The organism is Stenotrophomonas sp. YAU14A_MKIMI4_1 (genome assembly GCF_003086855.1).
GTDB lineage: Bacteria > Pseudomonadota > Gammaproteobacteria > Xanthomonadales > Xanthomonadaceae > Stenotrophomonas.
In genome coordinates this window covers 1,818,004-1,874,293 of record NZ_CP025998.1, presented here as the reverse complement: position 1 = coordinate 1,874,293, position 56,290 = coordinate 1,818,004, and the positions used below count along the sequence as shown (strand labels likewise).

The following is a 56,290-nucleotide window of genomic DNA, read 5'->3' as shown; positions in this document are numbered from 1 at the left end:
CGCCTCCAGCCTGGCGGGGGCCCTATCCGCAGCGTAGCCTCGTCGCTGGACCACCAGCACCGCGCTGCACGTTTCGCGTGCACGTGCCGGCGGCCGAATCAGGACAGCAATGTGAGCGAACCAACTTCCACCTTCCGCGCCGATCCGTCCCCTGAGGCGGCCACTGGCAACGCAGCCACCGCCGTGGACGTGCGCATTCGAGAGCAGATCCAAGCAGGTCTGGATGCCGCGAATTCGGGGCATCTGATGCCCGCCGCCGATGTAGAGACCAGGTTCACTGCACGTCGTGCGGCGACCAAACGCCGCCTCGAGGCATTGAAGTAACGAGAGCGCTTGGCGCACGAAAGGCAGCTCTCACCCCTCCCCTCAATGCGACGAAACAAACACCGCCCCCTCCACCGGCGCTGGCAGCGCAAAGCTGCGCCGCATGCGCGCAACCTCAGCAGCCGGCGGTAACCCGAACAGCCGCTTGAACTCGCGGTTGAACTGCGAGGGGCTGGCATAGCCCACCGCCAGCGATGCCGCTTCGGCGGTCATCGCCTGCCGCAGCATCAGCAGCCGCGCCTGGTGCAGCCGGGTGGACTTCACGTACTGCATGGGCGACGTGCCGGTAATGCTGCGGAAATGCTCGTGGAAGGTTGCCACGCTCATTTCGGCCTCGGCGGCCAGCGCATCCACATCCAGCGCGGTGGCATAGGCGGCGTGGATATGCCGCAGCACCTTGCCGATGCGCCCGAAGCGTCCGCGCATTGCCAACGCTTCGCGCATGGCCGCACCCTGCGCGCCAGTCAGCACGCGGAAATACAACTCGCGCACCAGCGATGGCCCCAGCACTTCGGCTTCCAGCGGGTCGGCCAAGGCTTCCAGCAGACGCAGCACGGTGGCCTGCAGGGCGCCCTGCATCGGGCTGGCCATCATGCTCTGCGCAGGCGCTTCGCAGCTGCCCGCGCGCTCGCCCAGTTCAATCAGCAGGTCGGCGGCCAACTGCAGGTCCAGGTGCAGGTAGATCGCCAGCAGCGGCGCCTCGGCGGTGGCCTCGGTTTCCATGGTAAACGGCACCGGCACCGACACGGCCAGATAGTGCTGCGCGTCGTACTGGTAGACCTGCCCACCCAGGTAGCCGCGCTTCACGCCCTGGCAGACGATCACGATGCCCGGGTCGTACAGCACCGGCGTGCGCGCCAGTGGCCGGTCCGAACGCAGCAGCCGCACACCCGGCAGCGCGGTCAGCGTATAGCCCTCGTCCACGGCCAGCGCCTGCAGCAGTTCCACCATGCGCGCCTGTGCCTGCGGCTGGGTCTGCATTTCGCGGGACATTGAGGCCCTCGTAGAAATAGGCAAGAACGGGCGAAGCTTAGGCCTGGGCGGCGCCGGGCTCAAGCACTAACGTGCAAGCTCCCTCACACGAGCCCTCCCCCATGACAGCATCCCGCCTCTTCCTCATCACCGGTGTCAGCAGCGGCTTCGGCCGTGCCCTGGCCCAGCAGGCGCTGCTGGCCGGCCACCGCGTGGTCGGCACCGTGCGCAGCCCTGCTGCGTGCAGCGACTTCGAAACCCTCGCCCCCGGCCGTGCGTTCGGGCGCCTGCTGGACGTCACCGATGCACAGGCCATCGACGCGCTGGTCAGCGCTGTTGAAACCGAGATCGGCGCCATCGATGTGCTGGTCAACAACGCCGGCTACGGCCACGAAGGCATCCTGGAAGAATCCACGTTGGACGAACTGCGCCACCAGTTCGAAGTGAACGTGTTCGGCCCGGCCGCGCTGATCAAGGCCGTGTTGCCGCACATGCGCGCGCGCCGCCGCGGCCACATTCTCAACATCACCTCCATGGGCGGCTTCATCACCATGCCCGGCATTGCGTGGTACTGCGGCAGCAAGTTCGCGCTGGAAGGCATCAGCGAAGTGCTGGGCAAGGAAGTGGCAGCGTTCGGCATCCATGTCACGGCGGTGGCACCCGGTTCGTTCCGCACCGATTGGGCCGGGCGTTCCATGGTGCGTGCACCACGTGCAATCGAAGACTACGACGCACTGTTCGACCCTATCCGCAGCGCGCGCGAGGCCAAGAGCGGCCAGCAACTGGGCGATCCTGTGAAGGCCGCGCAGGCCATGCTGCAGGTAATCGACAGCCCCACCCCGCCCAGCCAGCTGCTGCTGGGCAGCGATGCCCTGCACCTGGTGCGCGGCAAGCTGCACACCATGGCCCAGCGTATCGATCAGTGGGAAGCGCTGAGCCGGTCCACCGACAGCCCGGTTTGAACTGAATACGGGGCGTCGTTGACATGCAGGCAATTACCTGCCTATTCTCAGCTCCATGGACGGCCCGCGCCGTGGGCCGCCCTCCTACCGGAGGACGCTGAGATGGTCGAAATCGCGCACCGCGTTGGTATCAAGGCACCCGTCGCACAGGTCTACCAGGCCCTGGCCACCCCGCAGGGCGTCGCCGCCTGGTGGACCGAGGAAACTGCCGGCGACCAGCACCCGGGCGGCACGCTGCACCTGCGCTTCACCGCCCATGGCGAAGAACGCGGCGTCATGCAGATGAAGCTGCAGGAACTGCAACCCGACACGCTGGTGCTGTGGGAAGTGCTGGCCGGACCGCCGGAATGGATCGGCACCCACATCCGTTTCGCCCTGCGCCAGGAAGGTGAGTACAGCATCGTGCTGTTCACCCACGAAGGCTGGAGCGAGCGCGTGGAATTCACCCACCACTGCAGCACCAAGTGGGCCCTCTTCCTGATGAGCCTGAAATCCCTGCTGGAAACCGGCATCGGCCAACCCAGCCCACGCGACATCAAGATTGACGAGTGGAACTGACCCACCGCATGGATGCAGACAAGGTTTTCAAAGCCCTGGCCGACCCCACGCGCCGCACCCTGTTGGACCGGCTGTGTGCGCAGAACGGCCAGACCCTGGGCCAATTGTGCGACCACCTGCAGATGACCCGGCAGTCGGCCACCCAACATCTGGGCCTGCTGGAAGACGCCAACCTGATCAGCACCGTGCGCCGTGGCCGCGAAAAACTGCACTTCATCAACCCGGTGCCGCTGCATGACGTCTACGAACGCTGGGTACGCAAGTTCGAGCAGCAGCGGCTGACGCTGCTGCATGACCTGAAACGCGAACTGGAAGGAGAATGACCATGCCCACCGAGGCCACCCGCTTCATCCACGTGATCTACATCGCGTCCACACCGCAGAAGGTGTTCGATGCCATCACCCGCCCGGAGGTCGCGCGCACTTATTGGGGTCACGAAAACGTTTCGGACTGGCAGCCCGGTTCGCGCTGGCAGCATGTGCGCGCCAACGATGCACGCACGGTCGAACTGGTCGGTGAGGTGGTGGAAAGCACCCCACCTTCGCGCCTGGTCATCACCTGGGCGGCGGCATCGCAGGCCGACAACCCAGCCAGCTACAGCCGGGTGACGTTCGATATTGTGCCCTATGAAGACATGGTGCGCCTGACCGTTACCCACGACGATCTGGAACCCGGCAGCGGCATGGATACCGGCATCCGCCAGGGCTGGCCGATCGTGCTGTCCAGCCTGAAATCGCTGCTGGAAACCGGCACCGGCCTGGATGTGTTTGCCAAACCGAAGGGATGACCCTACGCCGCTACGCCCCCACCACGGCCCCCGCCACGCGGCACACCAGCATCGTGGCGGCCAGCGCGCCGGCGAAGGCGAACAGCCAGCTCATCTCGGCGTTGAGCAGTCGCTTGTCTGCCTCATCCAACAGACCGGCATCGCGGCGGCGAACCTGGCGGTAAAGCAGCAGCATGCAGATCGCCATCAGCACCAGCAGCGGCAGCCACGCGAACAGCAGCACGTTCAGTTGGCCCGCAAACGCGGGGCTCACGCTGAAACGGCTGACCCAGCTACCGAAGGCGCGTTGGTTGTCCAGCGGCAGGAATACGAACAAGACAAGCGCCATGCCCAGCACGTACAGCGCGGCATGGCGCAGCCGTAGCGACCATAGCCAACGCACATCGGCGTGCGGCGATGCCACGTTGGCGCCCAGTTGAAATGAACCGGGCGTGCGCCCGGCCTCAACCTCGCGCGCGTGATGCCAGACGCCGCGCTGTATGCCCCGATGCAGCACCGGTAGCAGCACGAAGGCGCAGAACCCGACCAGCACCGTGTTCAGTGCCAGCGCGCCACCGTCCTGCCGGTCGCCGAACAGCATGGCCAGGCCAAACCAGGCGGCGAAGAACACGGTCATGCCGGCCACGAACAGCACGGCCGCGACCAACAGGCGGCGCCCTGGCTTCGCGGCCATCCAGGCATGCAGCCCAGTGCTGTACTGCTGGTCCTTCATGGCAACCTCCTGTGGCGCCCTGTTTGCTTCAACGTTGAATCACGTGGACGAACATGCCCACCAGCATCAGCAACGCCACCGCCAAGGCGATATAGGGCGCGGTTGAAAACAGCTTCAGCAGCAGGTCAACGCCCGTGGTGCGCTTGCGCCCGCCAACGTGCTGATCCAGCACGCTGTACAGGCCGGTGAAGCTGGCCTTGTCCTCCTCGTCGGGTGCGTTGAAGTCGCGCCAGGTCAGCAGGCCGCAGTAACGGCCCGTGGCAGAATCCAGCCGCAACACATGGCCGCCCCGGCGGTTGATGAACGGGTAAGCGTTGTAGCTGCGAATTGCCGAGAACGGTGAAGCGAACAGCGTGCGCTCACCCTGGCGGATCGCAATGGCGCCCGGGGACAGCTCTATATCAATCAGGTAGGTGCCATGGCGCACGATCAGGTAGTTCACCCCACCCACCACCGAAAGCGTGGCGATCAGGAAAGCGGTCTGCGCGGATGTGTGCTGGATGGCATCGGCGCACGGCACGATGCCCGACAACGGCACCACCACCGCGATCAGATTGATCAGCAGGGTTTTCCAGCCCACTTGTCTTACGGTCAGCGTTTCCATTCGCGGTCCTTCGCTGGTGGGGGAAACGGGGTCGGCGCGAACAACCAGCGGCCGGTGGGGGCATGCTAATCGGAAATGGGGTGACAGGTGCAGGGGCTGGTGGTGACGCCTTTGGCTTGGCCGAACTCGGGGACATCATGCGGCACGCCCCTACTCCAGCTCGGGCATGCCGGCCGGGCCCGGAAGCCGCATGAAGCTACCCGCCCTGTATGGATAGAATCCGATGAAGGCCAACAGCGCGCCCGGGTAGGAAACGATGCCGTTCGTCAACGAGTACATTTCACCGGAGGATGCGGCCACGTACCGCCTGGCCGAGGTTGACGCCAAGGTCATCGGCGGGAACAAGTCGCACGACTGGACCGTCGACCGCGACCAGAACATCTATCTGCGCAATCTTGCAAACGGGCGTGAACAGGAGTTCCTCCATCAGGGCCACTGGACGTTCTATTGGAAGGGAGCCGTGCTAACGATCCGGTTGGATCTGCTGGATGGCAAGGGGAAACCAGGAGATCCCGGATGGTCGCATTGGCGACTTGTCTCTCTGAACGGAAGCCATGGCTTGCCGCTAGCGCTCAAGCGGCAGAAGCAGGCAATTCTGGATGATCTGAAGAGGGCGCTGGTGGCGTACAAGGACGGCGGCGCTTTCTCAAAGAATACCGACTACACCATCACCTTGGAGCTTGGAGATGAGTGCGTGCTATGAGCGCACCGTTCAATGGCTCAAGGGTCCGATGACATCGCCAATGAGCACTCTCGAGGACGAAACCCGGCTTTCAGCGGCCTGCGAGATTCCATTCACACTATTGCGTGACCCGTTGGCCGCAGCAGGGTTCGCCATCTCAACGAACGCAGTGGGTTTCAAGCCGATGGTCTACTTCGATCGAACCGTCAGCGATGGGCTGCATCTGCATGTCATCCGGCGCACGGACAGTCATACCAACCCCCAGTGCATTACACGTGTCAGGGTCGAAATGAAGCCGAGCGATGACTAGAGCCCCTGCTCACTGGCGGACGGGGCTCAGGCGCCGAGGCCGCTGAACAAAACGACAGTGTCGCAATCAACCCGTTCCCGTTCGTCTCTCCTGCGACCTGGGCCCGCAAAGGGCTGTTCACATGTGCCCATCTGCCTGAAACCTCACGACCGTAGCCATTCCATGGTGGCACCCATGACCTGTCCCGATACAATCCGAACAAGCCTGAGGCACTCTCAAGGAGGACACGATGCCGTTCGTCAACGAGTACATCTCGCCGGAAGATGCGGCCAGATATCACTTGGCCGAGATTGACGCCAGCTTCAGAAGCGGCGGAATTTCCCGGCAGTGGACCATTGATCGCGAGCAGGACATCTATCTCAGGATCCTATCGCGGGGCCTTGAGGCGGAGACAAAGCATGAAAGCGTGTGGTCGTTCTACTGGAAAGGAACTCTACTGACGGTCCGCTTGGACCTGTTGGATGGGAAGGGAAAGCCAGGAGAACCGGGATGGTCGCATTGGCTACTGGTCAGACTGAACGGGACCAATGGCTTGCCACCCGCACTTCGCCCATACAAGCAATCGGTCATAGAGAGCCTTAAGCAAGCGCTAGTTGCTTACAAGGACGCGGGGGTGCTTTCAGGAAATACGGACTACACCATTACCCTGGATATTGGTGAGGAGTGTGCCCTTTGAGCGGCTCACTGACAGCTGAGCAAGCAATCGAACGGCTGATGCGCCAACCAGGCGCCTTTGGCACGCGCGACAAGCTTGCCGAGCTTGCAAAGCAGGTGGACGCGAACAGTCCGGGGCACCTTACTGTCCTCTACAGCGGCAACGTGGTCGATAAGCTTCCGACCGAGGATATAGCAGTAGGACTGGATGCATCCGTGCGTGACCTTCGGATCATCAACAATAGCCCAGCGGCAAAGTTTCTAACTTCCGACGAGTTCAAAACGTTTGCCGCGCGGTTGGACGGTGTACTGCTCCGTGACTTCGACAAAAAAGGCTACAGCAGCCCCACCACCGACTGGCTCTACCACCCCACCGATGGCCCGTGGGCCGACGTGTCAAAGCGCTTCGCTGATGGAGCTCGGGGGGATGTTCGCGCCATTGTCCCCAACGCTTCCCCCGACCGGGTGTTCGCCTCTTCAGAACTGCCAAGCATCCTTGCCAATGAGCAAGTGACCTCGCTGGAGGGCCTATCCAGGCCCAGGCTTGCGGAACTGCACGCACGAGATAGCCGGGCGGCGTTCGAACTGGTTGCGGCGCAATCACACGCCAACATGAGCGACATACGGTTAGGGATCTATGTTGACGGTACCGTGGTGCGCGATGAGAAAGAGAAGTCTCAGGTGGATGGCCGCTCCTACTTCAGAAATGGGCAGGCACAAGGTCATGCCCCCAATATCACAAGCAGCGCCCGCGATCTGGGCGCCATCATGGGACCGCCAAGCGAGCGCACCCAAGCCGGCTACGCACGCGTACAAGCCTGGCGCACAGAAGCAATGCCCGACGCAGACCTGCGCATCCCCTCCGTTGAAACCGGGGCGGTGCGCTCGGTGGGACGCGCCATGGGCGTTGCCGCTGCAGGTGTGGAAATCGGCAGTGCAGCGCACGACTATGCGCGCCTGCGCGGCCAGGGCAACCTGACCGCGGCACAGGCGTCAGTCGGCCGCTCGGTCAGCACCGGCGCGGGTGCATGGATGGGCTTTGAAGCCGGTGCCTTCGCGGGGGCTTCGGGCGGTCCACTTGGCGCCCTTGGGGTGGGCGCATTGGGCGCCGTGGTCGGCGGGCTTGCAGGCGACAAAATTGCCGACAAGATCCAGGAAAGGCAGATCTACACCCAGCGAGGCAGTGATCTCAACACGTGGCAGGCCAACCCGGCCCATCCTGAGCAGGGCTGGACGCGCACCCTGCCGGCGCTGCCAACCGCCCCCCAAGGCCAGCGTTTCGACGCACCCCCTGCCCTGGCCGACGAGTTGAACTACAAGGCCGTGTCCAAAGCCACCGAGCTCGGCATGGGCAGCGCCAGTGCCCGCAATCCCTTCGTGCTGCCTGCCAGCCGCGAGGACACTTTCAGTGCGTACGGCGGCGATTGGACCCGCAACGCGGTAAGTGGCGGCTGGCAGCGCCAGATCAATTACGACCGGCCGGGCCTGGGTCATACGGAATCCGCATCCCCGCAACGGGCCGAACAGCTTGATGCGCAGTCGCAGCAGATCGCCATCGATAACGCTGCGCACAGCCCGGCCGCGCTGGCAGCCACCTACATGGCGCTCTATAACCAGAACGACTGGCAGCGGCACGGAAAGGTGCCTAGTGCCGTCGAAAACACGATGGCAAGGCCAGAGCGGGTGCTGGCTTCCGATGGCCACACCTATGGTCGGCAAGCCAACGGCGAGTGGATCCACAACGAGTTCCCGTGGGCCACCCGGGCCAAAGGCAATCTGCCTGCCGAACTGGACCTGGCGCTTGAAGCACAGCGCTCGCGCGTCCAGCAGCTGCTATCCCACACCGCACCGTCTGGGCGGGAAATTCCGACGCTGGAGACCGTAAAGGTCACGCCTACCGTGGAACAGCAGGCCGAGATCGGGAAGGCTGTTGCCTCACCGCCAGCCTCGGTGGACCCGACACCGTCGCCACTGCCGGATCGCATGAGCGATGCCGGGCACCCGGCCAACGATGAGTTCCAGCGCATTCTGGGTGAACTGCACCAGGCCGAAGCCGCCCGAGGCATACCCCACGGCAAGCACAGCGAGCAGGTCGCCGCCGCCCTACTGGTCCAAGCCGAACAGAAGGGCGAGCGGATAGCCAGCGTGCGTATCGTCGACAACGGTCATATCGACGGCTTCGCCGAGTTTCAGGATCGTTCCGGCCCGGGCGTAGTTCGCGTTGCGGCGGACAAGGCACTATCGATGTCGGTGGAGCAGCACTCGCAGCAGTGGGAGCAATCACGCTTGCCACGCCACGACGACATTTCCGCGTTGTCGCCAGATGATCAGGCGATGTTCGCGCGCATCCGCCAGGGCGTACCCGGGCACGTTGGCGACGACCACGTGATGCGAGCGCTGTACGACGCAAAGAAGGCCGACATGGCCAGCCCGGACAGAATCGGTCAGGTGATGATGGCAGGCGACACGATCTGCATCGCTGGCACCGTTCCAGGTTTCCGCTCGATGACCGACGTGGCGCAGAACGCGCCGCCGCTGAAGGAGACGGCGGAACAGCTGCAGTCGTTCAATCAACAGCGGGAGCACCAGCTGGCGATGGAACAGCAGCGAAACCAGGATGGCCCCGGTGGCCGTGCTGGCCCGAGCTTCGGCTAAGCGGCTCACGGCAGTCGCGACCGCCAGCGTGCAAGCTACGCTGGCATGTTGTGTGAAGACCTGCCCACGCGCCCCCCTGCCCCCGGCTTGTAACCTGAGGCCCTACCAACTGCCTGGGGCGCAGGGTGAACGCATCGATCCGGCGGGTGAACCTGCAACGGTTGATCCTCGCGCTTGCCGCGCTCTCGGCCCTGGTCATGCTGGGCAATGCGGTCTGGGCCAGCTACCAAGTGCAGCGCCAGCAGCTGCTTGAAAAGAGCCTGGAAGCCAACCGGGTGTACGCGCACTCGCTGGCGCAGTCCACCCAGCACTTCGTGCTGAACGCGCAGCAGCAACTGGCAGTCGGCGCCGAACGTCTAAGCCGCAATGCCGCCCAGCCCGCGGCGCACGACGATGAAGTGGAACGGGTCAAGCTGCAGACCGATGCCTTCAACAGCGTCATCTCGGTCGATGCCCAGGGCGTGGTGGTGGGCACCTCACCGGCCCTGCCCGAGCTGCAGGGCAAGGCCCTCACCAGCGCCGCCAACCGGCAGGCGCTGCAGCAGCGCGTACCGATGGTCAGCGATCCGTTCGTTGCCCACACCGGCAACCTGGTGGTCACCCTCTCCCACCCCGTGTTCAACGCGGACGGCGACTATGCCGGCTACATCACCGCGTCCATCCACCTGCGCGACCCCAACGTGCTGCACAGCCTGCTCGGCACCCATCCCTACGACGATGGCTCGTACCTGTACGTGGTCAGCCGCGATGGCACCGTGCTCTACCACCCCGACCCCGACCGCGTCGGCCAGGCCGCCACCCGCAATGCCGCCGTGGAGGCACTCAGCCAGGGCCGCGCCGGCGCATTGCACTCGCACAACCGCCACGGCGTGCCGATGCTGGCCGGCTTCGCGCCGGTGCCCGCGGCCGGCTGGGGCATCGTCGCCCAGCGCCCGACCGATGCGGCCGTGGCCCCCATGGGCAGCCTGACGGCCACGGTGCTGCGCAATGCCGCGCCCCTGGGGCTGCTGACCCTGCTGCTGATCTGGCTGTGCTCGCGGCGCATTGCCTCGCCGTTGCAGGAACTGGCCCGGCACGCACAGGACCAGGATGTCGGCGCCGCCATCACCCAGGTCAAGGCGGTCAATTCCTGGTACCACGAAGCCGCCCAACTCAAGCAGGCCGTGCTGGTCAGCTTCCGCAACCTCAACGAACGTATCGGGCTGCTGGACAAGGCCGCTCTCACCGATCCCCTCACCCAGCTGCTCAACCGGCGCGGGCTCGAACGCGCGCTCAGCGCGCTGAATGCCTCGGGCGTGTCATTCGGGGTCATCACCCTGGACGTGGACCACTTCAAGGACGTCAACGACCAGCACGGCCACGACACCGGCGACCAGGTGCTGGCCGGCATCGCCCAGTGCATGCGTGCCAACGCGCGCCCGCAGGACGTGCTGTGCCGCCTGGGCGGTGAGGAGTTCCTGGCCCTGCTGCCCGAGGTCAGCGCAGACGCCGCGCTGCAGGTGGCCGAGCGCCTGCGCGGCGTGATCGAGGCGCACGCCTTCCCCACCGTCGGGCACGTCACCATTTCAGCCGGCGTCAGCCACTACCCTGAAACCCAGGCCGACGCAGACCTGGTCATCCGCCAGGCCGACAAGGCGCTGTACCGCGCCAAGCACGGCGGCCGCAACCGCACCGTGCTGTACCGGCGTCGCAGCCAGCGGCGTGAAAACCCGTCTTGACGCGATGCTTGCCGTTTCTGCACAACGGCACCGCCCCACACCTGCAACCCTGTCATCACCGCCGTGCCGCCAGCACGGCCCTGCTTCGGCTCTATGGCGCCCCTGTTCAACCGGAACACGCACATGGCCCCTACCCGTACCGAAGAACGCATGTCGACGCTGGGCAGCCTGGACGTCCTGAACGACGCCGCGGGCGCCTCGCTGGATCGGCTGACCGACCTGGCGGCGCGCACCTTCCGCACGCCGGTGGCCTTCGTCTCGCTCATTGAAGAAGACCGACAGCGGCTGATCTCGCGCCAGGGCTTGGACGTGGCCGAATCGCATATCCGCGATTCCATCTGCGCCCACACCATCGGCTCCAAAGCCGGCCTGGTCATCAACGATCTGCGTGTGGATCCGCGTTTTTCCAGCCTGCCGCTGGTGGCCGGGCCACCGCATCTACGCTTCTATGCCGGTACGCCACTGGTGGCCGCCAACGGTGTGCCCATCGGTGCGCTGTGCGTGATGGACAGCGTGCCCCGGCAGTTTTCCGCCGATGACCGCCGGCAACTGCAGACGCTGGGCATGGCGGTGATGAACGAACTGGAGCTGCGCACCCTCAGCGGTCGTCGCGATCCGGTCAGTGGCCTGCCCAACCGCCACCAGTTCGCCATCGATTACGCCGCGCGCGCGGTGCGCGCGCCGGGCCAGCCGTGCTTCGCGGTAATGATCGACATCCTGGATCTGCCGCGCGCGCACGAGGCCGGCCAGGTGCTGGGCATGCTGCCGCTGGAAGCACTGATCCGCCGTGCCGGCGTACGCCTCAACCTGGCCCTCGACGGCGTGGCCCAGGTCTACCATGTGGGCGCCACCCGCTTCGCCTTCGTGGTGGAACTGCCCACGCGCGAGGCCATCGAACGCCTGGTTCACCTGCTGCACGACGATCTCATCCGCCCGTTGATGGCGGCATCGGTTCCGCTGGCGCCGCAGTTCCATGCCGGCCTGTGCGAGGCCGCCCTGGGCCGTGACAGTGCCGACGACGTGCTGCGCAAGATGATGATCGCGCTCGGCTCGGCCCTTGCCAGCCAGGTTACCTGCTGCTGGTACTCGCCCAGCCGCGATGAACGCCTGCAGCGCAGCTACCGGCTGGCCACCGACGGCCAGCGGGCACTGCAGCAGGACCAGTTCCATCTGGTCTACCAGCCACGCTTCCGTGCCCATGATCTCGCCCCGGTTGCGGCCGAAGTGCTGTTGCGCTGGAACCACCCGCAGCTGGGCGCGGTCAGCCCGGCCGAGTTCATTCCCGTATTCGAGCGCACCACGCTGATGGATGGGGTTACCGCCTGGGTGCTGGAACACGCCTTCAGACAGCTGGCGCAGTGGCGGCGCGAAGGCCTCAGCCTCACCCTGTCCATCAACCTGTCTGCGCGCGATGTGTCCCGCAAGGGCATGGCCGATGCCTTCATTTCCGCGCTGCTGTGCAAGGGGCTGTCCTGCAGCGATGTGGAAATCGAGATCACCGAAGGCGAATGGCTGCGTGCCGATTCGCTGCCCGGCGAACAACTGCAGCAGCTCGCCGCGGCCGGCGTGCGCGTGGCCATCGATGATTTCGGCAGTGGCTACAGCAACTTCGGCTACCTCACCGAACTGCCCATCCACACCATCAAGCTGGACAAGTCGATGATCGACGACCTGCCCACCGATATGCGCGCCCAGTTGAAGGTGCAGGCGGTCATCAGCCTGGCCCACGGCCTGGGTTACAACACCGTGGGCGAAGGCGCCGAGACGCCGGAACAGGTGGCCCTGCTGCAGGCCTATGGCTGCGATGAGATCCAGGGGTTTGCCCTGTCCCGCCCGATCAGCGCGGCAGATCTGGCCCAGCAGCTGGAACCCGCGCCCTACGTCCAGACCTGACGCCCGCCGGGCACATGCCCAGCAGAAGCTGAATGTGCGCGTCGGCCTTCATCTGCCGCGCACACAACCGGGCATTCCGGCACGGCATGATTGCGGCGCATCAGCAGCACCCCTTCCCCCGGATTTCCCTTGCAGCCGCATTCCCCTTTGGCCGGTCAACCGGCCCCGTTGTCGCATGACTTTTTCGAATTCCTGGCCGTACGCGCGGGTGAGCAGTGGTTTGCCGTGGACGTGCAGGCCGCTGTCGAGATCCGTGGCCCGGAAACCTTCAACCGCGCACGCGGCGAAGGCCGCCCTACCCTCACCGTGCGCGACGAAGCACTGAGGGTGGTCGACCTGCGCCGGCTCAGCGGGCTGGCTGCGTTCGGGAACACCTGCCCGGCGATGCTGCTGGTGCAGGCAAGCGCAGAAGTGCTGGCTCTGGCCGTGGACGAAGTGGGCGAGATCGAGAGCGTTCCGCGCGAGCGGGTACGCGCGGTCAATCCGCTGGGGTTTGTGTTCTGCAGCCAGAGCATTGCGATGCCCGACAACGGCCAGATTCCGCTGATCGACCCGGTGTTGTTGATTGCCGCGTGATCGCGCCGCCGGGCATGGCCCGGCGCTACCCCACCGTGCCCGCGACGCCCTCCGGTAGCGCCGGGCCATGCCCGGCGAATTACACCGCGTCCAGAATAATCCGCGGCAACCGCACAATCGCCCGCGAAAACACCGCCGGCGCATCCATGCCGCGCGCCACCACAAGCGCGCCGTGCAGTTCCACCAGCATCTGCTCGGCCAGCAGTTCGGCCTCTTCATCAGCCACACCGTGCTGCCGCGCCACACCCGCCAGCGCGGCCTGCAACCGGTGGAACGTCGATGCAATTGCATCACCGCAACCGTTCTGCACACCACGCGGCGGCGACAGCATGTTCAACAGGCACGACTGCCGGCCGTGGTCGTACATCGCGTCCATCGCCGCAACGAAACGCGCCAGCTTGTCCGCCACCGGCGCATCGCCGGCCAGCACCGGGAAGATCTCCGCATCCAGCACGCGCCCTACCTGGGCAAGCACTTCCTGCGCCATTTCCTCTTTCCCGTTGGGGAAACGGTGGTACAGGCTGGATTTCTTCAGGCCGGTCGCTTCGGCAATCACTGCCAGCGACGCGCCCTCATAGCCAACGTCCTTGAACGTCAGCGCCAAGCGGTCCAGCAGGGCCGCGTCATCAATTTTCCTGACCTGGGGCATGGGTCACCTCCTGCCTGAACGATAACCGACCGTTCGGTCCAATTCAAGCTTGACGTGGACCGATCGTTCGGATTCAATTCAGCCCGTACCGACCGTTCGGCACATTTCAATCCAATCCGCTCAAGGAACTTCCCATGTCCCGTATCGCCCTCGTCACCCCCGAAACCGCCACCCCGGCCCAGCAGCCGCTGCTGGAACAGACCAAGGCCAAATTCGGCAAGCTGCCCATCATCATGACGGCGCTGGCCAACTCGCCGGCCACCATGAACAGCTACCTGGCCCTGTTCCAGAACCTCACCGACGGCCGCTTCAGCAAGCAGCTGGCGCGCAAGATCGGCCTGGCCATCGGTGAAGAAAACGGCTGCGAATACTGCATCTCCCTGCTGGCCGCCATCGCCAAGCTGCAGAAGCTCACCGAGGAAGACATTGAACTGGCCCGCCACGGCAAGTCCACCGACCCGAAGGAACAGGCGCTGCTCGACTTCGTGCTGCTGCTGGTGCGCCACAAGGGCGATGTGACCGACGAAGAACTGCAGGCCGTGCGCGCTGCCGGCTGGGGCGATGAGGACATCGTGGAAGTGTTCGGCCACCTGGCACTGAACTTCATCACCAACTACCTGTGGAAGGTCGGCCGCAACGACGTCGACTTCCCGATCCTGCGCCTGTTCGACCAGGGCAAGATCTCGCGCGGCAGCAGCCACGCGTTCCGGCAGGTCGCCTGAGGAACCCACACCATGAACGCCCCTGCCCGTCTGGCAACCGGCCTTGCCGGTGCCATTGCCGCTGCCTCTGCCCACGCCGCCGCGCCGGCCGTCACCTTCCACTACGCGCAGGCGGACGACGTGCGCGTGTTCTACCGTGAAGCCGGCGACCCCAAGGCGCCCACCGTGCTGTTGCTGCACGGCCTGCCCTCCTCGTCCTTCATGTACCGCGAACTGATCCCCATGCTGGCCGACCGCTACCACGTGATCGCCCCGGATCTGCCCGGCTTCGGCTTCACCGAAGCGCCGCCGCGCGAAAAGTACGCCTACACCTTCGCCAACCTGGCCACCACCATCGACCGCTTCACCGAAGTGATCGGCATCGATCACTACGCCATCCAGGTGTTCGACTACGGCGCACCGGTCGGCTGGCGCCTGGCCACCCAACACCCGGAACGCATCACCGCCATCGTTTCGCAGAATGGCAATGCCTATGAAGATGGCCTGGGCGAACTGTGGGCGCCAATCAAGCGCTACTGGAGCGCACCGACCGCGGCCAACCGCGATGCACTGCGCAGCATGTTCACCCCGGAAGGCATCCAGTGGCAGTACACCCACGGCGCGCCCGATGCGCTGCGCATCGCGCCGGAAACCTACACGCTGGACAACGAGCGTCTGGCGCGGCCGGGCAATCTGGATATCCAGCTGGACCTGATCCTGGATTACCGCACCAACGTGGCGATGTACCCGCAGCTGCATGCGTACTTCCGCGACCGCACGCCGCCGCTGCTGGCGGTGTGGGGGCGCAACGACGCGATCTTCATCCCGGCCGGTGCCAAGGCGTTCAAGCGCGATCTGCCGAAGGCGGAGGTGCATTTCTACGATACCGGGCATTTCGCGTTGGAAAGCCATGCGCAGGAGATCGGGCCGGTGATCCGCGCATTCCTGGACGCGAACCTGTAAGAAGCGCGCTGCATGACGCATTCGGCACGCTCAACGGGCCGGATGCGTCACTCCACTTCATGTGTTGTGTCTAACACGCCCTCGTGTGGAATGACCGACACAAGTATTCCTAAGCGGAAAACGTCACGTATTCCCGAGCATTGCGCGCTGTTTGCGCCATTTCATGTCGCGCCAACCCCGCCTGCGGCATGGGCGAGCGCTCTCGTGTCGCATGTGCCACGGATTGTGCGTGCGACAATCGTTTCCGCTCCCTCGATGCATCTGCACGTTTCGGATTTTTCTGATTGAAGCGAGCGTGCATGCGTAAACAACATGGCGTGCCACCGACAACGGGTGGCCGGGTCTGCAAACCCGTCTTGACGTAAGTGTCTGTTGTTTACGCTTGCCCGTCGGCACCGTCCTTAACCGGTGCCGGCGGGCAATCCGTCGGCCGTCTATGGCGGGCGGTGCGTGGGGATCTTCGGGTCCACCGGGTCAATGACACTACATCAACCGGGTTTGCAGCCACGTACCGTCCGCCACCCCGCCCAGCGCGGGTGGCGCTGCTGTGCCTCTGCCACGGAAGCCGACGCCATGACCGCACCGAACGCCCTGCCCTTCAGCGCCCCCGCTGATTCCATCAACGACGACCAAAACCCCTCGCCCGACCTCAGCACCCTGCTCGGCTGCCTCGACCGCATCCGCACGGGCGAAGGCGCCGACGGCCAGCCTTGGCCCGAAACCCATCTGCCGCTCGGCCGCCGCATGGCCCTGGCCCGCATCGACCGCGCCGCCGCCGGTCTGCTCACCGTGGCCGAAGTGCTGCACGCCGCAGAGCGCTGCCGCGCCGTAGCCACACCCGACCGGCACCTGAGCGAAGGCGTGGTCGATGGCCTGTTCCTGGCCTGCCGCAGCCTGGCGGAACTGGTCTGCCAGGACATCCGGCCGCGCGGATGATCAGCGTCGTTCTCCGCTTCCAGATTGCCAAACACCATCACACTGATTACGACGCCGCCTACCTGCAGCTGGTCGAGATGCTGCAGCGCTTTCCCGGTAGCGACACCTGGTACTGCGAGGTAAACGCCCCCGGCCAGGTACCGCTGCGGCTGGACGATGCGCCCGCCGTGCTGCACCGCCTGCGGGTACGCGCGGAACTGGCGCCTGTGCGCACGTTCAGTGCATCGTTGTTGAACCGGCCAACCGGCCAGCGCTTGCCCGGGCTGATCAATGTTAATTACAGCCCGGGCGTCGGCACCATGACCGTGGTCGTCAACCGGCCCGCCGACGTGCAGCCCAACCCCACCCGCTGGATCGCCGGCATCATGCTGGCGGTGCTGGAAAGCGAACTGGGCACCCGCTACACATTTGCCGACGTTTACGACCGGCTGAATGGTCGGTTCGTGAATTACCACGATGCCTGCGCAAGCTACCCCGGGCGGCACTGCCTGGGGTGGATGGCGTACGTGCGCCGGGCCGTGAGCGCGGCGGAATTGCCGCAGGCGGCATTGATTCTGCCCGCGCCGGGGGGATCGATCGTGGTGTCGGTGGATGGGGCGTTCAAGCTGGCCGACAAGAAGCATGTGCGGGTGGCGAACGCGCTGGAAATGCGGATGTATGAGTTGGGGTTGCTGCCGGTGTTTTGACTGGTCGCGACGGCGCGTGTGCCGTGATTTCAGAGAGGCAGGCTTACTTGCACACCGAGACCTGCCTTCCCTGCCAGACCGCCGATGCAGGCGGGAGCGTTTCAGTCGCTCCGCCATTCGAACTTTGCGCGCCGTCGAGATGGGTTACACGCAGTCCGCTGGCGTTCCGGTGCACAGCGATCGATTCGGTGTTCCCATGCATCAGCACTAAAGAATCGCCCCGTGGCTTGATCTTCATGACCTCGGGGGCCGTCGCCTCGCCTTCGTATCGCTGTACCACGGCATATCCACCATCCGCACCGCCAACGAACGAAATCTCCAGGCCCAGTAGATCGCCGGATTCGGGGTGCATGCAGACGTTCGAGTAGGTGGGTGCATGGTTCGGGGCGCCGGCGCCCGTTGCAATGTCAGGTAAGAGCGCCAATGCCAGCGTCAGAATGCATGGAAGCTTTGGGTTGATCATCTGCGGCTCTCCATTCCTCAGGGCACGAATATGGTGGACAGCGGGGACTACACGTGAGAGCAGCATCAGCGAACCGCTAGCGTGCCGTCCAACCTCCATCCATCGGCAGTGCCGTACCCGTAATCTGCGCGGCGGCATCCGATGCCAGGAACACCACCATGTCCCCCAGCTGCTCCGGCGTCACGAACTGCAGCGAAGGCTGCTTCTCGGCCAGCAGCTCCCGTGCGGCGGCCTCCTGATCGGTCCCTTCCCGCTCCGCCAACGCGGTGATCTGCTGCTCCACCAGTGCCGTGCGTACCCAGCCGGGGCAGATGGCGTTGGCCGTGATGCCGGTGCCCGCGTTCTCCAGGGCCGTCACCTTGGTAAACCCAACTACGCCGTGCTTGGCCGCCACATAGGCCGACTTGTTCACCGAGCCGACCAGCCCGTGTACCGACGCAATGTTGATGATGCGGCCCGATCCCTGCTGCTTCATGTGCGGCAGCGCCGCCGCCGTTGCATGGAACACTGCGGATAGATTAAGCGCCAGGATCGCGTCCCACTTCTCGACCGGGAACTCCTCGATCGACGCGGTGTGCTGGATGCCAGCGTTGTTCACCAGGATGTCGATGCGGCCCATCGTTGACGCGGCACGGGCAATCATTTCCCGCACCGCCTCACCGCGTGAAAGGTCGGCACCATCGTGTGCCACCCGCACACCGTGTTCAGCCTCTAAGCCGGAGCGGATGCGCTCGACTTCCTGCGCATCGCCGAAGCCATTTAGCACGATGTCGGCCCCCTGCCGCGCCAACGCGGTGGCGATGCCAAGACCGATACCGCTGGTGGACCCGGTGACTACCGCGACCTTTCCGGTGAACATGGGCGAGCTTCCAAGGGACGGAGGCACAGTGTAGATCCACGCCACGCGTGGATGCTCCACACCCCATTGATCCGGCTTACGGACCGACCCCGAAGGTCACCGGCCCCTCAACCGTTGTCGCAAATGGCATTGGACCAGCCGGGGGGTGTGGGGATACCCTCGATCCAGCAAGAAAAGCCCAAAGGTGACAGCCATGGCTCTGAGCAACCCACCTGTTCCGGCAAAGCTCCAGGAAATGCTCAAGGACTATCCAGGGCACATCGAACGCCTTCAGGAGGTGCTGACTCGATCGATTGAGCGATCGCGCGAAGTCCCCTGATGCCACTGGATGAAGCGATCGACGCGCTGAAGGGAAGACTGGAGACATTCACGATTGAAGCTCGTAATGAGCTCGGGGCTGCCAGAGTGTCAGGGACGCCCGAAGAGATCGCACGGGCAGCTGAGAAGCTCAATCTGATGCTGTTGGCGAGGAGCAGTGGTGGAGGCATGCTGAACATCAGTGACTTGGCCGCATACATTGCGAGCAGAGGGCTCTTCTTAAGTGGACACGCTGCAACCAGGATCTAGATGGATCGCCGTTTAGGGATAGACCATGCCCCACCCCATTCCTCCCGTCCCCGCCAAGCTGTGCGAAATGCTCAAGGACTATCCTGAGCATATTCAACGCCTGCAGGAAGTACTGAATCGATCCGTTGAGCGATCACGCAAGATTCCCCTGATGCCGTTCGATGAGGCGATCTGGGCCCTGGAGGGCAGGCTGTCATCATTCATCATGGAGGCTCGCAGTGACCTGGAGGCCGCGGAGAGAACCGGCGACCCAGATGAGATAGCCCGCGCTTATGAAAAGGAAAGACTGATATCTTTCGCAAGATCCTGCAACATTGGCATGGCCGAAATTGACGACCTTTGGGAGTATTTTCAAGTCAATTTCAAGGGGACCTGATGCTTGACGAGAACAGCCGTCCTTGACGCCAGCATTAGGCAGCGCTGATGCCGTCCATGGTGATCAACAGCCAGGCTTTGGACAAGGCGCACTGAAGGACAGTAGATCCACGCCCTGCGTGGATCTTCTCCCGCCCCCCCATCGCATCAGGTCGAAAAAAGCCGGCGTACAGGTCAGCAACTAACAAGCACAGGACAACTCCAGCATCCGAGGCCCTTATCCATGGGCCGCCCTACTTCAACCGCTTCACCAACCGCTGCCCCACTTCCAACGCAGAAGCCGGGTTCTGCCCGGTAATCAGCTCGCGGTCCACCACCACATGCCCGGTCCACGGCGTGGTATTGCTGCTGAACTTTGCCCCCGCCCGCTGCAGCGCGGTCTGCGGGTAGAACTTCATCTCACCGCCGCCCAGCATCGGCTTGGCCTGCTCTTCTTCCTTGTTGCTGATCACCGTCATCTGGTAGCCGCTGTAGATCCACTTCGGCGTGGTCGGCATCGCGCCCGCTTCCAGCTTCGCCACGAAACCACCCGCATCCGGCAGGGCGGACAGCAGCGCGATCGGCCCGTGGCAGACCAGCGCGGTGGTCTTGTTGCGCTGGTGGAAGTCGGCCAGCAAGCGGCCCAGCGCCGGGCTCTTCAGCAGGTCCTGCATCGGCGCGTGGCCACCGGGAATGTAGACCGCATCGAAGTGGGCGTAACCCTGCTGCTCGATGCGCGCCAGGCTGACTACCGGCGAGGCCGTCGGCGAGGTCAGCGCCAGTTTCTCCAGCAGCTCCTTGTGCAGCGTCAGCTGCGCGGCATCATTGCCGAAGTACGCCGGCGTCACCGAGGACGCATCCACCGTCGGCGCCCGCCCCTGCGGCGTGGCGAAGGTCACTTGGTGGCCCGCATCCAGCAGAAGCTTGACCGGCTGCATCAGCTCGTTGAGATAGAAGCCGGTGGACAGCACCTTGCCGTCCTTCAGGTCCAGGTGGTTTTTGTCGGACAGCACCACCAGCACGTTGGCGGCCTGCGCGCCGCTGGCAGCCAGAATCAGGGCCAGCGCTGCGGCCAGCCGGGTCATCAGGTTCATGGGGAGCTCCTATCGGGGAATGGCCGCCACTTTATTCATCGCCCCAGCGGCGATAAATTGGCCCCATCGCAAAACATTTGTTCGCCGGAGAGCCAAATGAGCCGCAAGTTCGACTACCTGGGCGATGTGGAGGTGTTCTTGGCGGTGGTCGAGCACGGCTCGTTCACCGCCGGAGCAGTGGCGCTGTCCACCACGCCCTCGGTGCTGAGCCGCGCGGTCACCCGCCTGGAAGCGCGGCTGGGCCGGCAGCTGCTGCAACGGACCACCCGCCGCGTGGGCCTGACCGACGCCGGGCGGCTCTATCTGGAACAGGTGCGCACCGCCTTCGGCCTGCTGGACGACGCCGAGCGCGACGTACTGGCCCAGGACGGTGCGCTGGCCGGTCGGGTGCGCCTGAGCGTGCCCACCACCTATGGCCACTACCGGCTGCCACCCGTGCTGGCGCGCTTTGCGCAACAGTACCCGCAGGTGCAGGTGGAACTGAACATCACCAACCGCAACGTGGGCCTGGTGGCCGAAGGCTTCGACCTGGCCATCCGGCTGGGCCAGCTGCCGGACAGCGGGCTGGTGGGGCGAAAGCTGGAGGATGCGCCGCTGGTGCTGGTGGCTTCGCCGGAGTACCTGCAACGCCGGGGCGCGCCGCAGACGTTGGAGGATCTGGAGCAGCACCTGTGCCTGCCGTTTGTGATGCCGCGGACTGGGCGGTTGGCGCCGTGGGCGTTTCGGGATGGCGGGCGGGATGTGGATTGGGTGCCGCGGTCATCAATTGAGACTTCTGACGATGTGCTGGGCGTGGTGTCGCTGGCCGAACAAGGGATTGGGGTTTGCCAGAGTTATGAGTTCATCGTGCACGAGCGATTGCAGCGTGGGGAGCTGATGGAAGTGCTGCCACAGCTGCGGGGGAGATCGCGGCCGTTCTCGGTGATCTATGCGCCGCATCGGCGTCAGTCGGCGGCGGCGCGGGCGATGATTGAGTTGCTGGTGGGGAATGCTGCGGTGGTTGGGGATGGAGCGGGTTGAGGCTGCGACGCACGCTAGCCGTGTAGTGTTTGAACCGCTTTTCGCGGTGTGAGGCTGATCCGGCGCCGATGCCTGCGGGGCAGGACTAAGAATTGATGCAAAGAACGCCATCGCGCTATTCGCTTGGGGCGTAGGCAAATGCGTCATTCCGAATCGCTATCAACAGACCCTCTGGGAGAATGCGTCTGGCGGTGTCGCGTTCGGCGTTCGCAGCGACGGTGTAGACAACACGGCGCGCCACCGGCAACGGGTGGCGGGGCGTCGAAACCCGAGACAGATAGTTGTTTACGCTTGCCCGTCGGCACCGCCCTCAACCAGTGCCGGCGGACAATCCTTCGGCCTTTATAGCGGGCAGTGCGTATGGGTCCTCGGATCCGCAGGTTAATGGCAACTGTCTGTCCCGGTTTGGAACCCGCTCCGTTCGCCACCCGGCTATGCGGTGGCGCTGTTAAGCACAACCCAAGAAACCGACGCCATGGACGATTCCGACATCCTCTCCGCCTACACCGTCGTTGAGCCCATCAACAACGACGCTCCCCTGCCCAACCTGAACTACCTCCTCGGCATCCTCAAGCGCATGCGCAGCTGCGAGGGTGCCAATGGGCACCCTTGGCCGGAAACCGATGTGTCACCCGGCCGTCGCGTGAGCCTGGCCAGGAGTGAGCGCGCGATGGTGGGGGCGTTGACCGTGCTGGACTTGCTACACGCGGCAGACCGCTGCCGGGTGGCAGCGGACCCGGCAGCGGCATTTGGACGAGGGGGTTGTGGATGGGCTGTTTCTAGCTTGCCGGGGGCTGGTTGAATGGACTTGCCATGGGCTAAGGCCGGACGAGAAAATAACATCGGAGCTGCTTTACTAGACTCCAATCAGAGCGTCGACTGGCTCCCTCAATTCTGCGCAAAGACAGCGATCTCAGCCTTTCCCTCGATGGCCCCATCGAAATGCTCGGTCATGACTCCAGAGAACATATTAACGATCTCAATGGGATTGAATTCAGGCGAGTGCTCAAACAACACAGCGTCGTGCATAGGAATCCTCAAAGCGACCCGATCATCAAGGCTCATTCTGATAAGCGCTTTCTTAAATATAAGGGATGCGGTCCCCTGAACAACCTGACTTACCGCAGAACGCTTCTCCTTTTCACTCAAAGGGGCCGTAGACGAGCGGCGCACAAAATTCCCAAACGCCGTGCCGATCTTTCCAGAACTGTGGAACTCAGAGTGAATTTCCGACTTCCACCTTTCGAACCTGACAAATTTATTAAAGAACTCCTTAGCACTATCGCGGCAGGCACCATATCCTACTGCGGCATCTATTAAATTCCTCCTCTTCATTCCATACGCATAGGACAAGAACAATCTCTTCCCTTGCTTGCGAAACGCAGGATCACCAAAGACCTCAACAGCAACCGACTCATAAACATCCCCCTGCCTGTAGAGAGTCAGCATAGCCTCGTCACCCGACAGAGCAGCCATTATTCCAGCCTCAAACTGCCCAAAATCAACATAGGATAGGCGTTTCCCTTCTGCGGGAGAGATAACATCCCTAAATCGCTTCGAAAGATTCTGAAGTGACGGGTCTTTGTAATAAATCCTTGATGTGATTGAGCCAAAGCCATCAACAACAGGATAGATCCGATCTTGACTCAGAGAGATTGACCCCAAAACCATTCTGCTTGCAGCTATCTTCCGCAACTCGATCAATTTTTCTGAAAAGCCGTTAGGCATAGGAACGAAATTCAGAACGTACTCTAGTCCGACACCCGAAAAATCGTACCCCTGAGGCTCAAGATGCTCGATCACCTCCTCGTCCGTAGGAACTTCAAGAGGCAAATCATAAGTGGCAGAAAACTCCTTGAGCGCCATGTAATATGAGAAATCGACGTCCTGCTTATGTATTTTAAGCACAGGCTTATTTATCGAGATACCGTCAGCAGCAGAGCGGATAAGATAGCTAATTACCGGCCGTTCGATCTGACAGTACCTATCCCACTCCCCATGCTCTTTAGCCTCGGCCTCAACGCGGGCAGAGTATTTAAGTAGCGCAATGGCAACCCTGGAGAATACCTCATCATCGAAATCAGAATTTTTGAATACTATATTTCTGTACCGACCCAGCACCTCTTCCTCTTCGTATCCAAGCTCTAGCAGCTGGGTACACACGTCTACCTTGTCACGAGCCTCTCTGTCGCTGCGAATCCCCGAAGTCGATATCCGCAATTCGTCGACGTCTGTGACTAGCGAAGGAAGCCTACCTGCTACTGAAAATAACGTCGGCGCTAGCAGCCAGTAGTCATGGCAAATTATCTCGCAATTAACCTCCACCACGTCCCTTGCAGCAACCCCCGTTAAAACCCCATTCGAGTAGAGATAGAGCTTCTCGCCACTCTGCCCCGAAAAATCATTAATAAAGAGCAACACAACCTTATTGTCAGTCATAGGGACTCAGCTCCTCGTATAGGCGCAGAATCGAAGTCCGTTCGCGCTCCAACAGGGGGACATTATTAATAAAATGACTCTTAGCACGCCCCACTGTCCCTCTCAGCTTCGGACCCAATTCCGGGACCAGGGGCTTAATAACATCTCTATCCAATTCACTAATGGACAGGAGATAACTCCTCTGATGGTAGTAGGGCCAAGTGGATCTGAACCTATTAACACAGCCTTGAAGCAACCCGACCTGCCCCACGCACCTAAGATATATAAATATCGCAGGAACCTCGGACCTAAGGATGTCCTCGTTGATTCTCTCCTCCGCCAACTTCACTAGCACAGGAGAATTGCGCCCAACCCGAGCAAAAATCATCCACAAATGGAAGTTTTGCCAAGAGTGAATTGCAAGCTCATTATCACAAAGATAGTGCTCCACCCTGCTCAACTCTTCGCCAGTCAGACTTAAAGAGATAAGCAACCTACAGTATTGATCTGTAGATGCGGCATGCTCCTCCAACGAATCAATCAGCAAGGACTTAAGCTGGGATGACATGTCACCCTGAACGTCGAAGATTCCCGACTCTACCAGCCGAATCAACCTATTCACGGCAAATCTAAACTGCCGAGACTGAGTCTGCTTCGATTCAATGCAATCGGAAAGCATCTGAAATACATACTTAACTGATCGAATGATCAAGCGACGACTTTTTGAGCGCCACATATTGTCGATAGCTATGCTTCTATCGTCACCCCCAGGAAAGAATTCATCTATATCATCCTGCGAACTGTCGGACGTAATTATCTTCGTCTTCGACGAGTTTATATTCATTCCCACAGATCTAAGCTCGCCGATGAGAATAGTCGCTGCCCGCCGAGCACCTCGCGGTGTATTGCATATTATTCTAATGTCATCAACATATCTGTAGTAATCAAACCCCTTTCGCACCATGCTCTGATCGACAGAGTCGAGAACAACGTTTGCAATGAAGGATGATGCGTCTCTATTTTGCGGCAATCCATGCCGCTCATTGAAGCACCAGCGAACCATCAGTTCGCAAAGCGTATTGATTGCGTTTCGGATGAGAACTTTCTCGGGCCCACTCGCCTTTACGCGAGGTAGCATCCCCTCAAAGGCTGAGCGAATACTATCAATCGATATGTTCTCAAAATAGTTAATAAGATCAGTTGAAAAGAGAGCCTGGCCGTTCCTTAGGGCGGTTTTTGTCACTCCTTCGAATGTCTTCCAGAGTTCGATCCTGCCTTTGAACAGATCTTTATCTGTGCGCTTCCGTTTGTCGTACCTGTGCCCGAGGACACGGTGCGATAGAAGCGGATCATAGTACGGGATCAGGAATGAGCAAATTGCCTGGTATATAAATCGATCATAGAAATCCGTTTCCAACGCATATCTAACACCCAGCCCCTTCTTTGGAATGTCGCAAACATTGCTTTGCGATGGAACATAGCGCCCATTTCCACCAAGCAAAACCTCGGAAAGTACCTCTCTCAAAGAGGATTTATTTGAGAACAGATCTCGGTGCTGGAGGGCGTCTTCAAACCAATCATCTCTCATGTCCCTATGTAAGTGCTGCAGAACGCTATCGACGTCTATCGGAAATGCAAGCAGATCGATTGTCCTGCCTTCATCATTTTGTTCCATACCCCCCCTTAAACCTAACTACTCGCCCACGTAGAGCTGAACGTCATCATTGCATCCATCCTAGGAGTTTTCCCCCAGGCAGATCAACACTGACATCATTCCGCTTTGCGACGCAGACCTATCTGGCAAGACAACGCTATGAACTAGCTACGCTGCCCATTCGTTGAATTGCGCCCAAGCGACGATCGGGGGTGGATTCATCAGCGATCACCACCCAAGATGCCTATAGATGAAGCAGCCCGTAGGGAATCACTCTTCTTCCATCGGCCGGAAGAAGAACCAAAAAAGGGCGCCTCTCGGCGCCCTCGTTCTTCAACTCACTCCCACTCAATAGTAGCCGGCGGCTTCCCCGAGATGTCATAGACAACCCGTGACACCCCCCGCAACTCATTGATGATCCGGTTGCTCACCGTACCCAGGAACTCATACGGCAGATGTGCCCAATGCGCGGTCATGAAGTCAATCGTCTCCACAGCCCTTAGCGCAATCACCCACTCATAAGCGCGCGCATCACCCACCACGCCCACCGACTTCACCGGCAGGAACACGGCAAACGCCTGGCTGGTCTTGTCGTACAGGTCCGCCTTGCGCAGCTCATCAATGAAGATGGCATCGGCCTTGGCCAGCAGTTCGGCGTACTCACGCTTCACTTCACCCAGAATGCGCACGCCCAGGCCCGGGCCCGGGAACGGATGGCGGTAGACCATGGTGCGCGGCAGGCCCAGCTCAACGCCAAGGCGGCGCACTTCGTCCTTGAACAGCTCGCGCAGCGGCTCCACCAGGCCCAGCTTCATGTGCTCCGGCAGGCCGCCCACGTTGTGGTGGCTCTTGATCACATGCGCCTTGCCGGTCTTGCTGCCGGCCGACTCGATCACGTCCGGGTAGATGGTGCCCTGCGCCAGCCACTTGGCGTTCTTCAGCTTGTTCGACTCTTCGTCGAAGATCTCAACGAACAGGTTACCGATGATCTTGCGCTTGGCTTCCGGGTCGCTCACGCCTTCCAGCGCGGCGAAGTAACGGTCGGCGGCGTTCACACGAACGACCTTCACGCCCATGTGCTCGGCGAACATCGCCATCACCTGGTCGCCTTCCTGCCAGCGGAGCAGGCCGGTATCCACGAACACGCAGGTCAGCTTCTCGCCGATGGCCTTGTGCAGCAGCGCGGCCACCACCGACGAATCGACGCCGCCGGACAGGCCCAGGATCACTTCGTCATCGCCCACCTGTTCGCGCACGCGGGCGATCTGGTCGTCGATGATGTTGGCAGCGGTCCACAGGGTCTGGCAGCCGCACACGTCCACCACGAAGCGGCGCAGCAGCGCCTGGCCCTGCAGGGTGTGGGTCACTTCCGGGTGGAACTGCACGCCGTACCAACGCTTTTCTTCGTTGGCCATGGCGGCCACCGGAATGCGGTCGGTGGTGGCCGTGATGGTGAAGCCCGGCGGTGCAACGGAGACGTGGTCGCCGTGGCTCATCCAGACATTCAGCTTCGGCTCGCCGCCGTGGTCGCTCAGGCCCTTGAACAACGCATCGGGGTTGATCACGTTCACTTCGGCGTGGCCGAACTCGCGCTGGTCCGCCGCTTCGGTGGCACCGCCCAGCTGCGCAGCCAGGGTCTGCATGCCGTAGCAGATGCCGAAGATCGGCAGGCCGCTGTCGAACACTTCCTGCGGCGCGGCCGGGGCGCCCGGCAGCGTGGTCGATTCCGGGCCACCGGACAGGATGATGCCCTTGGCGCCAAACGCCGCGATCTCGGCCGGGTTGTGGTCCCAGGCCCAGATTTCGCAGTAGACACCCAGCTCGCGGATGCGGCGGGCGATCAGCTGCGTGTACTGCGCGCCGAAATCGAGGATCAGGATCTTGTCGTTATGGATGTTGGTCATGGCGCCCTGGCAATGCAGTAGGGAAAACGAAACTTCGAATGCTTTTTCAACGGCAGATAGAGAAAGAGGAACGGGAATCAGCTTCCTCGTTCCTCTTTGCCCGGCCCGCGTCAGGCGCGGTAGTTCGGCGGTTCCTTGGTGATCGTCACGTCGTGAACGTGGCTCTCACGCTGGCCGGCGCCGCTGATCTTCACGAACTTCGGCTTGCTGCGCATCTCGTCGATGGTGGCGCAGCCCACGTAGCCCATGGTGGCGCGCAGGCCGCCCATCAGCTGGTGGATGATGCCGCCCACCGGGCCGCGGTACGGCACGCGGCCTTCAATGCCTTCCGGCACCAGCTTGTCGGCGGTGGCTGCGTCCTGGAAGTAGCGGTCCTTGGACCCCTTTTCCATGGCAGCCAGCGAACCCATGCCGCGGTAGCTCTTGTACGAACGGCCTTGGTACAGCTCGGTCTCGCCCGGCGATTCCTCGGTACCGGCCAGCAGGCCACCGACCATGATGGTCGAGGCACCGGCGGCCAGCGCCTTGCCGATGTCGCCCGAGTAGCGGATGCCACCGTCGGCGATCAGCGGGATGCGGTCCTGCAGCGCTTCGGCCACCAGATCGATGGCGGTCACCTGCGGCACGCCCACGCCGGCAACCACGCGCGTGGTGCAGATCGAGCCCGGGCCGATGCCCACCTTCACTGCGTCCGCGCCGCTGTCCAGCAGCGCCAGTGCGGCTTCGCCGGTGCAGATGTTGCCACCGATGACCTGCACGTGCGGGAAGTTCTTCTTCACCCAGGCCACGCGGTCCAGCACGCCCTGCGAGTGGCCGTGCGCGGTATCGACCACGATCACGTCCACGCCGGCGGCAACCAGCGCTTCCACGCGGCGATCGGTATCGCCACCCACGCCGACGGCAGCGCCGACCAGCAGACGCGTCGACAGATCCTTGGCAGCGTTGGGGAAGTCGGTGTTCTTCTGGATGTCCTTTACGGTGATCAGGCCACGCAGGGCGAAATCATCGTTGACCACCAGCACCTTTTCGATGCGGTTGCGGTGCAGCAGCTGCAGCACTTCATCGCTGGCGGCGCCTTCCTTCACCGTGACCAGGCGATCCTTCTTGGTCATGATGTGGCGGACCGGATCGTCCAGCTCGGTTTCAAAGCGCATATCGCGGTGGGTCACGATACCGGCCAGCAGGCCGTCGCTGCCCACCACCGGCACGCCGGAGATGTTGTGCGCCTGGGTCAGGGCCAGCACGTCGCGGATGGTGGTTTCCGGACCGACGGTGATCGGGTCGCGGATGACACCGGCCTCGAACTTCTTGACCTTGGCCACTTCCGCGGCCTGCTGTTCCAGGCTGAGATTCTTGTGGATGATGCCCATGCCGCCGAGCTGGGCCATGGCGATGGCCAGGCGGGCTTCGGTGACGGTATCCATGGCTGCAGACAGGATCGGAAGCTTCAGCTTCAGGTCGCGAGTCAACCGCGTTTCGAGGTTGACGTCCTTGGGCAGGATGGTCGAATGAGCGGGGACGAGCGAGACGTCGTCGTAAGTGAGTGCTTCAGCCTGGATGCGCAGCATCGGCATACCCGAGATGTGGGGAAGCGCGACATTTTACCCCTTTTTCACGCCCGATGGGAGGGGGTGGATGCGACGCAGTGTCGCGCGGGCAATGATCGGTTCAGGGGCCATCCGGGCCGGCGGCATCCCGCCTTTGGTAGGTGCCAACCTTGGTTGGCACGAACCGTCCGGCACCCGTACCCCAGATGGGCCGATGGCCCCGACGGATGTGTGCCAACCAAGGTTGGCACCTACCAGGAGCGGGTCATGCAGGCCGACACCACCCCGGTAGCGCCGGGCCATGCCCGGCGAGCGCAGCGGCGCCGCAAACATCCGCCGGGCATGGCCCGGCGCTACCCTCAGGAGGCTTCCGCCGCTTCCAACGTGTTCTGCATCAACCGCGTGTGATCAACCCAACCGGAAAACCGCCTTTGGTAGGTGCCAACCTTGGTTGGCACGATCCGTCCGGCACCGGCACCCCAGATGGGCCGATGGCCCCGACGGATGTGTGCCAACCAAGGTTGGCACCTACCAGGAGCGGGTCATGCAGGCCGACACCACCCCGGTAGCGCCGGGCCATGCCCGGCGAGCGCAGCGGCGCCGCAAACATCCGCCGGGCATGGCCCGGCGCTACCCTCAGGAGGCTTCCGCCGCTTCCAACGTGTTCTGCATCAACCGCGTGTGATCAACCCAACCGGAAAACCGCCTTTGGTAGGTGCCAACCTTGGTTGGCACGATCCGTCCGGCACCGGCACCCCAGATGGGCCGATGGCCCCGACGGATGTGTGCCAACCAAGGTTGGCACCTACCAGGAGCGGGTCATGCAGGCCGACACCACCCCGGTAGCGCCGGGCCATGCCCGGCGAGCGCAGCGGCGCCGTTGGGATTGGTCAGGACGCTTCCGCCGCTTCCAACGTGTTCTGCATCAACCGCGTGTGATCAACCCAACCGGAAAACCGCCTTTGGTAGGTGCCAACCTTGGTTGGCACGATCCGTCCGGCACCGGTACCCCAGATGGGCCGATGGCCCCGACGGATGTGTGCCAACCAAGGTTGGCACCTACCAGGAGCGGGCCATGCAGGCCGACACCACCCCGGTAGCGCCGGGCCATGCCCGGCGAGCGCAACGGCGCCGCAAACATCCGCCGGGCATGGCCCGGCGCTACCCTCAGGAGGCTTCCGCCGCTTCCAACGTGTTCTGCATCAACCGCGTGTGATCAACCCAACCGGAAAACCGCCTTTGGTAGGTGCCAACCTTGGTTGGCACGATCCGCCCGGCACCGGCACCCCAGATGGGCCGATGGCCCCGACGGATGTGTGCCAACCAAGGTTGGCACCTACCAGGAGCGGGCCATGCAGGCCGACACCGCCCCGGTAGCGCCGGGCCATGCCCGGCGAGCGCAGCGGCGCCGTTGGGATTGGTCAGGAAGCTTCCGCCGCTTCCAACGTGTTCTGCATCAACGTGGCCACGGTCATCGGGCCCACGCCACCCGGCACCGGGGTGATCCAGCTCGCGCGCTCGGCGGCGGCTTCAAACCCAACATCGCCCACCAACCGGCCGTCGTCCAGCCGGTTGATGCCCACGTCGATCACCACGGCGCCCGGCTTCACCCATTCACCCGGCACGATGCCCGGGCGGCCCACGGCCACCACCAGGATGTCGGCGTTGCGCACGGCCTGTTCCAGCACGTCCTTGGGGGTGAACTTGTGGCAGCTGGTCACGGTGCAGCCGGCAATCAGCAGTTCCAGGCCCATCGGCCGGCCCACGTGGTTGCTTACGCCCACGATGGTGGCGTTGCGGCCGCGCACCGGCTGGTCGGTGTGGCCCAGCAGCGTGGTGATGCCGCGCGGGGTGCACGGGCGCAGGCCGAATTCACGCAGGGCCAGGTGGCCGACGTTTTCCGGGTGGAAACCGTCCACGTCCTTGCGCGGGTCGATGCGCTGGATCAGTCGGCGCGCATCCGGAATGCCCGGCAGCGGCAGCTGGATCAGGATGCCGTTGATCTTCGGGTCGGCATTCAGCTGGTCAATCAGGTCCAGCAGCTCGGCCTCGGTGGTGCCGGCCGGCAGATCGTAGTCGTAGGCTTCAATGCCGACCTTTTCCGCCGCACGGCGCTTGTTGCGCACGTACACGGTCGAGGCCGGGTCACCGCCCACCAGCACCACGGCCAGGCCCGGGCGGCTGCCGCCGGCGGCGACGCGGGCGTCAACGCGCACCTTCAGGCTGTCGAGCAGATCCTCGGCAATACGGCGGCCATCGAGGATGCGGGCAGGAGGCGTTGCGACGGAATCGTTCATCGAATGCGGGGGCAGGCGGCGGCGGGGACGCTATTGTCCCTGATTCAGGCCCCCTCGCCCACCGCAGGATGCGGTCAGGAAGGGGTCGGATCCCTTTGCCGCAGGCAAAGGGCTCTGACCCCGCTGGCTGCGGAGTCTACGAGGCTTGGGGTCAGAGCCCTTTCCGTTGGAAAGGGATCTGACCCCTCCCCCCTCATTCCTCTTCTTCTTCCGGCACCTGGTCGGCGTTCAACGTACGCGCCTTGCGCTTGGGCGCGGTGAACGGCGTCGGGGTCGGCACACCGGGCAGTGCGCTGCCGAACACCATGTGCGCACCGGCGCGCAGGCTGCCGCCGGCCATTTCCAGTTCGAAGCGTTCGGCGTCGCGCTCGCGGATCTGCTCGGCAATCTCCTGCGCATCTTCTTCGTCGGCACCCAGTTCCATCAGCGCGGCCTGGCCGAACAGCAAGGCCGATTCGAAGGTTTCGCGAATCTGGAAGTCCACGCCGGCATGGATCAACCGCAGCGAGTGCTCGCGATCGAACGAGCGCACCAGCAGCTTGGCCTGCGGGAATTCGTGCGCCACCAATTCCACGATGCGGTCGGCGTCTTCGGCGTTGTTCACGCATACCGCAATCGCACGCGCGGTGGCCGCGCCGGAGGCGTGCAGCACGTCAAGACGCGTGCCGTCGCCGTAATAGATCTTGAAACCGAAGCGCTCGGCGTTGTGGATCATGTCCACGTCGTTGTCGATGATGGTCACGTCCACGTCGCGGGCCAGCAGCGACTGGCTGGCCACCTGGCCGAAGCGGCCGAAGCCGATCAGCAGCACGCTGCCGGACAGGCCGTCGGCGGTGTCCACGCCTTCCAGGCTCACTTCCGGCTTCGGCGCCACGCGCTTGTAGACCAGTACCACCAGCGGGGTCAGCGCCATCGACAGCACCACCACGGCGGTGAAGTTGGCATTGATGTCCATGTTGATGACGCCGGCGCTGGCGGCGGCACTGAACAGCACGAAAGCGAACTCGCCGCCCTGGGCCATCAGCACGCCACGGTCCAGCGCCTGGGCGTGGTCGCTGCCCATCAGGCGCGCCACCACGTAGATGCACAGGGCCTTGGCGGCCATCAGCGCCAGCACCAGGCCGACGATCAGCGGCCAGTTGCCAGCCACCACGCCCAGGTCCAGCGCCATGCCCACGCTCAGGAAGAACAGGCCCAGCAGGATGCCGCGGAACGGTTCGATGTCCGCTTCGATCTGGTGGCGGAAGGTCGATTCGCTCAGCAGCACGCCGGCCAGGAACGCGCCCATCGCCATCGACAGGCCCGACAGCTGCATCAGCAGCGCCGCGCCCAGCACCACCAGCAGCGCGGCGGCTGTCATCACTTCGCGCGCCTTGGCTTCGGCCAGCAGGCGGAACAGCGGGTTCAGCAGGAAGCGACCGACCAGCACCAGGCCGATGATGGCGCCGGCGCCGATGGCCACCGACAACCAGCGCGAGCCCTCCCCGTCGGCACTGCCGGCGCTGGGCGCCATCCACGCCACCAAGGCCAGCAGCGGCACGATCAGCAGGTCTTCGAACAGCAGGATGGAAACGATCTTCTGCCCCGACGGCAGCGCGATGTCGCCGCGCTCGGCCAGCAGCTGCATCACCACCGCGGTGGAGGTCAGCACGAAACCAGTGGCGCCGATGAAAGCAACCTGCCAGGGCAGCCCGAACAGCTTGGCGATGCTGGTCAGCACCAGCGCGCAGGTGACGATCTGCAGCGTGCCCAGCCCGAAGATTTCCTTGCGCAGGCTCCACAGGTGCGAGGGCCGCATTTCCAGGCCGATGACGAACAGGAACATCACCACGCCCAGTTCGGCGGTGTGCAGGATCGCCTGAGGATCGGAGAACCAACCCAGCCCGAACGGGCCGATGGCCAGACCGGCGGTGAAATAGCCCAGTACCGAGCCCAGGCCCAGCCTGCGGAACAGCGGCACCATGACCACCGCTGCGCCCAACAGGGCGACGACCTTGACCAGTTCGCTGGTCGCTGCTTCTACCGCCATGCGGTGTGTTCCCCAGATGCGTTGATGGGGTCAACGATAGGGGAAGTTGGTGGACGGCAATAGCATGTGCGTTGCGTTTGATTGTGCCGAAAACGGAACGATAGCCGAATCAATACCCATCATCGTTCCGAAATCGACCCCGCGGTAGCGCCGGGCCATGCCCGGCGGATCGTTCACCCGCCCCGGCAGAACGCGGCGTAATCGATATACCCGGGGAACACCACACCCGGCGCACACACTGGGCACGTCGGGTCCGGCGCAATGCGGCTTTCCCGGAACCGCATCCCCAACGCATCGAACCGCAGCAACCGCCCGACCAGCGGCTCGCCAATACCCAGCAGCAGCTTCAGCACCTCGGTGGCCTGCAGCACCCCGGCCAGGCCGGGCAGCACGCCCAACACCCCGGCCTCGGCGCAGTTGGGCGCGAACTCCAGCGGCGGCGGTTCCGGGAACAGGCAGCGGTAACACGGTGCCACGCCACGCTGGCGGCCGGCATCAAACACGCTTACCTGGCCGTCGAAGCGCTCGATGGCTGCATACACCAGCGGCACGGCGTGCTTGATGCAGGCATCGTTGAGCAGATAGCGCAGCGGGAAGTTGTCCGAGCCATCCAGCACCACGTCCACGCCCTGCAGCAGACGATCGATGTTCTCGGACGTGACCCGCTCGCGCACGGCCTCCACGTCGATGGTCGGGTTCAGCGCCAGCAGACGCTCGCGCGCCGAGTCCACCTTGGCCTGGCCGACGCTGGCTTCGGTATGCACGATCTGCCGCTGCAGGTTGCTGCGCTCCACGTGGTCGTGGTCAACCAGGCGCAGATGCCCTACCCCCGCAGCCGCCAGATAGAAGCTGGCCGGTGCGCCCAGCCCACCGGCGCCGAGCACCAGCAGGCGCGCCTGCTGCAGGCGCCGCTGGCCGGCCTCGCCCACCTGCGGCAGCAGCAGGTGGCGCGAGTAGCGGTCGTAGAAATCTTGATCAGCAGCGGACAGCAGCGGTTGCACCAGCGGCAGCGATTGTTCGCGCCAGGCCACGGTCCCGCCCGTCACGGAAGCCACATTCGAATATCCTGCCGCGATGAGCGCCTGCGCCGCATCGGCCGAACGCTTGCCGGTCTGGCAGATCAGCAGGATTTCCTGATTTGGCGCGGGCAGGTGTGCGGCCGGTTCGGCCAGCAGATCGTCCTTGGCCACGCCGCGCGCGCCCTCGGCCATGCCACCGGCACGTTCGTGCGCAGCGCGCACATCGATCAGCACCGCGCCATGGGCCAGGCGCGCGTGCGCCTGCTGCGGGGAACGCTCGGGAATGCTCATGGCGGCATTATCGCGCAGACGCTGCGTGCGGGACTGCCCCGGGGTCAGAGCCCTTTCTGCGAAAAGGGATCTGACCCCTCCCCCACGACCACGCACGGGGTCAGATCCCTTTTCGCAGAAAAGGGCTCTGACCCCACAAACAAAAAAGGCGGCCCTGCGGCCGCCTCTCGTGCTACTTGCCCTTCACGTGCTTCATCAAGCGCCGCTTGGCCTTCACCTGCCGCTCGGTGAGGACGTTCTTCTTGCCCTCGTACGGGTTGGTACCCTCGCGGAAGATGAAGCTCACCGGGGTGCCGATCAGCTTGAAACGCTTGCGGAAGAAATTTTCCAGATAGCGCTTGTACGATTCCTGCAGCTCCTTCAGGCGCGTGCCGTGCACGATGAAGGTGGGCGGGTTGGAACCGGCCGGGTGCACGTAACGCAGCTTGGAGACATGGCCGCGGATGGTCGGCGGCGGGTTGGTCTCGTATGCCACTTCCAGCGCCTTGTTCACTTCGCTGGTGGTGAAGGTCTTGTTCGCCGATTCGTGCGCGCGGTGCACGGCGCGGAACAGTTCGCGCAGGCCCGAGCCATGCTTGGCCGAGATGCGCACCGATTCGGCCCACGGCACGAAGCCCAGCTTCAGCGACAGCAGGGTTTCGGCCTGCTCGCGCTGGTACTCGGTCAGGCCATCCCACTTGTTGATGGCGATCACCAGCGCACGGCCGGCATCGAGCACGGCGCCCAGCACGGTGGCGTCCTGGTCGGTCACGCCTTCGGTGGCGTCCAGCATCAGCACGGCCACCTGGCACTGCTCGATGGACTGCATGGTCTTGACCACCGAGAACTTCTCGACCACTTCGTCCACGCGCGAACGGCGGCGCAGGCCGGCGGTGTCGATCAGGCGGTAGTCGCGGCCGTCACGCTCCAGGTCCACCGCGATCGAATCGCGGGTGGTGCCCGGCACGTCCGAGGCGATCATGCGCTCTTCGCCCAGGATGCGGTTCACCAGGGTCGACTTGCCCACGTTGGGGCGGCCGACGAAGGCGATGCGGATGCGGTTCGGGTCGTTGTCCAGCTCTTCGCCGCTGCCCTCTTCGGGCAGGCGCTGGATCACTTCGTCCAGCAGGTCGTCCAGACCCTGGCGATGGGCGGCCGATACGGTCAGCATTTCGCCGAAGCCGTAGCGGGCGAATTCCGAACGCACGTTGTCCTCGTCGGTGCCGTCGATCTTGTTGATCAGCAGCAGCGTCGGGCGCGAGAGCTTGCGCAGCCAGGCCAGGATCTCATCGTCCATGGCCGAAGTACCCTCACGGGCATCCACCACGAACAGGATCAGGTCGGCTTCGGCCGCGGCGGCACGGGCCTGGCGCGTGGTCGCGCCAGCCAGGCCTTCTTCTTCTTCGGCAATACCGCCAGTGTCGACCACCAGGAAGTGGTTGTCTTCATCCAGGCGGCACACGCCGTAGTTGCGATCGCGGGTGACGCCGGGCTGGTCATGGACCAGGGCGTCACGGGTGCGGGTCAACGCATTGAAAATGGTTGACTTGCCGACATTCGGCCGTCCAACCAGGGCGACCAAAGGCAGCATCGCGATTACTCCGTATTAATTTGCCAACCGGAAGGCGGTCAGCTTGCCATCAACGTTCTGCACCAGCAGCAATCCGTCGGCCACGATTGGCTGGGCCAGCAGGGCGTCACCGCCACTCTTGGCCCGCGCCGCCAGTGCGCCGTCGGACGTCTGCAGCCAGTGCAGGTATCCCTTGTAGTCACCCACCACCACGTAATCGCCCTGCAGGGCCGGGCCGGTGAGCGAGCGACGGGCCAGTGCGGTCTGCGACCACATGGCAGCGCCACTGGTCTTGTCCAGGCCGAACACCCCGCCCTTGTTGTCGGTTACGAACACATTGCCCGAAGACACCGCCACGCCACCGGCACCGCCGTGGTCACGCGCCCACAGCGGGCGGCCGGTCGGGCCTTCGATGGCCATGGTCTGGTTCTTGAAGCTGCTGACGAACAGCGTGTTGCCTTCCAGCACCGGGGCGCCGTCGACGTCGGCCATGCGCTCCAGCTCGGTACGGCCTTCGCCGCTGGCAAGGCTCTGGTCCCACAGGGTGCGGCCGTCCTGCATGGCCAGCGCGGACACGGCGCCGTCATCCTTGCCGATGAACAGCACGCCCGGGCCGGTGACCACCGGCGCGTTGCCGCGCACGGTCAGGGCCGGCAGTTCGCTGGGGTTGAACCACTTCTGGGTGCCGTTGCCGGCATCGAAGGCGGTCACCCGGCCGTCGTTGCTGCGCACGAACACCAGGCCGTTGGCCACGGCCGGGGCGGCGATGACTTCGTTGGGCACGCGGGCGCGCCACTTTTCGCTGCCATCGTTGATGTCCAGGGCAATGACCTGGCCATCCAGCGTGCCGATCACCACCAGGTTTTCACCCACGCCGGGGCCGCCGGACAGGCGCAGCTTCGGCTTCTTCTTTTCCTTGGTCGGTTCCCAGGTCCAGACCTTCTTGCCGGTCTGCAGGTCGATGGCGTGCACGCCGCCGGTAATGGCCGCGGCGAACACGTGGCCATTGGCCACCACCGGACCCTGGCGCACGCCAATGCGCTGCTCGCCCTTGCCCAGGTTCACCGACCAGGCCTTGTTGACCTTCACGGTCGGCTCGAACTTCACCAGCTCGGCCGGTTCCTGCGCCTTCTTGGCGGCGGCATCCTTACCGGCGAACCAGCCCTTCATGGTGCTGCAGCCGGACAGCGCCATACCGAGCAGCAGCACGGAAGCGACGCGCGTGATCATGACCTTCTGACTCATCAAACCGACTCCGCAGGGGCGGCGACGGTGCCGCCAGCGTCCATAACCTTGGTTTCCAGCAGGCGCCGCTGCGGCGCTGCCACGTCCAGCGTTTTCAGCGCCTTCTCATACTGTTCGCGCGCGGCATCGCGCTTGCCCTGGGCCAGCAGCGCATCGCCGTGGATTTCCAGGCTGCTGCTGTCGGTGGCACTGCCCAGCAGCTTGATGGCCTCATCGCTCTTGCCGGTGGCCACCAGCAGGCGCGCCACGCGCTGGTCGACCACGCGCTGCAGGTCGCCTTCAACCTTGACCGCGCGCAGGGTAGCCAGCGCTTCTTCGTTCTTGCCCGCATCCACCTGGGCCTTGGCCAGCTGCAGGGCGGCCAGATCGCCGTAGATGCTGGACGGGCCAGCCTCCAGCGCCTTCACCGCCTTGGCGGCGTCGTCCAGCTTGTTCTGCTCCAAGCCGACCAGGGCTTTCTGGTATTCGACATTGGCCGTGGCCAGCTTGCCGCCCTGTTGCTGCTGCCACCACTGCCAGCCGGCAATGGCACCGATGGCGATGACTACGCCACCGATGATGCTGGCGCCATTGCTCCGCAGCCAGCTGCGGACGCGTTCACTTTGTTCGTGCTCGTCGAGCAGATCGTCGATCGCCATGCGTACTCTCGCCCCGCCCATCGGGAGGGACCATTGGGATTATCGAAGGTGGTGAAACCGCGTCTCAGTGTGAAACCGGGACTACGGAGCCTTCAGAGGATACCTGAAAGCGGGCCACGTTGGCTCGCTGGTAGGGGCTCAGATCGACGATAGCGCCGTTCTGCTGAACCTGCACCGCCGAGGCATTGCCCAGGGTGACGCGGGTTACCTGGCCGGGGGTGAAGCTGCGGCGCTCGCCGGCCTTGATCAGGGCCTTCTCGACCGTGCCGCCATCGGGGCCGGCAATATCCACCCAGCTGTCGCCACTGAACTGCATGTCCAGGTTGGCGGCGGCCGGCGCAGCGGCCGGGGCCGGGCGCGGCACCGGGGTGAGCGAGGCCACGTACGGCGCGGCCGGCTTGGCAGCCGGGGCGGCCACCGGCGCGCTGGCCACGGCGGCATCGCTGCCTGCCACCGGCGGGGTGACCGGCACGGCGGCCGGAATGGCATCCAGCGAGGCGGTGCTGGGCGCCGGCGCGCTGTCGTCGAAGTGGCCGCGGGTGGCGAACCACACCGGCACCGCCAGCACGGCGGTGATGCCCACGTACAGCGCACGGCGGCCGAGGTTCTCGGCAATGCGGCGCGCACGCGGGGTATGGGTATGGCTGACCAGGGTGGGCGGCACCACCGGCCCGACCTGGGCCTGTTCCAGCAGCTGGCTGATATCCACGTTCAGCAAGCGCGCATAGCTGCGCAGCTGACCGCGCACGAACACCGGCGCACCCAGCTTCTGCCATTGTTCCTCTTCCAGCGACTTCACCACCTGGACGGGCATGCGCAGGCGCGCGCCAACGTCTTCAAGGGTCAGTCCGGCCGCCTCGCGGGCCTGGCGCAGGCGGGTGCCGCAGCCGGCCGCAGTATCGAGAGCGCTCACAGTCTGGTCATCAATCACAATGCATCAACCCTGGAGTTTAGGAGCCCGCATCCTGCGGAAATTCCTGTCGAATCCGCTGCAGATAGCGATCAGATGCCGCCTGATCGCCCAGTCGCGCTTCGATGTCAGACGCAAGTTGTAACACGGAACGCGTGGCCGGTGCAGCCGCAATCCTACGTTCGGCGAAGGCCCGCGCGGCCATGTACTGGCCCTGGCGGAAGCTGAGCTGGGCCATCGCTTCCAGCGCCACCGGGTTCTGCGGGGCGTGCTGCAGCGAGGTCCGCAGGTCGCGTTCGGCACGCTCTACCTGACCGGCATCGAGCGCGCAGCCCCCGGCGTTGGCCAGCGCGGCGGCGGGGGTGGCATAGCCCGGCGCCTGCAGAGCGCGGTCGAACCAGACCAGCGATTCGGCGGCCTGGCCGTGCTGGCACAGCCAGGCGGCGTAGTTGTTCAGCACATCGCCGCGCTGCGGGGCCAGTTCGGCGGCGCGGCGGAAGCCTTCGCCGGCCTGCTGCTGGCGGCCGCGGCGGTCGTCCACCCCGGCCTGCAGCATCAGCGCATCCACGCCATTGGGCTGGATCTTCAGCGCCTGCCGGGTCTTGCGCTCGGCCTCGTCCAGGTTGCCAACCTGCAGGTCACGGGCGGCCAGCGCCAGCATGTCGTCGTACTTGAACTGCTGGCGCACGTTGGGGTCGTCGCGCACGGTGTGCACCGGGGCCACGCCGCCGGGGCCGATGGGAATTTCAGAAGTGGTGGTACAGCCGCTGGCAGCCACTGCCAGCATGCCTGCGAACAGGGCCGGCAACCGGCGGTCAGGCCGCTGCATCACTCCCCTTCCCTGCCTGCAGCGTCTTGTTGAACTCTGCCTGGCGGCGCGTGCGGTCCATCACCTGGCCCTTCAACTGGCCACAGGCCGCGTCGATGTCGTCGCCACGGGTGCGGCGGACCATGGTCAGCACGTTGCTGTCCAGCAGGATCTTCTGGAAGGCGCGGATATGCGCATCTTCGGACCGCTCGTAGCGGGTGCCCGGGAACGGGTTGAACGGGATCAGGTTGACCTTGCCCGAGTCCCGGGCCTGCACCGCGTTGTCGAACTGGTGCATCAGGCGGGCCAGCTCGCGGGCATGCTCGGGCTTGTCGTTGATGCCCTTCATCAGGGTGTACTCGAAGGTGACCGACTCGCGGCGCTTGTTGGCGCGCAGGTAGCGGGCACACGAGGCCATCAGCTCGGCAATCGGGTACTTCTTGTTCAACGGCACCAGCGTTTCGCGCAGCGCGTCATTCGGCGCATGCAGGGAAACAGCCAGCGACACGTCGCTTTCGGCGGACAGGCGATCGATCTGCGGGACCAGCCCGGACGTCGAAAGCGTCACGCGCTTGTTGGCCAGGCCGTAGCCCAGGTCGTCGCGCATCACGCTCATGGCGCGCACAACGTTGTCGAAATTCATCAACGGCTCGCCCATGCCCATCATCACCACGTTGGTGAGGCGGCGCATCTGGTGCGGCACATTGCCCAGGTGCCGCGCGGCCACCCACACCTGGCCGATGATCTCGGCGGTGGTCAGGTTGCGGTTGAAGCCCTGGGTAGCGGTGGAGCAGAACGTGCAGTTCAGGCCGCAACCGACCTGCGAGGACACGCACAGCGTGCCGCGGGTCTTGTCGGGGATGTACACGGTCTCGATGGCGTTCTTGCCATCCACGCCCATCGCCAGCAGCCACTTGTGGGTGCCATCGGCGGAGGGCTTGTCGAACACGATGTTGGGAACAACGACCTCGGCATGGGCCTGCAGCTTGGCGCGCAGGACCTTGCCGAGATCGGTCATTTCATCGAAATCGGTGACGTAGCGATGGTGGATCCACTTCATCACCTGATGGGCACGGAATTTCTTTTCGCCGAGTTTTTCGACGAAAAACTGTTCCAGGCCCGCGCGATCGAGGTCGAGCAGGTTCTGCTTGCCAGCCGTGGGTGCCGACTTCGGCAGCGGCTGGATGGCGGGGGACTGTACGACCTCGTTCACGGCATCACTCTCAGCGCGAAACGACTTCGGTGGCGGCGAAGAAGTAGGCCACTTCAATGGCGGCATTCTCGACCGAGTCCGAGCCGTGGGCGGCGTTGGCATCGATGGAATCGGCGAAGTCGGCGCGGATGGTGCCCGGCGCAGCGTCCTTCGGGTTGGTGGCGCCCAGCAGGTCGCGGTGGGCCAGGACGGCGTTCTCGCCTTCCAGGGCCTGGATCATCACCGGGCCGGAGATCATGAACTCGACCAGCGCGTTGAAGAACGGACGCTCGCGGTGCACGGCGTAGAAGCCTTCGGCTTCACGGCGCGACAGCTGCTTGTACTTGGCGGCCACGACCTTCAGGCCGGCCTTCTCGAAGCGGGCGTAGATTTCGCCGATGACGTTCTTGGCAACGGCGTCCGGCTTGATGATCGAAAGGGTGCGCTCCAGCGCCATGGGATGTCTCCAATGGAATCGGGCCGCTGATGGCCCGAAGGGTAACATGAAAAAAACCCGCGTCGGGACGCGGGCTTAGCCTGATAAACGTGCGCGGATTGTAAAAGATCCCGCGTAGTAGTGCCAGCCCATGGCTGGCAGCCGCGCGGCCGCCCGGGGTCAGACCCCCGCAGGGGCTCTGACCCCCTTCCCCAGCCCAGCCAAGGGTCCCACCCCAGGGGTCAGATCCCCGCAGGGGCTCTGACCCCACCACGACCCGCCCGGCCATGGGGTCGGAGCCCCTTCGGGGATCCGACCCCATCCCCCGACCCCGCGGGTGAACGCCCTCTAACTCGCCCGGCAGATTTGCTGCACTGCAAAATGCCATACGCCCCCGTCTGGTCCTAGTATCAAACAATCGTTTGATTAAGGTCCGCCGTCCCATGGCCAAACCCGCCCACTTCTCGACCAAGGACCGGATCCTCGGTGCCGCCGAGGAGCTGTTCGCCCAGCACGGGTTCGCCGGCACGTCCCTACGCCAGGTCACCAGCCAGGCCGATGTGAACATCGCGGCGGTGAACTACCACTTCGGATCCAAGGAAAACCTGGTCAACGAGGTGTTCCGCCGCCGCATGGACGAAATGACCGCCGCGCGCCTGGCCCAGCTCGAGCGCGCCCGCAGCGAACACCCCGGCCAGCTGCGCCCGGTGCTGGCCGCCTTCGTGGAACCGGCACTGGCCATGGCCCAGGACCGCCAGAGCGGCGGCGCCTTCGTGCGCGTGATCGCCCGCGCCTACGCCGAAAAGAACGACAACCTGCGCAAGTTCCTGTCCGACCACTACGGCCACGTGCTGCGCGCGTTCGGCAAAGCCATTGCCGAGTGCGTGCCCGGCCTGAGCAAGGAAGAGCTGTACTGGCGGCTGGATTTCCTGGCCGGCTCGCTCACCTACGCCATGGCCGACTTCGGGCTGATCAAGCGACCCGCCGGTGTCACCGAAGCGGCGCATCGTGCCCATGCCGCCCACGAACTGATCCATTTCGCCGAAGCCGGGTTCCGCGCCGCCGCACGCGACAGCGCCCTGCCCGCTTCCATTGATTCCACCCAGTAACTGCTGACCAAAAAAGGCCCTACACCATGTCCAATTCCCTGCTAGTCCGCCGCGCCGCCGTGCTGGGTGCCGGCGTCATGGGTGCCCAGATCGCCGCCCACCTGACCAACGCCGGCGTCGATACCGTGCTGTTCGACCTGCCTGCCAAGGAAGGTCCGGCCGATGGCATCGTGCTGAAGGCAATCGCCAACCTGGGCAAGCTGAGCCCGGCGCCGCTGGCCAGCAAGTCGCTGGCCGAAGCCATCACTCCAGGCAACTACGAAACCAGCCTGGAACAGCTGAAGGACTGCGACCTGATCATCGAGGCCATTGCCGAGCGCATGGACTGGAAGCAGGACCTGTACAAGAAGATCGCCCCGTTCGTGGCCGACCACGCGGTGCTGGCCTCCAATACCTCCGGCCTGGGCATCAACAAGCTGGCCGACGTGCTGCCCGAGCAGCTGCGCCACCGTTTCTGCGGCGTGCACTTCTTCAACCCGCCGCGCTACATGCACCTGGCCGAACTGATTCCGGCCACCACCACCGACAAGGCGGTGCTGGAAGGCCTGGAAGCGTTCCTGGTCACCACCCTGGGCAAGGGCGTGGTGTACGCCAAGGACACCCCGAACTTCATCGGCAACCGCATCGGCGTGTTCTCGATCCTGTCCACCATTCACCACACCCAGCAGTTCGGCCTGGGCTTCGATGAAGTGGACGGCCTGACCGGCCCGCTGGTGGGCCGCCCGAAGTCGGCGACCTACCGCACCTCCGACGTGGTCGGCCTGGACACCATGGCCCACGTCATCAAGACCATGGGCGACACCCTGCCCAACGACCCGTGGCATGAATTCTTCAAGTCGCCGAAGTGGCTGGACGCGCTGATCAGCAAGGGCGCGCTGGGCCAGAAGACCGGCGCCGGCATCTTCCGCAAGGTCGGCAAGGACATCGTGGTGCTGGACCTGGAAAAGCAGGACTACCGCGCCGCCGATCGCACTGCCGCCCCGGAAGTGGTCGAGATCCTGAAGATCAAGAACCCGGCCGAAAAGTTCGCCAAGCTGCGCGAGAGCCAGCACAAGCAGGCGCAGTTCCTGTGGGCGACCTTCCGCGACCTGTTCCACTACAGCGCCTACCACCTGGCCGATATCGCCGAAACCGCGCGCGACGTCGACCTGGCCATCCGCTGGGGCTACGGCTGGTCGTTGGGCCCGTTCGAAACCTGGCAGGCTGCCGGCTGGAAGCAGGTGGCGCAGTGGATTGCCGATGACATCGTGGCCGGCAAGAGCATGAGCAGCGCCCCGCTGCCGGATTGGGTGTTCGATGGCCGCGACGGCGTGCACGCCGCCGAGGGCAGCTACAGCCCGTCGCGCAACGCCAAGCTGCCGCGCTCGTCGCTGCCGGTGTACCAGCGCCAGCGCTTCCCCGATCCGCTGCTGGGCGAGCAGTTCGCCCCGGGCGAGACCGTGTTCGAGAACGACGGCCTGCGCATGTGGCACGACGGTGATGGCATTGCCGTGGTCAGCTTCAAGACCAAGATGAACACCGTGTCCGACCAGGTGCTTGATGGCCTGCAGGAATGCGTCAGCCGCGCCGAGAAGGACTTCCAGGGCCTGGTGATCTGGCAGCAGAAGGAACCCTTCTCCGCCGGTGCCGACCTGGCCGGCGCGCTGGGCCTGCTGCAGGCCGGCAAGGTCGACCAGTTCGAAGAAATGGTGGCCAACTTCCAGCGCACCAGCCAGCGCATCAAGTACTCGCTGGTGCCGGTGGTGGCCGCGGTGCGTGGCCTGGCCCTGGGTGGTGGCTGCGAGTTCCAGATGCACAGCGCCAAGACCGTGGCCTTCCTGGAAAGCTACATCGGCCTGGTCGAAGCCGGCGTGGGCCTGCTGCCGGCCGGTGGCGGTCTGAAGGAACTGGCCGTGCGCGCCTCGCAGGCGGCCGGTCCGGGCGGTGATGTGTTCGCCGAACTGAAGAAGACCTTCGAGACCGTGGCGATGGCCAAGGTGTCCAACTCGGCGGTCAACGCCAAGGAACTGGGCCTGCTGCGCAGCACCGACAAGGTGGTGTTCAACAGCTACGAGGCGCTGTACATCGCCAAGGCCGAAGCGCGTGCGCTGGCCGAAGCCGGTTACCGCCCGCCGCTGCCGGCACGCCGCATCCAGGTGGCCGGTGACGTGGGCATCGCCACCTTCAAGATGATGCTGGTGAACATGCTGGAAGGCCGCTTCATCAGCCCCTACGACTACGAGATTGCCGAGCGCATTGCCACCGTGCTGTGCGGCGGCAAGGTCGACCGCGGCACCCTGGTGGACGAAGAGTGGCTGCTGACCCTGGAGCGCAAGCATTTCGTTGAACTGGCCCAGCAGGAAAAGACCCAGGCCCGCATCGCGCACATGCTGAAGACCGGCAAGCCGCTGCGTAACTGATACCTGCTTCTGGTAGGTGCCCACCTTGGTGGGCACACCCTCTGCCCCGGTGGGTGCCGACCGTTGGTCGGCACTCCTCCGCCTCTGGTAGGTGCCCACCTTGGTGGGCACACCGGCAAAACCCATTCAAGAGATCACTGCAATGACCAAGCAAATCCAGGACGCCTACATCGTCGCCGCCACCCGTACGCCGGTAGGCAAGGCGCCCAAGGGCATGTTCCGCAACACCCGCCCCGACGACATGCTTGCGCACGTGCTGCGCAGCGTCGTCGCCCAGGCCCCGGGCGTGGACGTGAACCGCATCGATGACGCCATCATCGGCTGCGCCATGCCCGAAGCCGAGCAAGGCATGAACGTGGCGCGCATCGGCGTGCTGCTGGCCGGCCTGCCCAACACCATCGCCGCGCAGACCGTGAACCGCTTCTGCTCGTCCGGCCTGCAGGCCGTGGCGCAGGCGGCCGATGCGATCCGCCTGGGCAACGCCGACCTGATGCTGGCCGGCGGCACCGAATCGATGTCGATGGTGCCGATGATGGGCAACAAGATCGCGATGGCACCGAGCGTGTTCGACAACGACCACGTGGCCATTGCCTACGGCATGGGCATCACCGCCGAAAAGGTGGCCGAAGAGTGGAAGGTCTCGCGCGAAGAGCAGGACGCCTTCGCCCTGGCCTCGCACCAGAAGGCCATGGCCGCCATCCAGAACGGCGAGTTCAAGGATGAGATCAGTCCGTACGAAATCGTCTCGCACCTGCCGGACCTGGCCGATGGCCAGCGCATCATCACCCGCAACAAGATTGCCGACACCGACGAAGGCCCGCGCCCGGACTCGTCCGCTGAAGGCCTGGCCAAGCTGCGCCCGGTGTTCCGCAACGGCCAGTTCGGCGGCACCGTCACCGCCGGCAACTCGTCGCAGATGAGCGATGGCGCCGGCGCCGTGCTGCTGGCTTCGGAACAGGCGATCAAGGATTACGGCCTGACCCCGCTGGCCCGCTTCGTCAGCTTCTCGGTGGCCGGCGTGCGCCCGGAAGTGATGGGCATCGGCCCGATCGCCGCGATTCCGAAGGCACTGAAGCAGGCCGGCCTGACCCAGGACCAGCTGGACTGGATCGAACTGAACGAAGCCTTCGCCGCGCAGTCGCTGGCGGTGATCCGCGATTGCGGCCTGGACCCGAGCAAGGTGAACCCGCTGGGCGGCGCGATCGCTCTGGGCCACCCGCTGGGTGCGACCGGCGCGATCCGCACCGCCACCCTGCTGCACGGCCTGCGCCGTCGCCAGCAGAAGTACGGCATGGTGACCATGTGCATCGGCACCGGCATGGGCGCCGCGGGTATTTTCGAAGCGCTGTAAGGCTGACCGCCTGGGGTCAGAGCCCTTTGCTACGCAAAGGGATCTGACCCCGATCCACCCGCTTCGTCTCGCAGTAGATCCACGCCATGCGTGGATGGTTTCGGGTGTGGGGTCAGATCCACGAAAAAAGGCAGCCAATGGCTGCCTTTTTTGCTTTTGCCCCTGCCCTTGATTCCGCCCTTCTCGTCCGCGCGCGCAGGAAACCTGGCAGGCGGGATGGGTGGGCCTTTGCAGGACCGCTGGCGCCATGGATGGCGCCAACGAGCCCCCATGGACGGGTTTACGGCGTGTCCTGCAAAGGCCCACCCATCCCGCCCATCACGTATCAATCAAGGCGCCGCGAACGGAGCGCTCGAAAAAACCTTACTCCGCCAGCATCGCTGCCAGCTTCTCGCGGGCCGGGCCGGCCAGCTTCGGGTTGTCCAGCGCGAAGCGGATCGTCGCTTCCACCAGGCCCAGGTGCGTCCCGCAGTCGAAACGCGTGCCCTCGAAGCGGTAGGCATCCACCGGCTCCTGCGCCAGCAGCGCGGCAATCGCATCGGTCAGCTGGATCTCGCCACCAGCACCACTGCCGGTCTGTTCCAGCAGCTCGAAGATCTTCGGGCTCAGCACGTAGCGACCCACCACCGCCAGATCGCTCGGCGCGTCTTCCGGCTTGGGCTTTTCCACGATCTGCGAAATACGGCCCTTGCGGCCATCGAACGCCTCGGTGGCGACAATGCCGTAGCTGGCGGTCTTCTCATGCGGCACGTCTTCCACCGCAATCACGCTGGCACCGCTGGCCTCGTTCAGATCGGCCATCTGCTTCAGCGCACCGGCGCCGCGGTTCCAGATCAGATCGTCGGGCAGCAGCACGGCGAAGGGCTCATCGCCGATCACCGCCTTGGCGCACAGCACCGCATGGCCCAGCCCCAGCGCCTCGGCCTGGGTGACGAAGATCGCGCGCACGCCTTCGGGCAGCACGTGGCGGATCAGCTCCAGCTGTTCCTGCTTGCCGGCGCGCTCCAGCTTCTGTTCCAGCTCGTAGGCCTTGTCGAAGTAATCGGCCACGGCGTGCTTGTAGCGGTTGGTGATGAACACCAGGGTGTCACAGCCCGCCTCGATCGCCTCGTCCACCGCGTACTGGATGAGAGGCCGATCGATGATCGGCAGCATTTCCTTGGGAACCGTCTTGGTGGCGGGCAGGAAACGGGTGCCCAGGCCTGCCACCGGGAAAACTGCCTTGCGAATGCGCTTGCTCATTAGTGCCTGCTGGCCTCTCGTGCGGGGAATGGCACGACTTTAGCGGACGAGATGTAAGCGTCCTGTTCGATTGGCGAGAATTCGGGCATGGTCGCGAACAGGATTTCCTGGATGGCGCCGGTGTCGTAGCTCACCGTTGCCTCGCGCAGCTTGGGCACGTTGCCCAGCACCAGATCGCGCGAGAAGGTACGCACGCCGGCCTCCAGCACCTTCGGGTGCGAGGTCGGTCGGTAGTCTTCGTCGGAATAGAACAGCGTCTCGTGCAGCTTCTCGCCCGGGCGCAGGCCGGTGTAGATGATCGGAATATCCTTGTACGGCTGCTTGCCGGCCAGGCGGATCATCTGTTCGGCCAGCACGCGGATCGGCACCGGCTCGCCCATGTCCAGGGTGTAGATGGCACCGTGCGATGCCGACGCGGCCGCCTGCAGGATCAGCTGGCAGGCCTCGGGAATGGTCATGAAGTAACGGGTCACTTCCGGATCGGTCACCGTGACCGGGCCGCCGCGCAGGATCTGTTCGCGGAACAGCGGCACCACGCTGCCGGCCGAGGCCAGCACGTTGCCGAAGCGCACGGTCACGAAACGGGTATGCGTGGACTTCTGGTCCAGGCTCTGGCAGATCATTTCCGCATAGCGCTTGCTGGCGCCCAGCGCATTGACCGGGTCGACCGCCTTGTCGGTGGAAATGAACACGAAATGCTCCACGCGCGCTTCCAGGCAGGCGCGTGCCACGTTTTCAGTGGCCAGGATGTTGTTGCGCACGGCTTCGCGCAGCTGCCGTTCCAGCACCGGCACGTGCTTGTAGGCGGCGGCATGGAAGGCCGTATCGACCGGGTGCAGCGACAGCGCATGGCGCATCACTGCCGGGTCGCCACAGTCGCCCAGCACGGCCTCTACTTCGATATCGGGGAAGCTGCGGCGCAGCTCGCCTTCGATGGTCAGCAGCAGCAGCTCGCTGATTTCCACCAGCACGATGCGGCCGGCGCCATGGCGCGCGCACTGGCGGCACAGTTCCGAACCGATGGAACCACCGGCGCCGGTGACCATGACGGTACGCCCGCCCAGCCAACCGCGGATCAAGTTCCAGTCCGGCATGATCGGCTTGCGACCCAGCAGGTCTTCGATCGCCACTTCCTTCAACTGGCCCGGCAGCGACTGGCCCTGCAGGATGTCGCTCAGCTTGGGCACGGTGCGGAACGGCACGCCGGTGCTTTCGCAGATGGCGACCACGCGTTGCATGCCCACCGCATCGAGCGAGGGAATGGCGATGACCAGCAGCTTGGCCGCGCTTTCGCGCACCACCGCCGGGGCATCGTCCAGGGTGCCCAGGATCGGCAGGCCCTGCAGCTTGGCGCCGCGCAGGTGCGGGGCGTCATCGAGCAGGCCCACCGGTTCGAAGTTGCCGGAACGGCGCAGGTCGCGCACCAGCGTTTCGGCAGCCTGGCCGGCGCCGAGGATCAGCACCCGGCGCGCGGTCGAATCGGACTGCAGCGACTGGTAGTCCTTCCATGCGCGGTACAGCAGGCGCGGCGCGCCCAGCAGGGCCGACAGTGCGAAGGGATAGATGACCAGCACCGACATGGGCACGCCGTTGAAGCGCTTCCAGGCCAGCACCAGCACGATGGCGACCAGGCCGATGAAGCTGGCCTTGAAGATGTTCAGCAGGTCGCTGACGCTGGCGAAACGCCACAGGCCGCGGTACAGGCCCACGCGCCAGAACACGATGCCCTGCAGCGCCAGCACCAGCGTGGTGTCGACATTCCACAGCGGCAGCGCCGGGGCGTCGGCCAGGATCGAGTAGCGACCGGCATGCAGCAGCTGCCAGCAGGCCCAGACCATGAACAGGTCGTGGCAGACGATGGCCGTGCGCGGCAAAAGACCGAGGATTCTGTCCCGCCAAGGTGAAGACATATTTCGCTTAATTCCTTATCGATTGCGCAATCCATTGCGCAGGAGGAGCCAGAGCAGAGTCAGCGCGGCAAACCACGCGACCGCTACGACAGCCTCCCACCTCGGCTGCAAGCTGGAGCAAACATTGAACACTGTAATACTGAACAGACCCAAAACAAAATACATCCCTGTGACCTGTGCGTGGCTGGCTCCTGCCTGCACTGCGCGCTGGTAGACATGCTGGGTGTGGGGTTCCATCCAGCGTTGCCCGGAGAGCATGCGCGCCAACAGTGTGAAGCCTGCGTCCACAAGGAAAGGTGAAATCGGCACCAGCAGCAGCATCCACTGGATGTTGGTCTTCAGGCTGGCGATGGCCAGCACGACAGATACCGCATAGCCCAGGGCGCCGCTGCCGACATCGCCCATGAAGATCTTCGCCTTGGGGAAATTGAACGGCAGGAAACCCAGGCAGGCCAGGCCCAGGGCAATGGCGGCCAATGAATAGGGCCACGGCAGCACCGGCGCCAGCCCCAGCGCGGCGATCACCGCCTGGCTGCTGGCGATGCCGTTGATGCCATCCATGAAGTTCCAGATGTTGATGAGCGAGGTGGTGAAGAACAGCACCAGCGCGGCCAGCAGCCAGCTGCCGCCATGCAGCTTCACCAGCCCGGCCAACAGCGCGGCGGCGACCACGTGCACGCACAGACGGCGCACCGCCGGCAGCGGGCGATGGTCATCCCACCAGCCGATACCGGCCACCAGCACCAGGCCCAGGCTGGCGATCAGCACGCTGCCTGCGGCGTCGGGCCAGGCCCACATCGCGGCACCTGCGGCCACCAGCAGGCTGATGACGATGGCGATGCCGCCACCGCGCGGGGTGGCCACGGTATGGCTGCGGCGTTCGCCCGGCTGGTCCAGCAGTTGCCGGCGCAGGGCGTAGCCCCGTGCGGCCCACGTCAATCCGGCGCTGAGCAGGGCCAGGCCCAGCAGCGCGCCCATCACCAGCCAGGGCATGGCTCAGAGCACCGCGTAGTTCAGCAGCGGCTTCACGGTGCCCCACTCCTTGCAGCTCGGGCACTGCCAGTGGTGGGTACGCGCGCCGAAGCCGCAGCGCGTGCAGCGGTAGGCCGGGTTGCGCACCAGCAACTGATCGGTGATGTGCTTCAGATCGTGCAGGGTGGCGGTGGAATCGGCGCCCTCGGCCAGGGTCAGATCGATCAGCGCCGATTCGCCACGCACCGACGGGCGGTCCTTCAACTGGCGGCCCAGATAGGCACGCGCCGGTGCCACGCCTTCCTGCTCTTCCATCAGGCGGGTTAGCGCCAGCACCGGGGCGATGCCACGGTAGTGTTCGGTCATTTCCGACAGGAACGCGCGGGCACCGCCGAGGTCACCCACCTTGCGGTAGTTTTCCATCAGCGCCGGCAGCAGCTCGGGCAGGTATTCGGGGTCGTTGCGGGCGGCGCGCTCAAACGCACGCACCGCCGCTTCGGCATTGCCGGCATCCGTTTCCAGACGGCCTTCAATGATGCCGGCGCGCACCGACATGGCATCGGCCTGGTAGGCACGGGCAATGGCTGCCCTCGCCTCGTCCAGCTTGCCGGCGCCACGGAAGCGCTCGGCCAGCTCGCATTCGAACTGACCGATCAGCTTGCCCATCGGCTCGCCGGTCACGTCTTCGAAGCGGGTGGCGTTGTCGATCGCCTTTTCCCAATCGCGCTCGGCCTGATAGATGCCGATCAGGTGCTTGAGTGCCTGCGGCGCACGCTGGTCCAGCTGCGCCAGTTCGGTGAACACGGTTTCGGCACGGTCCAGCAGGCCGGACTTCATGTAGTCCTCGCCCAGTGCCAGCAGCGCCTGCACGCGCTGCGCGTCGCTCAGGTCGTTGCGGTTCACCAGGCCCTGGTGCAGGCGGATGGCACGGTCCACTTCGCCGCGGCGGCGGAACAGATGGCCCAGCGCGACCTGGGTCTCGAAGGTTTCCTTGTCCAGTTCGGCGATATGCAGGAACAGTTCGATGGCCTTGTCCGGCTGCTCGTTCAGCAGGTAGTTCAGGCCACGGAAATAGGTGCTGGACAGGCGGCTGACCTGGTTGTCACCGTGGCGTTGACCGCCACGCCGGCCGATGACCCAGCCTGCAACGGCAGCCAGCGGCACGAACAGGAAAAACCAGAACCACTCGGTGACGAAATCCATCTTCGATCAGCGTCCATCAAAAGATTGGGGGGAAGTAACCGGGGCCGACGTGGCAGCCACCGACTTGTTGGCGCGGCGCAGCTGGCTGTAGAGCGGAATGACCACGCTTACCAGCACCAGCCCGGCACCGACGACCACGCCGACCAGCAGTGCGGCGATCAACGCCACGCCAACCGACGTATGCAACTGGGTGAACAACAGGTTGATCGACATGTCGGTCATGTTGACCGCGCCGATGATCAGGCCAAGGATCAGGACTGCCAGCAGCACCAGCAGACGGAAAACCTTCATGCGACAGCTCCAATGGCAGGAGCCTGTAGCTTATCCGACTGGCGGGAAAAATCGCACGTCGTCGCGCGACAGGACCTTCAGGCCGGATCGGCGTCCAGCGGCAGCACGCTGCTGACCCGCTCGCGCAGTTCCTTGCCCGGCTTGAAATGGGGAACGTGCTTGCCCGGCAGGGCCACCGATTCGCCGGTCTTCGGGTTGCGACCCAGGCGCGGCGGCCGGTAGTGCAGCGAGAAGCTGCCAAAGCCACGTATTTCGATGCGATCCCCGGCAGAGAGGGAACCGCCCATCATTTCCAGCAACGACTTCACCGCCAGATCGACATCATCGGCCTTCAGGTGCGCCTGGCGGCGCGCAAGGATTTCGATCAGTTCGGATTTGGTCATCGCCGGCTCACATCAGGGGTCACTCAGCCTGAAACGGCCCGGGCAATGCCCGGGCCGTCCAGGAAACAACGATCAGCTACAGGCCGATATTACTCGGACTTGTTGCCGTTCAGCTGTGCACGCAGCAGCGCGCCCAGCTGGGTGGTGCCGCTGGAAGCCGAAGAGGACTGGTATTCCTCCAGCACTTCGCGCATTTCAGCGTCGTCCTTGGCCTTGATCGACAGCTGCAGGGTGCGGCCCTTGCGGTCCATGCCCACGAACTTGGCTTCGACCTTGTCGCCGACCTTCAGGTGCTGGGTGGCGTCGTCAACGCGCTCGTTGGCGATGTCGCGCGCCGAGACGTAACCTTCGATGCCGTCAGCCAGCTCGATGATCGCGCCCTTGGCGTCGACTTCCTTCACCACGCCTTCGACCTTGGAGCCCTTCGGATTGGCAGCCATGTACTGGCCGAACGGATCCTGCTCCAGCTGCTTCACGCCCAGGGAGATGCGCTCGCGTTCCGGATCGACGGCCAGGACAACGGCGTCCAGGGTGTCGCCCTTCTTGAAGTTGCGAACGACGTCTTCGCCGGTGGTGTTCCAGCTGATGTCGGACAGGTGGACCAGGCCGTCGATGCCGCCGTCCAGGCCGATGAAGATGCCGAAGTCGGTGATTGACTTGATCTGGCCCGACACCTTGTCACCCTTCTTGTGGGTGGCAGCGAAGGTTTCCCACGGATTGGCGGCAACCTGCTTCATGCCCAGCGAGATACGGCGACGCTCTTCATCGACGTCCAGCACCATCACTTCGACTTCGTCACCAACCTGCACAACCTTGGACGGGTTGACGTTCTTGTTGGTCCAATCCATCTCGGAGACGTGCACCAGGCCTTCGACGCCCGGCTCGATCTCAACGAACGCGCCGTAATCGGTGACGTTGGAGACCTTGCCGAAGACGCGGCTGTTGGCCGGGTAACGACGGGCGATGTTATCCCACGGATCTTCGCCCAGCTGCTTCAGGCCCAGCGAAACGCGGTTGCGCTCGCGGTCGAACTTCAGCACGCGCACGTCCAGCTCGTCGCCGACGTTCACGACTTCGGACGGATGGCGCACGCGCTTCCATGCCATGTCGGTGATGTGCAGCAGGCCGTCGATACCGCCCAGGTCCACGAACGCGCCGTAATCGGTCAGGTTCTTGACGACACCCTTCAGGATCGCGCCTTCCTGCAGCTTGTCCATCAGCTGCTCGCGCTCTTCCGAGTGCTCGCTTTCGACGACAGCGCGGCGCGAGACCACGACGTTGTTACGCTTGCGGTCCAGCTTGATGAGCTTGAATTCCAGCTCCTTGCCTTCCAGGTAGGCCGGATCGCGCACCGGGCGCACATCGACCAGGGAACCCGGCAGGAAGGCGCGGACATCCTTGATGTCCACGGTGAAACCACCCTTGACCTTGCCGCTGATGCGGCCGGTGATGGTTTCGTTCTTTTCCAACGCTTCTTCCAGCTCGTCCCACACCATCGCGCGCTTGGCCTTCTCGCGCGACAGGACGGTTTCGCCGAAGCCGTTCTCGATCGAGTCGAGGGCGACCTTGACGATGTCGCCTTCGGCGACGTCGATTTCGCCAGCGTCGTTACGGAACTGTTCGATCGGCACGATGCCTTCGGACTTCAGGCCAGCGTTGATCACCACGACGTCGCCGCGGACTTCAACAACGGTACCGCTGACGATGGCGCCCGGCTTCAGCTTGGCCAGGTTGGCCTGGCTGGCTTCAAACAGTTCGGCAAATGATTCGGTCATTAGATTTACTCTGTTGGACACATGGGTCGGTGGCGTCCCCTTCAGGGGAATGGCGACCGCCCGCCTGTTGGTCGACCCCGGAAACGCAGGTCGTGTGTAGTAGGAAAACCGCCACGCATCATTGCGCGACGGAGCTTGTACAGCACTGCATTGCGCGACCACCACCGGTGTTGCTGGCAGCGCTCCTGCGCGAACGGATCAGGCAGCCGGAACCGGAAGCAGATCCATCACTCTGGCAACGACATCTGCGATGCCGATGCCTGTGGTGTCGATGAGGACGGCATCGTCTGCCGGCTTCAGGGGCGCCACGGTACGCTGAGCATCACGGGCGTCGCGGGCCATGATCTCGCGCAGGAGGTCATCAAAGCTAACAGAAACCCCCTTGTCTTTCAACTGCTTATGCCGGCGCTCGGCGCGCTCTTCGGCACTGGCGGTCAGGAACACCTTGTAGGGGGCGTCGGCGAAGATGACCGTGCCCATGTCGCGGCCGTCGGCGACCAGGCCCGGCAGCTCCCTGAATGCGCGCTGGCGCTCTTTCAGCGCCGAACGCACCTCGGGAATGGCGGCAATGGCCGAGGCCAGCGCGCCGGTGGTCTCCAGGCGCAGCTCGTCGGTGGCATCGGTGCCGTTCACCAGCACGCGCATGGCATCGCCCTGTTCAACAAACTGAACGCGGGTGTCGAAGGTGCAGCGCACCAGCGCCGAGGCGTCGGAGGTGTCGATATCGGCCCAGCTGGCCGCCACGCCCACCGCCCGGTACAGCGCGCCCGAATCCAGGTAATGCCAGCCCATGCGGCGCGCCACGATGCGGCTGATGGTACCCTTGCCAGCCCCGGACGGGCCGTCGATGGTCAGGACGGGAGCGAGTGGATTCATGGGGGTCCTTGCGCGTGTGAAGGGGCCATTCTAGCCCCTGCCAGACGCCCTGCGCGGCGACTTTCGTGCAACCACTTGAAACCACGGAGAAAAGCCCGGTAGAATGGCGGGCTTGAACGAGCGTCAACTGCCGATTGTCTTTCGCATATCGCGGCCACGCTCCACCCGAACAACTACTGTTTACGCCGAGGTATGCCATGAAAGTCCTGTCCTCCCTGAAGTCGGCGAAGGCCCGTCACCGTGACTGCAAGGTCGTGCGTCGTCGTGGCAAGATCTTCGTCATCTGCAAGTCGAACCCGCGTTTCAAGGCGCGTCAGCGCTAAGCCTTCCGGCCTTCGGGCCCAGGCTGCCCCACGCGGGGCGACCCGATGCAAAAAACCGCCTTCGGGCGGTTTTTTGTTTATGCGGCTTTTTTCCGCCGTTTTTGCTGTAATCGCCTTTCTTGACCACTGGGGAGTAGTTCGAGATGAAGCGTTACCTGTCCACCCTGGCCGTACTGGCCACCCTGGCCGCCGCCACGCCGGCGCTGGCCGACACCCTGCTGATCGACCGCGCCCGTGAAAAGCCGGCCACCGCCCTGCCCGTCCGCGGCCAGAGCATGCAGCAGGTGCAGTCGCAGTTCGGTGCGCCGAGCGAACAGCTGCAGCCGCGCGGCGGCCAGAAGCGCCAGTGGCCGACCATCCACCGCTGGGTCTACCCGCAGTTCACCGTCTACTTTGAGAAGCAGAAGGTGATCGATGTGGTGGCCAACCAAGCCGACCCGAACGAAATCGGCCCGAAACCGCCGATCCGTTGATCCCCCACCCCGCCCGTGGCGGGCCCGTGTAGCGAGACCATGAACCAGAACCTTCGTTTTCCTGCCGAATGGGAAGCCCAGAGCGGCGTCCTGATTGCCTGGCCCACCGCCGACACCGACTGGGCCGACCGCCTGGGCCAGGTGGAAGAGACCTACATCGCCCTGGTTGCGGCCATCACCCGCTTCCAGCCGGTGCTGATCTGCGTGGCCGATGACGATGTGGAGACCTATGCCGAAATGCGGCTGCGCTCCAACCGCATCGACATGGACAAGGTGCGCTTCACCACGGCGGCCTACGACGATACCTGGCTGCGCGATTCGGGCCCGATCACCCTGCGCCGCGCCGA

56 protein-coding genes and 1 pseudogene (1 of these 57 cut by a window edge) are annotated in these 56,290 nt (G+C 64.2%); 28 read left to right on the top strand and 29 right to left on the bottom strand.

What is annotated here, in order from left to right:
* Window positions 1-111 precede the first annotated feature (111 nt).
* Window positions 112-324, top strand: a complete 213-nt coding sequence (locus C1931_RS08670) for a hypothetical protein (RefSeq protein ID WP_108756017.1) — start codon at window positions 112-114, stop codon at window positions 322-324.
* Window positions 325-366: 42 nt separating this feature from the next.
* Here C1931_RS08670 and C1931_RS08665 read toward each other — a convergent pair whose 3' ends face one another.
* On the bottom strand, window positions 367-1,317 hold the full coding sequence (locus C1931_RS08665) for an AraC family transcriptional regulator (protein WP_234412891.1): 951 nt from the start codon (window positions 1,315-1,317) through the stop codon (window positions 367-369).
* A 101-nt stretch (window positions 1,318-1,418) separates the two neighbouring features.
* Here C1931_RS08665 and C1931_RS08660 point away from each other — a divergent pair, with 101 nt between their 5' ends.
* The 4 genes from C1931_RS08660 (at window position 1,419) to C1931_RS08645 (ending at window position 3,603) form a co-directional block, all read left to right on the top strand.
* Window positions 1,419-2,258 (top strand): oxidoreductase, encoded by an 840-nt coding sequence (locus tag C1931_RS08660; protein ID WP_108756016.1) that lies wholly within the window; start codon window positions 1,419-1,421, stop codon window positions 2,256-2,258.
* A gap of 102 nt (window positions 2,259-2,360) precedes the next feature.
* The gene (locus tag C1931_RS08655; RefSeq protein WP_108756015.1) at window positions 2,361-2,816 is read left to right on the top strand and encodes an SRPBCC domain-containing protein; all 456 of its coding nucleotides are present in this window, start codon (window positions 2,361-2,363) and stop codon (window positions 2,814-2,816) included.
* Window positions 2,817-2,824: 8 nt separating this feature from the next.
* Window positions 2,825-3,139, top strand: coding sequence for a metalloregulator ArsR/SmtB family transcription factor (locus tag C1931_RS08650; protein ID WP_108754783.1), 315 nt, complete (start codon window positions 2,825-2,827; stop codon window positions 3,137-3,139).
* Between the two features lie 2 nt (window positions 3,140-3,141).
* Window positions 3,142-3,603, top strand: a complete 462-nt coding sequence (locus C1931_RS08645) for an SRPBCC family protein (protein WP_108754782.1) — start codon at window positions 3,142-3,144, stop codon at window positions 3,601-3,603.
* A gap of 10 nt (window positions 3,604-3,613) precedes the next feature.
* On the opposite strand, the gene C1931_RS08640 is transcribed toward C1931_RS08645, so the two are convergent.
* Together C1931_RS08640 and C1931_RS08635 are read right to left on the bottom strand one after the other, a co-directional pair.
* Window positions 3,614-4,315 carry a hypothetical protein gene (locus tag C1931_RS08640; RefSeq protein WP_108756014.1) on the bottom strand — a complete coding sequence of 234 codons (702 nt, stop codon included), beginning with the start codon at window positions 4,313-4,315 and terminating at the stop codon, window positions 3,614-3,616.
* Between the two features lie 28 nt (window positions 4,316-4,343).
* Window positions 4,344-4,919, bottom strand: coding sequence for a hypothetical protein (locus tag C1931_RS08635; RefSeq protein ID WP_108756013.1), 576 nt, complete (start codon window positions 4,917-4,919; stop codon window positions 4,344-4,346).
* 256 nt (window positions 4,920-5,175) lie between these two features.
* On the opposite strand from C1931_RS08635, the gene C1931_RS08630 reads away from it, so the two are divergent.
* From C1931_RS08630 to C1931_RS08600, 6 genes are all read left to right on the top strand, one after another.
* A complete protein-coding gene (locus tag C1931_RS08630) occupies window positions 5,176-5,622 on the top strand; it encodes a hypothetical protein (RefSeq protein ID WP_108756012.1) in 447 nt (148 codons plus the stop codon).
* A 518-nt stretch (window positions 5,623-6,140) separates the two neighbouring features.
* Window positions 6,141-6,587 carry a hypothetical protein gene (locus C1931_RS08620; protein ID WP_108756010.1) on the top strand — a complete coding sequence of 149 codons (447 nt, stop codon included), beginning with the start codon at window positions 6,141-6,143 and terminating at the stop codon, window positions 6,585-6,587.
* The gene (locus C1931_RS08615) at window positions 6,584-9,220 is read left to right on the top strand and encodes an XVIPCD domain-containing protein (protein WP_159095457.1); all 2,637 of its coding nucleotides are present in this window, start codon (window positions 6,584-6,586) and stop codon (window positions 9,218-9,220) included. The genes C1931_RS08620 and C1931_RS08615 overlap by 4 nt, the downstream gene beginning before the upstream one ends.
* Window positions 9,221-9,345: 125 nt before the next feature.
* Window positions 9,346-10,938, top strand: coding sequence for a sensor domain-containing diguanylate cyclase (locus C1931_RS08610; RefSeq protein ID WP_234412889.1), 1,593 nt, complete (start codon window positions 9,346-9,348; stop codon window positions 10,936-10,938).
* Between the two features lie 123 nt (window positions 10,939-11,061).
* Window positions 11,062-12,831 (top strand): EAL domain-containing protein, encoded by a 1,770-nt coding sequence (locus C1931_RS08605; protein WP_234412888.1) that lies wholly within the window; start codon window positions 11,062-11,064, stop codon window positions 12,829-12,831.
* Window positions 12,832-12,999: 168 nt separating this feature from the next.
* Window positions 13,000-13,407, top strand: a complete 408-nt coding sequence (locus tag C1931_RS08600) for a chemotaxis protein CheW (protein WP_234412887.1) — start codon at window positions 13,000-13,002, stop codon at window positions 13,405-13,407.
* A gap of 79 nt (window positions 13,408-13,486) precedes the next feature.
* On the opposite strand, the gene C1931_RS08595 is transcribed toward C1931_RS08600, so the two are convergent.
* Window positions 13,487-14,011 carry a TetR/AcrR family transcriptional regulator gene (locus C1931_RS08595; protein ID WP_159095456.1) on the bottom strand — a complete coding sequence of 175 codons (525 nt, stop codon included), beginning with the start codon at window positions 14,009-14,011 and terminating at the stop codon, window positions 13,487-13,489.
* 179 nt (window positions 14,012-14,190) lie between these two features.
* On the opposite strand from C1931_RS08595, the gene C1931_RS08590 reads away from it, so the two are divergent.
* The 4 genes from C1931_RS08590 to C1931_RS08575 all read left to right on the top strand — a co-directional run bounded on the left by C1931_RS08590 (window position 14,191) and on the right by C1931_RS08575 (window position 17,342).
* Window positions 14,191-14,778 (top strand): carboxymuconolactone decarboxylase family protein, encoded by a 588-nt coding sequence (locus C1931_RS08590; protein WP_108756005.1) that lies wholly within the window; start codon window positions 14,191-14,193, stop codon window positions 14,776-14,778.
* 12 nt (window positions 14,779-14,790) lie between these two features.
* Window positions 14,791-15,720 carry an alpha/beta hydrolase gene (locus C1931_RS08585; protein ID WP_108756004.1) on the top strand — a complete coding sequence of 310 codons (930 nt, stop codon included), beginning with the start codon at window positions 14,791-14,793 and terminating at the stop codon, window positions 15,718-15,720.
* Between the two features lie 573 nt (window positions 15,721-16,293).
* Complete coding sequence (locus tag C1931_RS08580) at window positions 16,294-16,656, top strand: hypothetical protein (protein ID WP_108756003.1); 363 nt, start codon at window positions 16,294-16,296, stop codon at window positions 16,654-16,656.
* Window positions 16,653-17,342 carry an Imm52 family immunity protein gene (locus C1931_RS08575; RefSeq protein ID WP_108756002.1) on the top strand — a complete coding sequence of 230 codons (690 nt, stop codon included), beginning with the start codon at window positions 16,653-16,655 and terminating at the stop codon, window positions 17,340-17,342. The genes C1931_RS08580 and C1931_RS08575 overlap by 4 nt, the downstream gene beginning before the upstream one ends.
* Window positions 17,343-17,385: 43 nt before the next feature.
* Here the strand turns inward: C1931_RS08575 and C1931_RS08570 are convergent, their stop codons facing one another.
* Entirely contained in the window at window positions 17,386-17,805 is a 420-nt protein-coding gene (locus C1931_RS08570; protein WP_108756001.1) for a hypothetical protein, read from the bottom strand.
* Between the two features lie 76 nt (window positions 17,806-17,881).
* A complete protein-coding gene (locus tag C1931_RS08565; RefSeq protein WP_108756000.1) occupies window positions 17,882-18,664 on the bottom strand; it encodes a 3-hydroxybutyrate dehydrogenase in 783 nt (260 codons plus the stop codon).
* 318 nt (window positions 18,665-18,982) lie between these two features.
* Here C1931_RS08565 and C1931_RS20480 point away from each other — a divergent pair, with 318 nt between their 5' ends.
* On the top strand, window positions 18,983-19,231 hold the full coding sequence (locus C1931_RS20480) for a hypothetical protein (RefSeq protein ID WP_108755999.1): 249 nt from the start codon (window positions 18,983-18,985) through the stop codon (window positions 19,229-19,231).
* Between the two features lie 25 nt (window positions 19,232-19,256).
* Window positions 19,257-19,607 (top strand): hypothetical protein, encoded by a 351-nt coding sequence (locus C1931_RS08555; protein ID WP_234412886.1) that lies wholly within the window; start codon window positions 19,257-19,259, stop codon window positions 19,605-19,607.
* Window positions 19,608-19,839: 232 nt separating this feature from the next.
* On the opposite strand, the gene C1931_RS08550 is transcribed toward C1931_RS08555, so the two are convergent.
* Window positions 19,840-20,679 (bottom strand): type 1 glutamine amidotransferase domain-containing protein, encoded by an 840-nt coding sequence (locus C1931_RS08550; RefSeq protein WP_108755997.1) that lies wholly within the window; start codon window positions 20,677-20,679, stop codon window positions 19,840-19,842.
* A 96-nt stretch (window positions 20,680-20,775) separates the two neighbouring features.
* Between C1931_RS08550 and C1931_RS08545 the strand changes: the two genes are divergently transcribed.
* Both C1931_RS08545 and C1931_RS08540 read left to right on the top strand, forming a co-directional pair.
* A complete protein-coding gene (locus tag C1931_RS08545) occupies window positions 20,776-21,699 on the top strand; it encodes a LysR family transcriptional regulator (protein ID WP_108755996.1) in 924 nt (307 codons plus the stop codon).
* Window positions 21,700-22,174: 475 nt separating this feature from the next.
* Window positions 22,175-22,559, top strand: a pseudogene (locus C1931_RS08540) (hypothetical protein).
* Between the two features lie 28 nt (window positions 22,560-22,587).
* On the opposite strand, the gene C1931_RS08535 reads toward C1931_RS08540, so the two are convergent.
* The 4 genes from C1931_RS08535 to guaB form a co-directional block, all read right to left on the bottom strand.
* The gene (locus C1931_RS08535; protein ID WP_108755995.1) at window positions 22,588-24,138 is read right to left on the bottom strand and encodes a DNA polymerase; all 1,551 of its coding nucleotides are present in this window, start codon (window positions 24,136-24,138) and stop codon (window positions 22,588-22,590) included.
* Window positions 24,131-25,792: an RNA-directed DNA polymerase gene (locus tag C1931_RS08530; protein ID WP_108755994.1), complete on the bottom strand. Its 1,662-nt coding sequence runs from the start codon at window positions 25,790-25,792 to the stop codon at window positions 24,131-24,133. The genes C1931_RS08535 and C1931_RS08530 overlap by 8 nt, the downstream gene beginning before the upstream one ends.
* Before the next feature lie 317 nt (window positions 25,793-26,109).
* Window positions 26,110-27,675, bottom strand: coding sequence for a glutamine-hydrolyzing GMP synthase (guaA, locus tag C1931_RS08525; protein WP_005413109.1), 1,566 nt, complete (start codon window positions 27,673-27,675; stop codon window positions 26,110-26,112).
* A 110-nt stretch (window positions 27,676-27,785) separates the two neighbouring features.
* A complete protein-coding gene (gene guaB, locus C1931_RS08520) occupies window positions 27,786-29,243 on the bottom strand; it encodes an IMP dehydrogenase (protein ID WP_108757701.1) in 1,458 nt (485 codons plus the stop codon).
* A gap of 246 nt (window positions 29,244-29,489) precedes the next feature.
* On the opposite strand from guaB, the gene C1931_RS20255 reads away from it, so the two are divergent.
* From C1931_RS20255 to C1931_RS20245, 3 genes are all read left to right on the top strand, one after another.
* Complete coding sequence (locus tag C1931_RS20255; RefSeq protein ID WP_159093573.1) at window positions 29,490-29,630, top strand: hypothetical protein; 141 nt, start codon at window positions 29,490-29,492, stop codon at window positions 29,628-29,630.
* Between the two features lie 136 nt (window positions 29,631-29,766).
* Window positions 29,767-29,907 carry a hypothetical protein gene (locus C1931_RS20250; RefSeq protein ID WP_159093573.1) on the top strand — a complete coding sequence of 47 codons (141 nt, stop codon included), beginning with the start codon at window positions 29,767-29,769 and terminating at the stop codon, window positions 29,905-29,907.
* 390 nt (window positions 29,908-30,297) lie between these two features.
* A complete protein-coding gene (locus C1931_RS20245) occupies window positions 30,298-30,438 on the top strand; it encodes a hypothetical protein (protein WP_159093573.1) in 141 nt (46 codons plus the stop codon).
* 205 nt (window positions 30,439-30,643) lie between these two features.
* On the opposite strand, the gene folD is transcribed toward C1931_RS20245, so the two are convergent.
* From folD to ndk, 10 genes are all read right to left on the bottom strand, one after another.
* On the bottom strand, window positions 30,644-31,519 hold the full coding sequence (gene folD, locus C1931_RS08515) for a bifunctional methylenetetrahydrofolate dehydrogenase/methenyltetrahydrofolate cyclohydrolase FolD (RefSeq protein WP_108755993.1): 876 nt from the start codon (window positions 31,517-31,519) through the stop codon (window positions 30,644-30,646).
* 193 nt (window positions 31,520-31,712) lie between these two features.
* Window positions 31,713-33,548: a monovalent cation:proton antiporter-2 (CPA2) family protein gene (locus tag C1931_RS08510; protein WP_108755992.1), complete on the bottom strand. Its 1,836-nt coding sequence runs from the start codon at window positions 33,546-33,548 to the stop codon at window positions 31,713-31,715.
* A gap of 173 nt (window positions 33,549-33,721) precedes the next feature.
* A complete protein-coding gene (gene moeB, locus C1931_RS08505) occupies window positions 33,722-34,876 on the bottom strand; it encodes a molybdopterin-synthase adenylyltransferase MoeB (RefSeq protein ID WP_108757700.1) in 1,155 nt (384 codons plus the stop codon).
* A 154-nt stretch (window positions 34,877-35,030) separates the two neighbouring features.
* Window positions 35,031-36,428: a ribosome biogenesis GTPase Der gene (gene der / locus C1931_RS08500; RefSeq protein ID WP_108752881.1), complete on the bottom strand. Its 1,398-nt coding sequence runs from the start codon at window positions 36,426-36,428 to the stop codon at window positions 35,031-35,033.
* A gap of 15 nt (window positions 36,429-36,443) precedes the next feature.
* Window positions 36,444-37,652 (bottom strand): outer membrane protein assembly factor BamB, encoded by a 1,209-nt coding sequence (gene bamB, locus C1931_RS08495; RefSeq protein WP_108752880.1) that lies wholly within the window; start codon window positions 37,650-37,652, stop codon window positions 36,444-36,446.
* Window positions 37,652-38,290: a tetratricopeptide repeat protein gene (locus C1931_RS08490; protein ID WP_108755991.1), complete on the bottom strand. Its 639-nt coding sequence runs from the start codon at window positions 38,288-38,290 to the stop codon at window positions 37,652-37,654. Before C1931_RS08490 ends, bamB begins: the two co-directional genes overlap by 1 nt.
* 64 nt (window positions 38,291-38,354) lie before the next feature.
* A complete protein-coding gene (locus C1931_RS08485) occupies window positions 38,355-39,221 on the bottom strand; it encodes a RodZ domain-containing protein (RefSeq protein ID WP_108755990.1) in 867 nt (288 codons plus the stop codon).
* A gap of 19 nt (window positions 39,222-39,240) precedes the next feature.
* On the bottom strand, window positions 39,241-40,029 hold the full coding sequence (pilW, locus tag C1931_RS08480; protein ID WP_108752877.1) for a type IV pilus biogenesis/stability protein PilW: 789 nt from the start codon (window positions 40,027-40,029) through the stop codon (window positions 39,241-39,243).
* Window positions 40,016-41,221, bottom strand: a complete 1,206-nt coding sequence (rlmN, locus tag C1931_RS08475; RefSeq protein ID WP_108755989.1) for a 23S rRNA (adenine(2503)-C(2))-methyltransferase RlmN — start codon at window positions 41,219-41,221, stop codon at window positions 40,016-40,018. The genes pilW and rlmN overlap by 14 nt, the downstream gene beginning before the upstream one ends.
* 10 nt (window positions 41,222-41,231) lie before the next feature.
* Window positions 41,232-41,657, bottom strand: a complete 426-nt coding sequence (ndk, locus tag C1931_RS08470; protein ID WP_108749396.1) for a nucleoside-diphosphate kinase — start codon at window positions 41,655-41,657, stop codon at window positions 41,232-41,234.
* Window positions 41,658-42,079: 422 nt separating this feature from the next.
* Here ndk and C1931_RS08465 point away from each other — a divergent pair, with 422 nt between their 5' ends.
* The 3 genes from C1931_RS08465 to C1931_RS08455 all read left to right on the top strand — a co-directional run bounded on the left by C1931_RS08465 (window position 42,080) and on the right by C1931_RS08455 (window position 46,495).
* On the top strand, window positions 42,080-42,745 hold the full coding sequence (locus C1931_RS08465) for a TetR family transcriptional regulator (protein WP_108752876.1): 666 nt from the start codon (window positions 42,080-42,082) through the stop codon (window positions 42,743-42,745).
* A gap of 26 nt (window positions 42,746-42,771) precedes the next feature.
* Window positions 42,772-45,144, top strand: a complete 2,373-nt coding sequence (locus C1931_RS08460; protein WP_108755988.1) for a 3-hydroxyacyl-CoA dehydrogenase/enoyl-CoA hydratase family protein — start codon at window positions 42,772-42,774, stop codon at window positions 45,142-45,144.
* Between the two features lie 142 nt (window positions 45,145-45,286).
* Window positions 45,287-46,495: an acetyl-CoA C-acyltransferase gene (locus C1931_RS08455; protein WP_108752874.1), complete on the top strand. Its 1,209-nt coding sequence runs from the start codon at window positions 45,287-45,289 to the stop codon at window positions 46,493-46,495.
* Window positions 46,496-46,858: 363 nt separating this feature from the next.
* On the opposite strand, the gene galU is transcribed toward C1931_RS08455, so the two are convergent.
* The 8 genes from galU to cmk form a co-directional block, all read right to left on the bottom strand.
* Window positions 46,859-47,737, bottom strand: a complete 879-nt coding sequence (galU, locus tag C1931_RS08450; RefSeq protein WP_108752873.1) for a UTP--glucose-1-phosphate uridylyltransferase GalU — start codon at window positions 47,735-47,737, stop codon at window positions 46,859-46,861.
* On the bottom strand, window positions 47,737-49,647 hold the full coding sequence (locus C1931_RS08445) for a nucleoside-diphosphate sugar epimerase/dehydratase (RefSeq protein WP_164271348.1): 1,911 nt from the start codon (window positions 49,645-49,647) through the stop codon (window positions 47,737-47,739). The genes galU and C1931_RS08445 overlap by 1 nt, the downstream gene beginning before the upstream one ends.
* Before the next feature lie 15 nt (window positions 49,648-49,662).
* Window positions 49,663-50,640: a glycosyltransferase family 4 protein gene (locus C1931_RS08440; RefSeq protein ID WP_108755987.1), complete on the bottom strand. Its 978-nt coding sequence runs from the start codon at window positions 50,638-50,640 to the stop codon at window positions 49,663-49,665.
* A gap of 3 nt (window positions 50,641-50,643) precedes the next feature.
* The gene (lapB, locus tag C1931_RS08435; protein WP_108752871.1) at window positions 50,644-51,822 is read right to left on the bottom strand and encodes a lipopolysaccharide assembly protein LapB; all 1,179 of its coding nucleotides are present in this window, start codon (window positions 51,820-51,822) and stop codon (window positions 50,644-50,646) included.
* Window positions 51,823-51,828: 6 nt separating this feature from the next.
* Window positions 51,829-52,113 (bottom strand): lipopolysaccharide assembly protein LapA domain-containing protein, encoded by a 285-nt coding sequence (locus tag C1931_RS08430; RefSeq protein ID WP_108749389.1) that lies wholly within the window; start codon window positions 52,111-52,113, stop codon window positions 51,829-51,831.
* Between the two features lie 77 nt (window positions 52,114-52,190).
* Window positions 52,191-52,496: an integration host factor subunit beta gene (locus tag C1931_RS08425; RefSeq protein ID WP_005409286.1), complete on the bottom strand. Its 306-nt coding sequence runs from the start codon at window positions 52,494-52,496 to the stop codon at window positions 52,191-52,193.
* Window positions 52,497-52,585: 89 nt separating this feature from the next.
* Window positions 52,586-54,271: a 30S ribosomal protein S1 gene (gene rpsA, locus C1931_RS08420; protein WP_057498113.1), complete on the bottom strand. Its 1,686-nt coding sequence runs from the start codon at window positions 54,269-54,271 to the stop codon at window positions 52,586-52,588.
* A 198-nt stretch (window positions 54,272-54,469) separates the two neighbouring features.
* Window positions 54,470-55,147, bottom strand: a complete 678-nt coding sequence (gene cmk, locus C1931_RS08415) for a (d)CMP kinase (protein WP_108749388.1) — start codon at window positions 55,145-55,147, stop codon at window positions 54,470-54,472.
* A gap of 197 nt (window positions 55,148-55,344) precedes the next feature.
* Here cmk and ykgO point away from each other — a divergent pair, with 197 nt between their 5' ends.
* The 3 genes from ykgO to C1931_RS08400 all read left to right on the top strand — a co-directional run.
* Window positions 55,345-55,470 carry a type B 50S ribosomal protein L36 gene (gene ykgO, locus C1931_RS08410; protein ID WP_005409283.1) on the top strand — a complete coding sequence of 42 codons (126 nt, stop codon included), beginning with the start codon at window positions 55,345-55,347 and terminating at the stop codon, window positions 55,468-55,470.
* Between the two features lie 143 nt (window positions 55,471-55,613).
* Window positions 55,614-55,943, top strand: coding sequence for a hypothetical protein (locus C1931_RS08405; protein WP_108749387.1), 330 nt, complete (start codon window positions 55,614-55,616; stop codon window positions 55,941-55,943).
* 39 nt (window positions 55,944-55,982) lie between these two features.
* Window positions 55,983-56,290, top strand: the start of a protein-coding gene (locus C1931_RS08400) for an agmatine deiminase family protein (protein WP_108755986.1). 730 nt of this gene lie beyond the right edge of the window; only the first 308 of its 1,038 coding nucleotides appear in the window; the start codon lies at window positions 55,983-55,985; its stop codon lies beyond the right edge, outside the window.

Bases quoted from the DNA above. Each gene is read 5' to 3' on its own strand.
- C1931_RS08425 (WP_005409286.1), bottom strand. From the start codon at position 52,496: ATGACCAAATCCGAACTGATCGAAATCCTTGCGCGCCGCCAGGCGCAC.
- folD (WP_108755993.1), bottom strand. From the start codon at position 31,519: ATGAACGATTCCGTCGCAACGCCTCCTGCCCGCATCCTCGATGGCCGC.
- C1931_RS08635 (WP_108756013.1), bottom strand. From the start codon at position 4,919: ATGGAAACGCTGACCGTAAGACAAGTGGGCTGGAAAACCCTGCTGATC.
- guaA (WP_005413109.1), bottom strand. From the start codon at position 27,675: ATGACCAACATCCATAACGACAAGATCCTGATCCTCGATTTCGGCGCG.
- ndk (WP_108749396.1), bottom strand. From the start codon at position 41,657: ATGGCGCTGGAGCGCACCCTTTCGATCATCAAGCCGGACGCCGTTGCC.
- ykgO (WP_005409283.1), top strand. From the start codon at position 55,345: ATGAAAGTCCTGTCCTCCCTGAAGTCGGCGAAGGCCCGTCACCGTGAC.
- C1931_RS08630 (WP_108756012.1), top strand. From the start codon at position 5,176: ATGCCGTTCGTCAACGAGTACATTTCACCGGAGGATGCGGCCACGTAC.
- C1931_RS08455 (WP_108752874.1), top strand. From the start codon at position 45,287: ATGACCAAGCAAATCCAGGACGCCTACATCGTCGCCGCCACCCGTACG.
- C1931_RS08570 (WP_108756001.1), bottom strand. From the start codon at position 17,805: ATGATCAACCCAAAGCTTCCATGCATTCTGACGCTGGCATTGGCGCTC.
- rpsA (WP_057498113.1), bottom strand. From the start codon at position 54,271: ATGACCGAATCATTTGCCGAACTGTTTGAAGCCAGCCAGGCCAACCTG.
- C1931_RS08445 (WP_164271348.1), bottom strand. From the start codon at position 49,647: ATGTCTTCACCTTGGCGGGACAGAATCCTCGGTCTTTTGCCGCGCACG.
- C1931_RS20245 (WP_159093573.1), top strand. From the start codon at position 30,298: ATGCAGGCCGACACCACCCCGGTAGCGCCGGGCCATGCCCGGCGAGCG.
- galU (WP_108752873.1), bottom strand. From the start codon at position 47,737: ATGAGCAAGCGCATTCGCAAGGCAGTTTTCCCGGTGGCAGGCCTGGGC.
- cmk (WP_108749388.1), bottom strand. From the start codon at position 55,147: ATGAATCCACTCGCTCCCGTCCTGACCATCGACGGCCCGTCCGGGGCT.
- C1931_RS08665 (WP_234412891.1), bottom strand. From the start codon at position 1,317: ATGTCCCGCGAAATGCAGACCCAGCCGCAGGCACAGGCGCGCATGGTG.
- C1931_RS08550 (WP_108755997.1), bottom strand. From the start codon at position 20,679: ATGAACCTGATGACCCGGCTGGCCGCAGCGCTGGCCCTGATTCTGGCT.
- C1931_RS08440 (WP_108755987.1), bottom strand. From the start codon at position 50,640: ATGCCCTGGCTGGTGATGGGCGCGCTGCTGGGCCTGGCCCTGCTCAGC.
- C1931_RS08655 (WP_108756015.1), top strand. From the start codon at position 2,361: ATGGTCGAAATCGCGCACCGCGTTGGTATCAAGGCACCCGTCGCACAG.
- bamB (WP_108752880.1), bottom strand. From the start codon at position 37,652: ATGAGTCAGAAGGTCATGATCACGCGCGTCGCTTCCGTGCTGCTGCTC.
- guaB (WP_108757701.1), bottom strand. From the start codon at position 29,243: ATGCTGCGCATCCAGGCTGAAGCACTCACTTACGACGACGTCTCGCTC.
- C1931_RS08510 (WP_108755992.1), bottom strand. From the start codon at position 33,548: ATGGCGGTAGAAGCAGCGACCAGCGAACTGGTCAAGGTCGTCGCCCTG.
- C1931_RS08585 (WP_108756004.1), top strand. From the start codon at position 14,791: ATGAACGCCCCTGCCCGTCTGGCAACCGGCCTTGCCGGTGCCATTGCC.
- C1931_RS08620 (WP_108756010.1), top strand. From the start codon at position 6,141: ATGCCGTTCGTCAACGAGTACATCTCGCCGGAAGATGCGGCCAGATAT.
- C1931_RS08535 (WP_108755995.1), bottom strand. From the start codon at position 24,138: ATGACTGACAATAAGGTTGTGTTGCTCTTTATTAATGATTTTTCGGGG.
- C1931_RS08465 (WP_108752876.1), top strand. From the start codon at position 42,080: ATGGCCAAACCCGCCCACTTCTCGACCAAGGACCGGATCCTCGGTGCC.
- C1931_RS08405 (WP_108749387.1), top strand. From the start codon at position 55,614: ATGAAGCGTTACCTGTCCACCCTGGCCGTACTGGCCACCCTGGCCGCC.
- C1931_RS20480 (WP_108755999.1), top strand. From the start codon at position 18,983: ATGCCACTGGATGAAGCGATCGACGCGCTGAAGGGAAGACTGGAGACA.
- C1931_RS08605 (WP_234412888.1), top strand. From the start codon at position 11,062: ATGGCCCCTACCCGTACCGAAGAACGCATGTCGACGCTGGGCAGCCTG.
- C1931_RS08590 (WP_108756005.1), top strand. From the start codon at position 14,191: ATGTCCCGTATCGCCCTCGTCACCCCCGAAACCGCCACCCCGGCCCAG.
- C1931_RS08660 (WP_108756016.1), top strand. From the start codon at position 1,419: ATGACAGCATCCCGCCTCTTCCTCATCACCGGTGTCAGCAGCGGCTTC.
- C1931_RS08490 (WP_108755991.1), bottom strand. From the start codon at position 38,290: ATGGCGATCGACGATCTGCTCGACGAGCACGAACAAAGTGAACGCGTC.
- C1931_RS08650 (WP_108754783.1), top strand. From the start codon at position 2,825: ATGGATGCAGACAAGGTTTTCAAAGCCCTGGCCGACCCCACGCGCCGC.
- C1931_RS20255 (WP_159093573.1), top strand. From the start codon at position 29,490: ATGCAGGCCGACACCACCCCGGTAGCGCCGGGCCATGCCCGGCGAGCG.
- der (WP_108752881.1), bottom strand. From the start codon at position 36,428: ATGCTGCCTTTGGTCGCCCTGGTTGGACGGCCGAATGTCGGCAAGTCA.
- C1931_RS08575 (WP_108756002.1), top strand. From the start codon at position 16,653: ATGATCAGCGTCGTTCTCCGCTTCCAGATTGCCAAACACCATCACACT.
- C1931_RS08460 (WP_108755988.1), top strand. From the start codon at position 42,772: ATGTCCAATTCCCTGCTAGTCCGCCGCGCCGCCGTGCTGGGTGCCGGC.
- C1931_RS08530 (WP_108755994.1), bottom strand. From the start codon at position 25,792: ATGGAACAAAATGATGAAGGCAGGACAATCGATCTGCTTGCATTTCCG.
- C1931_RS08645 (WP_108754782.1), top strand. From the start codon at position 3,142: ATGCCCACCGAGGCCACCCGCTTCATCCACGTGATCTACATCGCGTCC.
- lapB (WP_108752871.1), bottom strand. From the start codon at position 51,822: ATGGATTTCGTCACCGAGTGGTTCTGGTTTTTCCTGTTCGTGCCGCTG.
- C1931_RS20250 (WP_159093573.1), top strand. From the start codon at position 29,767: ATGCAGGCCGACACCACCCCGGTAGCGCCGGGCCATGCCCGGCGAGCG.
- C1931_RS08430 (WP_108749389.1), bottom strand. From the start codon at position 52,113: ATGAAGGTTTTCCGTCTGCTGGTGCTGCTGGCAGTCCTGATCCTTGGC.
- pilW (WP_108752877.1), bottom strand. From the start codon at position 40,029: ATGCAGCGGCCTGACCGCCGGTTGCCGGCCCTGTTCGCAGGCATGCTG.
- C1931_RS08640 (WP_108756014.1), bottom strand. From the start codon at position 4,315: ATGAAGGACCAGCAGTACAGCACTGGGCTGCATGCCTGGATGGCCGCG.
- C1931_RS08555 (WP_234412886.1), top strand. From the start codon at position 19,257: ATGCCCCACCCCATTCCTCCCGTCCCCGCCAAGCTGTGCGAAATGCTC.
- C1931_RS08580 (WP_108756003.1), top strand. From the start codon at position 16,294: ATGACCGCACCGAACGCCCTGCCCTTCAGCGCCCCCGCTGATTCCATC.
- C1931_RS08565 (WP_108756000.1), bottom strand. From the start codon at position 18,664: ATGTTCACCGGAAAGGTCGCGGTAGTCACCGGGTCCACCAGCGGTATC.
- C1931_RS08545 (WP_108755996.1), top strand. From the start codon at position 20,776: ATGAGCCGCAAGTTCGACTACCTGGGCGATGTGGAGGTGTTCTTGGCG.